Below are 56066 nucleotides of genomic sequence, written 5' to 3' on the forward strand. Positions count from 1 at the left end.
TGGCCTCGGCTCCCTGGCGATGTCCGCCAGTACGTTCGCCGCCAACAGCTGGGACAATCTTCAGCCCGACCGTGACGAGGTAGTTGCCAGCCTGAACATCGTCGAGCTGCTCAAGCGTCACCACTACAGCAAACCGCCGCTCAACGACGCGCGCTCGGCGATCATCTACGACGCCTACATCAAACTCCTCGATCCCTCGCACAGCTACTTTCTGGCCAGCGACATCACCGAGTTCGACAAGTGGAAGACCCAGTTCGACGACTTCCTCAAGGCCGGAGACCTCAACGCCGGCTTCGTGATCTACAAACGCTACCTGGATCGTGTGAAGAGCCAGCTCGACTACGCCCTGGCGATGCTCGACAAGGGCGTCGACAAGATGGACTTCACCGGCCACGAGACCTTGCTGATCGACCGCAAGGACGCACCATGGCCGAAGAACGAAGCCGAGCTCGACGACCTCTGGCGCAAGCGCGTGATGGACGAAGTCCTGCGCCAGAAGATCGCCGGCAAGGATAACAAGCAGATCCAGGACACCCTGACCAAGCGCTACAAGAACCAGCTGGCGCGCCTGGACCAGACCCGCAGCGAGGACATCTTCCAGGCGTACATGAACAACTTCGCCATGTCCTACGACCCGCACACCAACTACCTGTCGCCGGACAACGCGGAAAACTTCGATATCAACATGAGCCTCTCGCTCGAAGGTATCGGTGCCGTCCTGCAAAGCGACAACGACCAGGTCAAGATCGTGCGCCTAGTGCCAGCCGGCCCTGCCGACAAGACCAAGCAACTGGCCCCAGCCGACAAGATCATCGGTGTGGCCCAGGGCGACAAGGAAATGGTCGACGTGGTCGGCTGGCGCCTCGACGAAGTGGTCAAGCTGATCCGCGGCGCCAAGGGCTCGGTGGTGCGCCTGGACGTAATCCCGCACACCAACGCGCCGAACGACCAGACCAGCAAGATCGTCTCCATCACCCGTGAAGCGGTCAAGCTCGAAGAGCAAGCGGCGAAGAAATCCGTGCTGCACCTGTCCGAGAACGGCAAGGACTACAAGCTCGGGGTCATCGAAATCCCGGCCTTCTACCTTGACTTCAAGGCCTTCCGCGCCGGCGATCCGGACTACAAGTCGACCACACGCGACGTCAAGAAGCTGCTGACCGAGCTGCAGGCCGAAAAGGTCGACGGCGTGGTCATCGACCTGCGCAACAACGGTGGTGGTTCGCTGCAGGAAGCCACCGAGCTGACCAGCCTGTTCATCGAGAAAGGCCCTACCGTGCTGGTGCGCAACGCCGACGGGCGGGTCGATGTGCTCGAGGACGAAAACCCCGGGGCCTTCTACAAGGGGCCGATGGCGCTGCTGGTCAACCGTCTCTCGGCCTCGGCTTCGGAGATCTTCGCCGGCGCCATGCAGGACTACCACCGCGCGCTGATCATCGGCGGTCAGACCTTCGGCAAAGGCACCGTACAGACCATCCAGCCGCTCAACCATGGCGAGCTCAAGCTGACCCTGGCCAAGTTCTACCGGGTTTCCGGGCAGAGCACCCAGCATCAGGGCGTGCTGCCGGACGTCGCCTTTCCGTCGATCATCGACACCAAGGAAATCGGCGAAAGCGCGCTGCCTGAATCGATGCCGTGGGACACCATCAAGCCGTCGATCAAGCCGCCGTCCGACCCGTTCAAGCCGTTCATTGCCCAGCTCAAGAACGAACATGACGCGCGTGTGCTCAAGGACTCGGAGTTCATCTACATCCGTGACCGCCTGGCCCTGGCCGATACGCTGCTCAACGAGAAGACCGTGAGCCTCAACGAAGCCGATCGTCGCGCCCAGCATGCCGACATCGAGGCCAAGCAACTGGCGCTGGAAAACGCCCGACGCAAAGCCAAGGGTCAGGAACCGCTCAAGGAAATGAAAAAGGAAGATGAAGATGCGCTCGCCGAGCCGGACAAGACCAAGCCGGAAGACGACGCTTACCTCAGTGAAACCGGGCGTATCCTGCTCGACTATCTGAAACTTGATCCAGCGGTGGCCAAACAGGGCTGACTTGATGGCATTTAGTCATCAAACTGTCACTCTGCTGTCGTGAAATAAAGGGCTGAACCTTCCGGGTTCAGCCCTTTTTTGTTCATGCCGTTCGTGATTTCGACAATGAACAAAATTTCACGCAGAGAGTGCCATGACCATCACCGAACAGCTCGGCGCGTTGACCAGCATCCTTTCCCATGGTGGCCTGCATAGCCTGTTCCAACCTATCGTCTCGCTGTCGCAGCGACGCATTGTCGGCTACGAGGCGCTGAGCCGCGGCCCGTCCAACAGCCCGCTGCACTCCCCGCTCAACCTGTTCGCCGTGGCCCGCCAGGCCGGGCGCCTGAGCGAGCTGGAAATCGCCTGCCGCGAGAGTGCCTGCCGGCGCTTCAGCGAGCAGCAACTGCCCGGCAAGCTGTTCCTCAACGTTTCGCCGGAATCGCTGCTCGAGCCCAGCCATCCGCCGGGGCGCACCCTGGAGCTGCTGCAAAGCTTCGGCATCGCTCCCAGCCGGGTGGTCATCGAGCTCACCGAACAGACCCCCACCGACGACTTCCAGCTCCTGTTCAACGCCCTGCATCACTACCGCGCCATGGGCTTTTCCATCGCCCTGGACGACCTGGGAGCCGGCTACTCCAGCCTGCGCCTGTGGTCGGAGCTGCGCCCGGACTACGTCAAGATCGACCGGCATTTCATCGACGGCATCCACCTGGACCCGCTCAAGCGCGAGTTCGTCGGTTCGATCCTGCAGATCGCGCGCACCGCCCGCGCCCAGGTCATCGCCGAGGGCATCGAGCTGCAGGAAGAGTTGCTGACCTTGCGGGACATGGGCGTCGACCTGTTGCAGGGCTACCTGCTGGGCCGCCCCCTGGAGCATCCAGGGCGCGAGATCGACCTGCTGCCGCAAAGCCGGACAGCTCGCCTGCCGGTCCCCAGTGCAGTGTCGTTCGCGCGCTGCCGCTGGAGTACCCGGTTGGGTTAGGACTGCTTGAAAGAGCGCTGGCGGCGCCTCAGCTGGCGCGCTGCTCGGGCTCGGGATAGCTGTATTCGAACACTCGCACCACCTCGGAGGCGTGCCAGGACGCCGCCGCGACGCCATCGGACGGCCCGGAGAAGCGCCCCAGGCGCTCCACGCATTCAAAGAAGCCAGTGCGCGGCAGGCGGCTGGCGCCCTGGCTGATCACCAGCGAGCTGCGAAGCGGCTGCTCGGCACGGGCGTCGAGCACGGCCAGATGTTCCAAGGCAGCGGTCAGGGTCTGCATGGCGGGGGTGGGCAACTGCAAGCGCTCGAGCAGCGCGCGGTAAGTCAGCAGGTGACGTTGGCGGCGCGCATGGTCCAGTTCGCTGAGCAGCCCCTCCCACTGTTGGCGGCTGATGCGCACGCTCATGACGCTTCCCTCCAGCCCGGCACCCCCAACTCCCATGCCAGGCTGCGGCGGATGGCAGCATCGGGCTCGCGCTCGCCGCTTTCGATCATGCTCAGGTATGAAGGGCTGATACCCACGGCGCGGGCCAGGGTCGCAGCGGCCAACGCCTTGGCCTCGCGCAGGCGGCGCAGCTCGCTGAAGGCGGGCAGGCTGTCAGCCGCAGCGGGGCCAACGGCAGCGGCCGGGGATGCAGTTGGCGCTGCGGGCCGCTGCTCGCGTACTCCGGCGGCCTGCAGCAGCGCTTGATACTGGTCCCAGGGGACTATCGCGTATTCCGGCTGGCCATCGCGGCTGATGACTTGAATGTCCATGAAACCCCCTGCTGGAATGACTCTGGGCGGTTGGTCTGATCGCGAAATATTTTGTTTCGATACGGGATCTTACCAGCCGTCACGGAGTCACGGGGAGGCTAATTCATCGGTGCTGCTCCAGATCCAGCTCGCCGCCGCTCCGGGGCAGGCGTTCGACCACCTGCAGATGCTGCGGATCCTGACGTTCGCGCCAGGCACGGAAGGCGTCAAGCTCGGTGCTGAGAGTCTTCATGACCCAGCTCAGCACGGCGATGTCGTCGAGCATGCCGACGCCCAGAATCCAGTCGGGGATAAAGTCGATGGGGCTGACGAAATACAGCAACCCGGCCACGATCGAGACCATCGACTTGGCGCTGATGGCCCGGTACTCGCCGCGCCAGTACGCCATGCACAATGCCTGCAGCAGACGCACGTCGTCGCGCAGCTTGCCCAGGCGGTAATGCTTGCTCTTGCGGGTCACCGCGAAGATCAACGCAGGCAACCGCCCGCGGCTCAGGAGCCGCTCCGCCAGGGGCACGAAGCGGCCAAAACTGAAAGGTGCTTTCATGTCTTCTCCAAGGATGGGTAACGATACGGGCACCGGCAATGTTATCCACTGTAATTGTGGATAACCTTGTGAACAGAGGGCCTGCGGCACCCCTGGCAGCCCCACGGAACAAGGGCCAAGGCTGGATCGGGCGTTTTTTGCCCATTCGAGTGTGACCGTAGGACGCTCGCGCTGGTTCCGCAGGATGCAGTTTTGCGATGTTTTTGCTGTCGGGCCAAGCGCAGATCGGGCTTTACGACCTCTCGGGGTCGCCTCGCCCCCCCCATTCAACAATAAAAAAGCCCCGTATCAACGGGGCCTTTCGTGAAGCGGCACCATCTGCACCCTTACTTGGCGGGAGCGGCGCTGTCTTCGTCTTCGTCACCGGCTGCCGGCGCAGCGGCTGGAGCGGCGGCGTCAGCCTTGGCCGGATCCTTGATGGCCAGCAGCTCGAGGTCGAATACCAGTACCGAGTTGGCCGGGATGGTCGGGCTTGGGCTCTGGGCGCCGTAAGCCAGCTCAGCCGGGATGAACAGCTTGATCTTTTCGCCAACGTGCATCAGCTGCAGGCCTTCGACCCAACCTGGAATCACGCCGCTGACCGGCAGATCGATCGGGCTGCCGCGCTCGATGGAGCTGTCGAAGACCTTGCCGTCGATCAGCTTGCCTTCGTAGTGAACGGTGACCACGTCGGTCGGCTTGGGCTGAGCGCCGTCGGCTTTCTTGATGACCTGGTATTGCAGGCCGGAAGCGGTGGTGACCACGCCGTCTTTCTTGGCGTTTTCCGCCAGGAATTTCTTGCCGTTGGCTTCAGCTTCGGCGTTGGCCTTGGTCATGCGCTCTTCGGAACGCTTCTGCAGATCGGCAAAGGCGGCGACCAATTCGTCGTCCTTGAGTTTTTGCGGCTTCTTGCCGACGGCGTCTTCGATACCCTGGGCGACTGCCTTGGAATCGAGGTCGTCCATGCCTTCCTGGGCCAAGCTTTTACCCATGTTCAGGCCGATGCCGTACGAGGCTTTCTGGGCTGGGGTTTTCAGCTCTACGCTGGAGTGCTGATCGCAGCCAGCCAGAACCAGACTTACCAGGGCAACTGCCGCCGCCAACCGATGCTGTTTCATGCTATTTCCTTGTTCATGCGCCATAAGGGCAATCAATTAAAGCCGCGAGCTTAGCAGCGGCCCCGACCAATGGCTACCGGGATAGGAGCCGAAAAATGCAGATAAGTTCAGGCTTGCCAAGGGATTACCAAGGCCTGACGGGCCCCTGACGCAAAGCTGACAAAACGTTGCCCGATGTTTCAACTTGCGCCCGACAGCCAAACCACTCAGCGTCGGTAGCTCAAGGCTACTTCACGCACTACATCGCACAGCCACTGGGCTGGGAGCGGCAATGGCAACGCGGCATTGCTGCAGATGCCCACCGAGCCGCCTGGTTCGTTGACACCCAGGTCAAGCTCGCACAATTCGCCCTGGGCGACCTCCAGGCGCACCGCATCGCGCGGGGCCACCCAAATGGCGTCGCTGGTCTGCACGTAGCGGCGGCTGAGGGTCGGCGAAAGGGTCTCCAGGCGCTGGCCCGGCAGCTCGATGCCGCATTGCACGAACAGGCTGTCGGCGTGCTTGCGGATGGTAGTGCCGGCCAAGGGCAACACCAGCGGGTAATGGTTAATCAGCGCGCGCTCGGTGGGCTGGCTGGCCAGCAGAGGATGACCGGGGCGAACGGCCAGGGTCATCGCCTCGCTATACAAATGCTCGAACAGCAAGCCCTGGATCTGCGGGCTGTCGGTCATGCGCCCGACCACCACGTCAAGGTCGCCGACGTGCAGTTGCGACAACAGATAGGCACTGGGCCCGGTCGCCACACTGATCACCAGGGCCTCATGGCGCGCGTGCAGCAGCCCCAGCACCTGCGGCATCAGCTGGCTCTCGACGGTCGACAGCACACCGACTCGCACCTGCGGCGCCTGATGCTCCTCGAGCCGCAGGGTGCGCACGCCGTCGCGCAGGGCCTGCACGCACGGGCCGGCGTAGCGCATGAAGCGCACCCCGGCGGGAGTCAGTTCGACGCCCTGCTTGCCACGCTCGAACAGCCGGGTCTCGAGCAGGCCCTCAAGTTCCTTGACCGTCTTGGAGATGGCCGGCTGGCTGATCGACACGGCGTCGGCCGCCTTGGCGAAGCTGCCGTGGCGAGCGATTTCAAGAAAGCACAGCAGGTGGCGGAACTTGATGCGGGTATCGAGATTCATGGCGCTCGGACAGCGGTTGTCACGGAGGAGCACTTTAGCAGGTGGCCGGGTTCAAGTCGCCGCCACAACTGCCGACAACGGGTGCACCGGGGGAAAAACTGGCGTGAAGCCACCACCCTAAAAAATCAGAATTTTCCTACAGGCAAACCGGAAAAATCCGCTAGCTAGCCACTTGCCATTACTGCTTGCCCTCAGGCATAAATCGCCTCCCGTGCGACCGCCCAGCGAGCCACCCAACGTCCAAGGAAGTTCCCGTGCGCCTGATCACCTGCGCCCTCTCATTGCTGGGCATCGCCGCCGTGGCGGCCCCCGCCGTGCTGCTCTATAACGTCGCCCATCCCAACCTGCCGGACTTCACCGCGCCGACCAGCGTGCAGTACCTGGATCAATGGAGCGAGGCCGATCGCCAGACCTATTACTTCACGCCGCAAGGCACTGAGGTCAAGGGCCTGCACTATGACTGGTTCATTGCGCTGGAACTGCCGTTCTCCCAGGAGCGCTTCGCCGCTCCTGCGCACATGGCGCGCTTCGGCTTCCTGCTTGACCCGGCGCAGCACGCGACGGCGGCCAACCCTGGCAACCTGCCAGTGGGCTTTACCCGCCACACCGACCCGGCACCGGCCGGCAGCCCGGCCATCAGTTACCTGGACATCACCTGCGCCGCCTGCCACACCGGCGAGTTGCGCCTGGGCGGCAAAGCCGTGCGCATCGACGGTGGCTCGGCGCAGCACGTGCTGCCTTCCAGCGTGCCGACCTGGCGCGGTGGCAGCTTCGGCCAGGCGCTGGTGTCGAGCATGGCCGCCACCTATTACCTGCCCTGGAAATTCAATCGCTTCGCCCACCGCGTGCTCGGCGACCAGTACGAACAACAGCGCGACGCCCTGCGCCTGGCATTCAAGGCGTCGCTGGACACCTTCGCCCGCACCGCCTGGAACGATTGGCACCGCGGCCTCTACCCCACCGAAGAGGGCCCGGGCCGCACCGATGCGTTCGGCCGTATCGCCAACGCCACCTTCGGCGATGCCATCTCCCCGAGCAACTACCGGGTCGGCAACGCTCCGGTCGATTATCCGCAACTCTGGGACATCTGGACCTTCGACTGGGTGCAATGGAACGGTTCGGCGCAGCAGCCGATGGCGCGTAACGTCGGCGAATCGCTGGGCGTCGGCGCCACCCTGACCTTCTTCGACGAGCACGGCCAACCGCTGCAGGGCGCCGATCGCTACCCGTCCAGCGTGCGCGTGCGCGACCTGCACCTGATCGAGCAAACGCTGCAACGGTTGCAACCGCCGACCTGGCCGCAGGAACTGTTTGGCAAGGTCGACCTGGCGCGGGCTGCCCAAGGCCGCGCGCTGTTCCAGGAGAACTGCGCCGGTTGCCACGTACCCACTGTCGACCACGGCAGCGGCCACCCGGTGGCGCAGTTGCACATGTTGCCCACCGAGGTGATCGGCACCGACCCGACCTCGGCCGACAACATCGCCGACCAGACCTTCGACGTCAGTGCCTTGCGGTGGGATCCGGCCGAGCTCAAGCAGCGCAAGGACGTGCAGTTCGTACCGGCGCTGCAGAATCTCGATCTGACCCGCGTCTCGGTGGCCACAGGGCTGGCCTACGTGACTGCCTTCGTCGAGGACCGCGCCTACCGCGAAGCCGGCGTCGGCCCTGCCGAGCGCGCCGACATGGACGGCTTCGGGCTGCCCATCGGCGTGCGCCAATGGCGCGCCTACAAGGCTCGGCCGCTGGCCGGGGTCTGGGCCACGCCGCCCTTCCTGCACAACGGCTCGGTGCCGACTATCTACCAGTTGCTGTCGCCACAGGACGAGCGCGCCAGCACCTTCTACCGCGGCAGCTTCGAATACGACCCGCAACACCTGGGCTACCAGACTGCCGCATTCAAGGGCGCGTTCCTGTACGACACGCGCATCACCGGCAACCACAACAGCGGCCACGAGTTTCGCGACGGCCCCCGCGAGCGCGGGGTCATCGGCCGATTGCTGCAACCCGAAGAACGCTGGGCGCTGCTGGAGTACCTGAAAGTACTGGGCGGCCCCCTTGAAACCCAATTGGCGCCAACCACCGCTGCGAGCATTCAGCCATGATCGAACGTCGTCTGTTCAACCGCCGCCAGCCTGACCGGTTCGAGCGCCTGTGGCTGGGCCTGGGCCACCTGCTGCTGAGAACCATCGCCATCGTCGCCCTGCTGGCGGGCCTGAGCTGGCTGGCCATGACCGCCTGGTACGCCCACAAGTTTTCCGGGCCGGTGGCCGCCGAGGAGGTGATCCCGGCCGGTGAAGCGGGCATGACCCAGGACATCATCCAGACCGCCATCCGCGTGGTCGACCAGCACCGCGAGCAGACCCGCTACCTGCGCGACGCCCACGCCAAGGCCCACGGCTGCGTGCAGGCCGAGGTCAGGGTAGCGCCCGACCTGCCCAGCGACCTGCGCCAGGGCGTTTTCAGCGAGCCCGGTAAACAGTGGCGGGCCTGGATTCGCCTGTCCAACGGCAATGCCTACCCGCAGTTCGACAGCCTGCAGGACGCCCGCGGCATGGCCATCAAGCTGCTCGACGTGCCCGGCAGGCAACTGATGGATAGCCAGCAGGCCCGCCAGGAGCAGGACTTCGTGATGTTCAACCACGCCAACTTCTTCGTCAGCGACGTGGCCGAATACCGCCAGAACATCGCCGCCCAGGCCGAAGGCAAGAAGATCATGGCGTTTTTCCCCAGCTGGGACCCACGCAGCTGGCAACTGCGCCACCTGCTGATCGCCCAGGCGACCCTGGCCGATGCCCCCGAGAGCCCGACCCAAGCCACCTATTATTCGGTGTCGCCGTACAAGTTCGGCAGCAGCAATGCCAAGTTCCGCGTGCTGCCCGACCCCGCCAGCTGCCCGGCCTACAGCCTGGCACCGCAGAATCACGACCTGCCGAACTTCCTGCGCAGCGCCCTGTACCAGCAGCTTTCCGCCGATCGCCGGCCGGCCTGCTTCGTGCTACAGATCCAGCGCCAGGACCCGAGCCGGTATATGCCCATCGAGGACACCAGCGTGGAATGGCAGCAGAGCGACGCGCCGTTTGAAACGGTGGCGAAGATCCTCATTCCGGCTCAGGACTTCGACACGCCGCAGCAGAACCTGGTGTGCGACAACCTTTCGTTCAACCCGTGGCACGGCATCGAAGCCCACCGCCCCATTGGCGGCATCAACCGCCTGCGCCGCGCGGTGTACGACGCGGTGAGTGCCTATCGACACGCGCGCAACGCCGAAGCCCAGCCCACGCACCGAGAATGAATTGATATTTAAATTCCACAGTTTGCTATTTCTGAATTTTTATTCTAGAAATAACCCTCACACAACAACAATAGAATGAGGGCAGGCTATGCGAACGCTGGGTATCGGCTTGATCGGCACCGGCTTCATGGGACGCGCACATGCGCTGGCATTCCGCCAGGTCAGCGCAGTATTCGAGCTGCCGATGCACCTGCGCCTGGTCGCGCTGGCCGACAGCGACCCGGCGCGCGCCGAGCGTTGCGCCGCGGCGTGGGGCTTCGAGCAGGCCTGCGACTGGCAGGCGCTGATTGCCGATCCGCGCATCGACCTGGTCGCCATCACCACTCCCAACGCATTGCATTGCCCCATGGCGCTGGCCGCCCTGGAGGCTGGCAAGGCGGTGTACTGCGAGAAGCCGCTGGCGGTCAGCCTTGACCAGGCCGCATTGCTGCACCGCGCGGCACAGGCCGCAGGCGTGGTCACCCGGGTGGGTTTCAACTACCAGCACAACCCGATGATCGAACGACTGCGGCAGATGATCGCTGCTGGCGAACTTGGCGAGATCCTCGCTTTCCAGGGCGAATTCAGTGAAGACTTCATGGCCGACCCGCAGGCACCCTTCTCCTGGCGCTGCGACCCGATGCAGGCCGGCGGCGCCCTCGCCGACCTGGGCAGTCACCTTCTGGGCATGGCCCGCCACCTGCTCGGCGAAGTCGAAGCGGTGTGCGCCGACCTGCGCACTGTCCATAAACAGCGCGAAGGCCGGGTCATCGAAGTCGATGATCAGGCCAGCGCCCTGCTGCGCTTCGCCAACGGTGCCAGCGGCGCGATCAGCACCAGCTGGCTCAAGCAGGGCTACAAGAACCATCTGAGTTTCGAAATCAGCGGCACCCTGGGCACGGTGGCCTTCGACCAGGAGCGGCTCAACGAGCTGCGCCTGTATCGCCGCGGCGGGGAAGGCTTCCAACGCCTGTTGGCCGGCCCCGACCTGCCAGGTTACGCCGCCTTCAGCCCGGCGCCCGGCCACCAGCTGGGCTACAACGAGCTCAAGACTCTCGAGGTGCATGAGTTGATCATGGCCCTTTCGGGCGCCACCAAGGCTGGCAGTGACTTCGAGGATGCCTGGCAGGTGGAACGGATGACCGCTGCGATCCGCCTGGCGGCAGCGCAGGAACGATGGGTGCGGCTGGCTTCGTTGTAAGCAGAGCCGCCTGGGATGGGGCGCCGGTTTGATCTTGCAGGACAAAAAAACCCCAGACCTTTCGGCCTGGGGCTTTTTGATTGCTTCAAGGAGTTCAAGGGCCTCGAAGCGAGATATGGCGCAGCGGACGGGACTCGAACCCGCGACCCCCGGCGTGACAGGCCGGTATTCTAACCGACTGAACTACCGCTGCGCGATACACATTGAGCGATTGGTGGGTGATGACGGGATCGAACCGCCGACCCTCTGCTTGTAAGGCAGATGCTCTCCCGGCTGAGCTAATCACCCTTCACTCATCGTGTGGCGCGCATTCTACGGAGCACCCTACCCTCTGGCAAGCACTTTTTTAAATTTTTTTTGCAGGCCTTCCAAAGACTTAGCGCAGGGTTGGCGATAGCGCTCACACGGAGTTTAATGCCCGCCTTATGTATTAAGGAGAGACCTGCCCCATGTGGTTCAAAAACCTGCTTGTGTACCGTCTGACCCAGGACGTCCCTTTCGAACCCGAGGCGCTGGAGGCCGCACTGGCCACCAAGCTGGCCCGTCCCTGTGCAAGCCAGGAGTTGACCACCTACGGTTTCGTCGCCCCCTTCGGCAAAGGTGAAGACGCGCCGCTGGTGCACGTCAGCGGCGACTTCCTGCTGATCGCTGCACGCAAGGAAGAGCGCATCCTGCCCGGCAGCGTAGTGCGTGATGCAGTCAAGGAGAAGGTCGAGGAGATCGAGGCCGAGCAGATGCGCAAGGTCTATAAAAAGGAACGCGACCAGATCAAGGACGAGATCATCCAGGCCTTCCTGCCGCGTGCCTTCATTCGCCGCTCGTCCACCTTCGCCGCCATCGCCCCGAAGCAGGGCCTGGTACTGGTCAACTCGGCCAGCCCCAAGCGTGCCGAGGACCTGCTGTCGACCCTGCGCGAAGTGATCGGCTCGTTGCCGGTGCGTCCGCTGACGGTGAAAGTCGCGCCGACCGCGACCATGACCGACTGGGTCAAGACCCAGAAAGCTGCGGACGACTTCTATGTACTGGACGAATGCGAGCTGCGTGACAGCGGTGAAGACGGCGGCATCGTCCGCTGCAAGCGTCAGGACCTGACCAGCGACGAGATCCAGCTGCACCTGAGCACAGGCAAGCAGGTCACCCAGCTGTCGCTGGCCTGGAAAGACCAACTGTCCTTCGTGCTCGACGACAAGACCGTGATCAAGCGCCTGCGCTTCGAGGAAGTACTGATGGACAAGGCCGAGGAAGACGGCGGCGAAGAAGCCCTGGGGCAACTGGACGCCAGCTTCACCCTGATGATGCTGACCTTCGGCGAGTTCCTTCCGCAATTGTTTGAAGCACTCGGTGGCGAAGAAATCCCGCAGGGCATCTGACCCCTTCATTCACAAGGAAACCTCATGCGCGCCCTCGCCGCACTCAGCCGTTTTGTCGGCAACACCTTTGCCTACTGGGTCCTGCTGTTCGCCGTGCTGGCATTCATGCAGCCGCAATGGTTCATCGGCTTGAAGACCTGGATCGTGCCGTTGCTGGGGCTGGTCATGTTCGGCATGGGGCTGACCCTGCGCCTGGACGACTTCGCCGAACTCAGCCGGCATCCGTGGCGGGTGCTGCTGGGCGTGGTGGCGCATTTCGTGATCATGCCGGCGGTGGCCTGGGGTCTTTGCCAGCTGTTTCACCTGCCAGCGGAAATCGCCGTCGGGGTGATTCTGGTAGGTTGCTGCCCCAGTGGTACCTCGTCCAACGTCATGACCTGGCTGGCCAGGGGCGATCTGGCCCTGTCGGTGGCCGTGGCAGCGGTCACCACCCTGCTCGCGCCACTGCTGACCCCGGCCTTGATCTGGCTGCTGGCCTCGGCCTGGCTGCCGGTGTCCTTCATGGACATGTTCTGGTCGATCCTGCAGTTCGTCATGCTGCCGATCATACTGGGCGTGGTTGCCCAGCGCGTGCTCGGTGCCAGGGTCGGCCTGGCCCTCGAGGTGCTGCCACTGGTCTCGGTGGTCAGCATCGTGATGATTGTCTGCGCGGTGGTTGCGGCCAGCCAGGCGAAGATCGCCGAATCAGGCCTGTTGATCATGGCGGTGGTGATCCTGCACAACAGCTTCGGCTTTGTGCTGGGCTATTTCACCGGCAAGCTGTTCAAGCTGCCGTTGGCGCAACGCAAGGCGCTTTCGCTGGAGGTCGGTATGCAGAATTCCGGCCTCGGCGCAGCGCTGGCCAGTGCGCACTTCTCACCCCTGGCGGCGGTGCCCAGCGCGCTGTTCAGCGTCTGGCACAACATTTCGGGGGCGCTGCTGGCGACATGGTTTCGCAAGCTGAACGACGGGCCCGAGGCGATCACGCCCACCGTCACGCCACGGCAAGACGGCTGATCGGCGGCATTTCCCGGTGCCGGGCCTGCCACAGGTCGTACGCCCCTTGCTGGGCGATCCACACCGAGGCAGTGCCCAGGCCGGCCAGTTCCAGGCGTAGCGCCAGGTCGGCGGACAGTGCGGCGCGGCCATTGAGCACGGTGGACAGCTGGCCACGGGAATAGCCTATATGGCGCGCAAGGGACGTTACGGTCAGCCCCAGTGCGGGCAGTACGTCTTCACGCAGGGCTTCGCCAGGGTGGGGGGGATTGAACATGGCCATGAGTTTGCTCCATCAGTGGTAGTCGAGGTAATCAAGCAACTCGACATCTTCTCCGGTAAACCGGTAGATGATGCGCCAATTGCCAGAAACACTTATGGACCAATAGCCCGCGAGATCACCTTTGAGAAGGTGCAGACGATTCCCGGCGCAGTCCAGATCCCGTGGCCGAGTTGCCACATCAAGTGCCGCCAGCAACCGCCGCAGGCGGGGCACATGCTCAGCTCGAACGCCTCTCGCGCTACCTGTTGCGTAAAGGCATTTCAGGCCCTTGTGCCTGAAGCTGACGATCATGGAACAAGTGTAAGGTAGAACCTTACACCCAGGCAACCATCCTGTAAGGCCTGGCACGACAAGCAAGTGTTTCCATTCATTACATCTCTCCTGAGGATTCCTTTCCTCTGAAGAGAATGGCGGCCACCTGGTAGTGCGTCAAACAGCCTGCGCGATTTTAGGACAATCCCTCGCGACCCCTGGGACAAAACCCGGGCGCTCTACCGTTCTGCCCCGCGCAACCCCTGCACCCGCTCGCGCAGCGCCTTGGGCGTTGCCGCATCGGCCTGCACCGGTTCGCCGGCAACCACGGTCACCTTCGACCAGATGCGATGGAAAAAGCCTTTGCCCGGGTCGCGGCTGAAGAAGCTTCCCCACAGCCCCTGCAGGGCCATGGGCACCACCGGCACATTCGACTCGGCGAGAATGGTGGTGACACCACTCTTGAACTCGTCGATCTCGCCGGTGGTGGTCAGCTTGCCTTCGGGAAAGATGCACACCAGCTCGCCATCGGCCAGGTAGCGTCGGATGCGGCTGAAGGCTTCTTCGTAGATCCGCAGGCTTTCGCTGCGACCGGCGATCGGAATCGCCCCGGCGGTGCGGAAGATGAAGTTGAGCACCGGCAGCCGGTAGATCTTGTAGTACATCACGAAGCGGATCGGCCGGCGCACCGCGCCACCGATCAGCAGTGCGTCGACGAAGGACACGTGATTGCACACCAGCAACGCCGCACCTTCGTCTGGAATCAGCTGCAGGTCACGATGTTGCACGCGGTACATGGAATGGCTGAGCAGCCAGATCATGAAGCGCATGGTGAATTCCGGGACGATGCGGAAGATGTAGGTATTGACCGCGATATTGAGCAGCGAGACCACCAGAAACAGCTGGGGTATCGACAGCTTGGCCAGGCTCAGCAGCAGGATCGAAACGATCGCCGACACCACCATGAACAACGCGTTGAGAATGTTGTTGGCAGCGATCACCCGGGCCCGCTGATTTTCTGCCGTGCGCGACTGGATCAGCGCATAGAGCGGCACGATATAGAAGCCGCCGAACATCCCCAGGCCCAGCACGTCGGCCATTACCCACCAGGCCTGGCCGTAGCCGAGTACCTGCAGCCAGCTGTGCGGCTCGGCGGCCTGCGGGAAACCGCCCGAATGCCACCACAGCAGCAGGCCGAACAGGGTCAGGCCGAACGAGCCGAATGGCACCAGGCCGATTTCCACCTTGCGCCCCGACAACCGCTCGCACAGCACCGAGCCCAGTGCGATGCCGACCGAGAACACCGTGAGAATCAGCGTGACCACGGTTTCGTCGCCATACAGCCAGCTCTTGGCATAGGCCGGAATCTGCGTCAGGTAGATGGCGCCGACGAACCAGAACCACGAGTTGCCGAGCATCGAGCGTGACACGGCCTTGGTCTGCGCAAAGCCCAGGCGCAGGGTGGCCCAGGACTGGCGCAGGATGTTCCAGTCCAGCGGCAACTGCGGCGAGCTGGCAGCAGCGTGGGGGATGGCACGACTGGCCAGGTAGCCGAGCACGGCGACCAGCACGATGGCAGCCGCCACCACCGGCGCATAGTGTTGCAACGAAAGCATGATGCCGGCGCTGATGGTGCCCGCGAGGATGGCCAGGAAGGTGCCCATCTCCACCAGGCCATTGCCGCCCACAAGCTCGTTTTCGTGCAGCGCCTGCGGCAGGATCGAATACTTCACCGGGCCGAACAGCGCCGAATGCACACCCATGGCGAACAAGGCCAGCAGCATCAGCCACAGCTGGCTGAACACGAAGCCCACCGCCCCCACGGCCATGATCACCACCTCGGCCAGCTTGAGCAGGCGGATCAGCTTTTCCTTGGCGAATTTTTCACCGAACTGGCCCGCCAGCGCGGAAAACAGGAAAAACGGCAGGATGAACAGCAGGGCACACAGGTTGACCCAGATGTTGTGGTCACCCTCGATGTTCAGCTTGTAGAGAATGGCCAGAATCAGCGACTGCTTGAACACGTTGTCGTTGAAAGCACCCAGCGCCTGGGTGACGAAGAACGGCAGGAAACGGCGTTTGCCCAGCAGACTGAATTGCGATTGACTCATCTATGAACGTCCTTTCAAGAGCCTGCGACCGCCGAGCGGCGACGCATGAGGTTGAGCAGGGCCAGCACGCACAGGACGATCACCGCCAGCGCATAGCCGTCAGTGGTCGCCAGCAGGCCGAAGCGTTTTGCCAGGGCGCCGGCGATGAACGACGGCACGCAGAAGGCCAGGTAGCTGAGCACATAGAAGGTCGCCATCAGGCCAGCGCGCTCGTGGGCCAAAGCCTGGGGCATGACGCTGCGTACCGAGCCCAGAAAGCCCGAACCGAAGCCGCCTCCGGCGATCAGTGTGCCAACGAAGAACAGCCCGAGCGAGCCGGTCTGCGCCGCCACCAGCACCACCGCCAGGCCGCAGGCCAGCAGCGCGCCACCCAGGCGCAGGACCTTTTCCGCGGCGCGATTGCGCAGGCTGTAGATGGCGGCGGCACCCGCCAGGGTCATCACGGCCACCAGCGCGCCGCCGATCAGGTTGGAGGTCGAGCCAGTGATCGCACGCACCGCCGACGGCGCCAGCGACAGGAAGAAACCACCCAGCGACCAGGTCGCGGTGTTGATCGGCAGCACCCGCAACAGCGCGCCGCGCGCCTGGGGCGGCACATGCAGCGTCGGCTTGAGCGAGGCCAGCGCCCCGGGCATGCGGCTGACGCTCTCCGGCAGGCGCGTCAGCAAGATCGCCTGAAAGACGAACATGCCCAGGGCGACGATGTAGACCAGACGCAACGGCTCGGGCGCGAACTGCGCCAGCAGGCTGCTGCCCAGCGCGCCGAACGCCATGCCCAGCAACGGCGCCAGGCTGTTGAGCAGTGGCCCCTGGACCTTGTCGTTGTCGATCAGGGCTGCGCCCAGCGAACTGGTGGCGATCCCCGTGGCGAAGCCCTGCAACACGCGGGCGAAGATCAGCCAGGCGACATCCACCGCCGCGATGAACAACAGCATCGAGGCGATTTCCAGCAACAGCGCCAGCAGCAGCACCGGCTTGCGGCCCAGGTAGTCCGACAACGAGCCGACGGTGAGCAAGGCACCCAACAGGCTCAAGGCGTAGACCCCGAACACCAGGGTCAGCACCGCCGGCGAAAAGGCCCAGGCTTCCTGATACAAGTGGTACAGCGGAGTGGGAGCGCTCGACGCGGCCAGGAAGGTCAGCAGCGTGAAGGTCAAAAACACCAGGCTCCAGAAGCGCCGTGGCGGCAAGGTCGCGGTCATTGAACCCTATCCTCGAAAAATTCCGACGTGCAGTATGCACGCAGTTGCAGGGCAAGCGTGCGACCATGGTCGGCGCTGACAGCGGTGGGTGGGGCGTGGGAGACTGTGCCGTCGCCTGCTGAAACCGGAGCCCACCGCATGTCGTTGTCCAGCGGGCTGATCGCCACCGTTGCCCTCGCCTACATGGCGGTGATGTTCGCCATTGCCTTCTATGGCGACCGCCGCCGCACGCCCCTGCCGCCACGCCTGCGGGCCTGGGTCTACAGCCTGTCGCTGGCGGTCTGGTGCACCAGCTGGACCTTCTTCGGCGCGGTCGGCCAGGCCGCCGAGCAGCTCTGGGCGTTCCTGCCCATCTACCTGGGGCCGGTGCTGTTGATGGTGCTGGCGCCCTGGGTGCAGCAGAAGATGGTGCTGATCAGCAAGCGCGAGAACATCACCTCCATTGCCGACTTCATCGCCGCCCGCTACGGCAAGTCGCAGAGCCTGGCGGTGGTAGTGGCACTGATCTGCCTGGTCGGCGTGCTGCCCTATATCGCCCTGCAGCTCAAGGGCATCGTGCTGGGCGTCAACCTGCTGATCGGCGCCAGCGCCGACGCCACCGGCACCCGGGTGCAGGACACCGCGCTGGTGGTGTCGCTGATCCTGGCCCTGTTCACCATCATCTTCGGCACGCGCAACCTGGATGTCACCGAGCACCACCGGGGCATGGTCCTGGCCATTGCCTTCGAGGCGCTGGTCAAGCTGCTGGCGTTCATCGCGGTCGGTGTGTTCGTCACCTTCGGCCTGTACGACGGCTTCGGCGACCTGCTCAGCCAGGCGCAATTGGCGCCGCGCCTGGAGCACTACTGGAGCGAAACGGTGAACTGGCCGTCGATGCTGGTGCAGACCGGCGTGGCGATGATGGCGGTGATCTGCCTGCCGCGGCAGTTCCACGTCACGGTGGTGGAAAACATCGACCCCCAGGACCTGCGCCTGGCACGCTGGGTGTTCCCCGGCTACCTGTTGCTGGCGGCGCTGTTCGTGGTGCCGATCGCCTTGGCCGGGCAGCTGCGCCTGCCCGACTCGGTGCTGCCCGACTCGTTCGTCATCAGCCTGCCGCTGGCTGAAACCCACCCGGCGCTGGCCTTGCTGGCCTTCATCGGCGGCGCCTCGGCGGCGACCGGCATGGTCATCGTGGCCAGCGTGGCGCTGTCGACCATGGTCTCCAACGACATGCTGCTGCCCTGGCTGCTGCGTCGACAAAGCGCCGAGCGGCCGTTCGAGCTGTTCCGCCACTGGATGCTGACCGTGCGCCGGGTCAGCATCGTGGTCATCCTGCTGCTGGCCTACGTCAGCTACCGCCTGCTCGGCTCCACCGCAAGCCTGGCGACCATTGGCCAGATCGCCTTTGCCGCAGTGACCCAACTGGCGCCGGCTATGCTCGGCGCCCTGTACTGGAAACAGGCCAACCGTCGCGGTGTGTTCGCCGGCCTCGCCGCCGGCACCTTCCTCTGGTTCTACGCCCTGGTGCTGCCCATCGCCGCTCACAGCCTGGGCTGGCCACTGAGCACCTTCCCGGGTCTGGCCTGGCTGCACGGAAATCCGTTGAACCTGCCGATCACCCCGCTGACCCAAGGCGTGGTGCTGTCACTGGCGGGCAATTTCGCCTTGTTCGTGTGGGTTTCGCTGCTGTCGCGCACGCGCGTCTCCGAGCACTGGCAGGCCGGGCGTTTCATCAGCCAGGAAACCCGTGACCGGCCCAATCACCGGCCGCTGCTGGCGGTGCGGGTCGACGACCTGCTCAAACTGGCCGCGCGCTTTGTCGGCGAGCAACGCGCACAGCTTAGCTTCGAGCGCTATGCCGCGCGCCAGGGCAAGGCGCTGAACCGCAATCACAACGCCGACAGCGAATGGATCGCCCATACCGAACGGCTGCTCGCCGGGGTGCTTGGCAGTTCGTCGACCCGCGCGGTGGTCAAGGCCGCCATCGAAGGGCGCGAGATGCAACTCGAGGACGTGGTGCGCATCGCCGACGAAGCCTCGGAGGTGCTGCAGTTCAACCGCGCGTTGCTGCAAGGGGCGATCGAAAACATTACCCAGGGCATCAGCGTGGCCGACCGCGCGCTGCGCCTGGTGGCGTGGAACCGCCGCTATCTTGAGCTGTTCGAGTACCCCGAGGGGCTGATCAGTGTCGGCCGGCCGATTGCCGACATCATTCGCTACAACGCCGAACGCGGGCTGTGCGGCCCCGGTGAGGCCGAAGTGCATGTGGCGCGGCGCCTGCACTGGATGCGCCAGGGCCGCGCGCATACCTCCGAACGGCTGTTCCCCAACGGCCGGGTCATCGAGCTGATTGGCAACCCCATGCCCGGCGGCGGCTTCGTCATGAGCTTCACCGACATCACCGCCTACCGCGAGGCCGAATCCGCGCTCAAGGACGCCAACGAAAGCCTCGAACAACGGGTGCTGGCGCGCACTCGCGAACTGTCCGAATTGAACCTGGCGCTGACTGCCGCCAAAGGCACCGCCGAGCTGGCCAACCAGTCGAAGACGCGCTTTCTCACTGCAGTCAGCCACGACCTCATGCAGCCGCTCAACGCCGCCCGGCTGTTTTCCGCAGCCCTTTCGCATCAGGATGAAGTGCTCTCCAGCGCGGCCCAGCAACTGGTGCGCCACCTGGACAGCTCGCTGCGCTCGGCCGAAGACCTGATCAGCGACCTGCTGGACATTTCCCGCCTGGAAAACGGCAAGATCATCCCCGACGTGCGCAGCTTTGCCTTGACCGAGCTGTATGCGCCGCTGGCCGCCGAATTCACGGCACTGGCCGAAGAACAGGGCATGGCCTTGCACGTGCGCAGCAGCCAGCTGTCGATCAGCAGCGATCCCAAACTGCTGCGGCGCATCCTGCAGAATTTCCTGACCAACGCCCTGCGCTACGGCAAGGGGCCGATCCTGCTGGGGGTGCGGCGCAGCGCCGGCAACCTGCGGCTCGAGGTGTGGGACCGTGGCCCGGGCATCGCCGAGGACAAGCTGCAGGTGATCTTCGAGGAGTTCAAGCGCCTTGATAGCCATCAGACCCGCGCCGAAAAGGGCCTGGGCCTGGGTTTGGCGATCACCGACGGTTTGTGCCGGGTGCTCGGCCACCGCCTGCAGGTGCGTTCCTGGCCGGGCCAGGGCAGCGTGTTCAGCATCGAGGTGCCGCAGGCCAGTGCCACCCTGCCCGCCCCTGCCATCGCCAGCCCCGACGCCCAGCCGCTGAGCGGCGCGCGGGTGCTGTGCGTGGACAACGAAGACAGCATCCTCACGGGCATGAGCAGCCTGCTCAGCCGCTGGGGCTGCGAGGTCTGGACCGCCAGCAACCGCGCGCAGTGTCGTGCGTTGCTCGAACAGGGCGTTCGCCCGCAGCTGGCGCTGGTGGATTTCCACCTGGATGAAGGCGATACCGGCACCGCGTTGATGGCCTGGCTGCGCACCGGCCTGGCCGAACCGCTACCGGGGGTGGTGATCAGCGCCGACGGCCGCGCCGAAACCCTGGCCCTGGTGCATGCCGCAGGCCTGGACTATCTGCCCAAGCCGCTCAAGCCCGCCGCACTGCGCGCCTTGCTCAATCGCCACCTGACTCACCGCTGAGCGGCACCTCCTCGTCGCTGAGGGCCCGCTCGAGCAGGTCAGCCGGCAGGCTCTTGCTGGCCCGCGCGCCGAGCAACTTGAGCTGCTCGCTGCGGCTGACCAGGTTGCCGCGGCCCTCCACCAGCTTGTTGCGCGCCGAGCTGTAGGCCTTGTCCAGCTGCTGAAGACGGTTGCCGACCTCGTCGAGGTCCTGGATGAACAGCACGAACTTATCGTACAGCCAGCCGGCCCGTTCGGCGATCTCGCGGGCGTTCTGGCTCTGCCGCTCCTGCTTCCACAGGCTGTCGATGACCCGCAAGGTGGCCAGCAGCGTGGTCGGGCTGACGATCACGATCTGCCGGTCGAACGCCTCTTGGAACAGCGTCGGCTCGGCCTGCAGGGCTGCGGCAAACGCCGCCTCGATGGGCACGAAAAGCAGCACGAAATCCAGGCTGTGCAAGCCTTCCAGGCGATTGTAATCCTTGCCGGACAAACCTTTGACGTGGTTGCGCAGGGACAGCACATGCTGCTTGAGTGCCGCCTGGGCCACGGCGGGGTCATCGCAGGTCACATACTGCTGGTAGGCAGTGAGGCTGACCTTGGAGTCGACCACCACCTGCTTGTCGCCCGGCAGCATGATCAGCACGTCGGGCTGAAAACGCTCGCCATCGGGGCCCTTCAGGCTGACCTGGGTCTGGTACTCGCGGCCCTTTTCCAGGCCGGCGTGTTCGAGAACCCGCTCCAGAATCAACTCGCCCCAGTTGCCCTGGGTCTTCTGGCCCTTGAGGGCGCGCGTCAGGTTGGTGGCCTCGTCGCTCAGGCGCTGGTTGAGCAGTTGCAGCCGCTCGAGTTCCTTGCCCAGCGAGAAACGTTCGCGGGCCTCTTGCTGGTAGCTTTCCTCCACACGTTTCTCGAACGACTGGATGCGCTCCTTGAGCGGGTCGAGCAGTTGCCCAAGGCGCTGCTGGCTGGTCTCGGCGAAGCGCTGCTCGCGCTCGTCGAAGATCTTGCCGGCCAGCTCGGCGAACTGCGCGCGCAATTCGTCCCGCGAACCTTGCAGATCCTCCAGGCGCTGCTGATGGCTGCTCTGCTGTTCGCGCAGCTCGGCGCCGAGCGCCGCGCACTGGGCGTCGAGCTTGCGCAGCTCGGCTTCGCGGGCAGCGCGCTCCAGGCCCCAGGCGTGAGTCGCGTCGCGGCTGTTGTCGCGTTCGATCTGCAGCAGGTCCAGCTCGCGCGCCTGGGCGGCCAACTCGGCCTGCTTGCGGGCGTTGGCCTGACCCAGGTCGCTGATTTCGTCGCGGCAGGCGTCCAGCTGCGCGTTGAGCCCGTCCTGGGCCATCTGCGCGTTGGCCAGGCGTTCGTCCTGCAGGCTGGCATCGGCCTGCAAGGCTGCGACACGTCGCTGTTGCTGCCATGCCAGCACCAGCAATGGCAGGCCGGCCAGCACTAGGCCACACAACAGCGAAGTCAGTTCCAACGGCATGGCAACTCCAGTAGAGACACAGGTCATGGACCTGGGCGAGGTTATCGACGAAGGGGCGCGGACTCTACTGCAATTTTCCATCGCCGTGTTGGCGTCCGATAAAGATGAAATCTCGTGTTTGAGCCATTTTTTTTTGCTGCTTACCAGGGCCGAGCCAGAGATCGATTTTGTTGCGAAAATTCTTGACAGCTTCACCTCGCGCATCGATTCAAAAGCATGATCAGCAGCGAACGCCCGGGCTAGAGCAAACGCTTGGGACAATCCACAGAAGCTGTGGATAACTCAGTGGACAACAGCCAATCCCACGCCGCAAAGCCCGACAGTACGGGGCCTGCAGACAAACTGTCGATTTTTTCACCAATAAAAAAAATCGTTTTTTTTCATTGACTTGAATTTCCAAAAGCGGCTAGGACGGCGGCTTGTGGAAAACTGACAAGGGCGCGACAGATGCGCCCAAGAGTGTGTACAACTGCCTAAAAAAATGGCAGGGGGAGCGGGCAGCCATCGCGCTCTGGTGCTGCAAGGCCAGCAGTGGGGGGTTTCATTTGTCAAGCGATGAGGGCAAACTGGCCTGCTCGGCGCATGAAACACAAGCTGCGGTCGAAAAATGTGAACCAGCGCAAGAAAACCTTGATTCACCTACCCCAGTTGTTGTAGGCTCCGCTCCGTTAGATACAAAGCTGAAAGTCAATTAGCCGAAGCAGTTCCTGTTACAAGCCCTGAATCGCGACTCTCTATAACGAGTCCGATACCCACTAGGGCGGTCAGCGAACCGGCTTACTCGATGGTCTCCAGAATGCTTTCCCTTCTGTCAACAGAAGCTGTGCAAAGCCAACTCCTCTGAACCGACCAACCTGCAGATTGATCAGGATCTTCACCCAGGGCCCAGAACCTTTAGCCCCGGTGTGCTGCCTGCCCTCCTAGTAGCTACCAGTCAGCCCAGGCGCTCAATTGATAACGCGCTAGACACTGGCTGCTTTTGTTCCAGTCAGGTTCTTCGTGGCGGCCAATGGTGGCCCTGCGTACTGGAACGTTTTAGTCGTGCACAGATCAGATCTGTGTCTTTTGCAGGAACACCCATAACATGACTCACGCCATCCACACCCAAGACGCCATCCGCACCTTGACCAATGCCTTCGCCCCAATGAACTGCCTGATCATGGCAGCGCGCAAAGGCTGCTTCAGCTTCACCCTGGTCAATGAGCACGGCATCGCTCGCCACACCGAGCGCCTGTACCCTGATCAGTACTCCAGCGCCGAGCCGCTGCAGGCCGTGATCGACCGTACGCGTCAAGCGCTTGTCGCCTGACCGCCCGCCGGTGTGACCAGAACCCCGCTTCGGCGGGGTTTTTCATGTCCGAAATTCAGCTGCAGCGGCTAAAGCTATGGCCCTCCCTGCCGTTAACCTGCTGTAACAAACAATCTGAAAACAAGCTTTTAGCCTGAATAATTCACACTACACTTGAAGTCAGGCGGTGCCCCCGCCGCCGGCGGACCCTGCCGATTCATCGCTGCCAAGCGCCTGAGTCCGCCGGTTCTTTCAACCTCCAGCGCAAGCGTAGAACCTGATGGCCAGGCGCTGACTGACCAGTCAAGTAATGCAGGATTATTCAGGGTTTGTATTTACCCAAAAAAATCGTCTGATTGTCCGACAAACCGCTCTAAATCGTGGCATTGGGGGTATGGCGCAGACGTGAAAAACTTGTTAATTTCCGCTTCGGTGATCCCTCGGAGTTCTAATAATGAAAAAAATAATGCTCAAATCAACCATCAGCCTCGCCGTCGCCATGGCATCCAGTCAAATTTTTGCCGGTGGCTTTGCCATCAATGAGCAAAGCATCAGTGGCATGGGCACAGGGTTTGCGGGTCGCTCTTCCTCTGCTGACGACGCCAGCACTGTCTATGGCAACCCTGCCGGCATGTCCCGCCTGAAATCCGAACAAGTCAGCATCGGCGCTGCCGTGCTCGATGCCAAGACCAATATCCGTGGCTCCGGCACCTTTGGTGGCAGCACCGATGGCGACATGGTGCCGTTTATCGCCGTGCCTATGGGCTACTACGTCAAGCCGCTGTCCGACCAGTGGGCCGTCGGCGTGGGCTTCTACGCCCCCTTCGGCCTGGTCACCGACTACGAGAGCGGTTTTACCGGCCGCTACTTCGCCAACAAGAGCAAGGTGTCGGTGGTGACCTTCCAGCCCACCGTCAGCTACGCCTTCAACGACAAGGTTTCCATCGGTATCGGGCCGACCTTCAACCGCATCGACGGTGAACTGACCGCCGACACCCTGAACGCGGCCACCCCGGGCCGCAACGATGGTTCGGTGAAGATCAAGGGCGACGACACCGCCGTCGGCTTCAACGCCGGCCTGTTGGTACAGGCGACAGACAGCACTCGTCTGGGCCTGACCTACCACTCCAAGGTCAGCTACAACCTGGATGGCCACACCAAGATCCAGGGCACTGGTTTCAGTGTGTTCAGCGGCAGCAAGTACGACGCCAGCCTGAGCATCGACACCCCGGAATCGGTGGACTTCTCGGTCACTCACCAGCTCAACGCCGACTGGACCCTGTACGCCGGCAGCACCTGGACGCGCTGGAGCCGCCTGCAGCAGATCACCGTCAACAACAGCGGCGTGCCGGTGCAACTGGGTGGCAGCGCAGGGCCTATCGGCACCATCAGCGAACCGCAGAACTGGCACGACACCTGGTCGCATGCCATCGGCGCCGCCTACCAGTTGAACAAGCAGTGGGTGCTGCGCACCGGCTTCTCGGTCGACCAGTCGCCGACCAACAACACCGACCGCTCGCCACGCATCCCCACCGGCGATCGCAAGGCCATCAGCTTCGGTGCCGGCTTTACCCCGGTGGACAACATCACCATCGACCTGGCGGTTTCCTACCTGAAGGAAGAAGACACCAGCGTCAATCTGGCCAGCGCCACCAAAGGCGCGCTCAACGCTGATTACAAGAACAGCGCCTGGGGCTTCGGCAGTGCTGTGACCTACCGCTTCTGATAGTCGTTGCGGGTCAAAGACCGGCCTGCTGCCTCTCGGGGACTTCGTCTCCGAGAGGCAGCAGGCCGGTTTCGTTTATAAAGCCCACACCACCAGCACTGCCATCTCGACAATTTCCAGCACTGCCCCCGCCGTATCTCCGGTGGTCCCACCCAAGCGGCGGATCATCAAGCGCCGCAACCACGTCACTACCAGCACCGCCACCAGCACACTGGCCAAGCCGTGCCCCGGGGCAATCAATACGCAACCCAACGCCACCAGGCCCAGCACCCACCAACCCTGGCGCCGCGGCAGATGATCGGCCAGCGCCTGCCCCAGGCCGCCGGCACGGATGTAGGCAGTGGTCAGAAACAACCCCAAAAGTACCGCCCGGCCCAGCACCGGCGTCAGCAACAACGCTGGCCAGGCGTGCAGCTGCAGCACCGCCGCCAGGGCACAGAACTTCAACAGCAGCACCACCACCAGGGTGACCACGGCAATCGGCCCGCTGCGCGGATCCTTCATGATCAGCAGGGTCCGCTCGCGGTCACCGAAGCCGCCAAGCCAGGCGTCGGCGCTGTCGGCCAGACCGTCCAGATGCAGGGCACCGCTGAACAACACCCAACCGGCGAGCAACAATGCGGCCTGCAGCAACGGCGGCGCGCCTTGCAGCAGCCATTGGCCCAGACACAGCAGCAGGCCCAGCAGCAGGCCGACCAGAGGATAAAACAACAGTGACCGGCCCACGGCCTGGGGCGCCGGCATGCCCGGCAGACGGACCGGCAGGCGGCTGAGAAACTGCAGGGCGATCAGCAATGGCGCCATGTTCAGCGCCGCTCGCGCAGTTGACCGTCAGCCTCGACGCTCAACGCAAACCGTGCACCATGGGCCACTTCGACCTGCAGCAAACGCTCGCGAGGCAGCCCGCGAGCCTGAGCCAGCAGCAGGCGCATGACCCCGCCGTGGCTGATCAGCAGCAGGCGCTCGCCGGCGTGGGCGGCCTGCAGGCGCTGTACCGCAGCCAGTACGCGACGCTGAAAGTGCAGCACGGGCTCGCCGCCGGGCGGGGTGAACCCGTAGGGGTCGTTCCAGAACTGTCCCAGACCGGCTTCATCGGTGAGCATCAACTCGGCCGGCGTGCGCCCTTCCCATTCACCGAAATGCAGCTCCTGCAGGTCGGGCTCCAAGTGCAGGGCGACGCCCAGGCGTTCGGCCAGGGCCTCGGCGAACAAGGCGCAACGCTGCAAGGGGGAGCTGACCAGTCGCGTCCAGGGACCGCCATCGGCCACAGCATCGTGCATCTGCCGCCAGCCGAATTCGGTCAGTGCATCGTCTAGGCTGCCGCGCAAGCCGCCACGCAGCTCGGTTTCACCGTGGCGCAGCAGGTCCAGGTGCAGGCTCATGCGGGGCGATCGGCCACCGCCGCCTCGGCAAAGGTCGCCATCTGCCCATGCAGTGCGCAGGCCAGGCGCAGCAGCGGCACCGCCAGCGCCGCACCACTGCCCTCGCCCAGGCGCAGGCCAAGGTCAAGCAAGGGCGCGCCCTGCAATGCCTCGAGCACCAACCGGTGGCCCGGCTCGGCGCCCTTGTGGCCGAACAGCAACCAAGGCTGCAAGGAGGGGTTCAGGCGCACTGCGAGCAAGGCCGCGACGCTGCAGATGTAGCCGTCCACCAACACGGCGATGCCCTGCTGCCCGCATGCGAGGTAGGCCCCTGCCAACGCCGCGATCTCCAGCCCGCCGACGCAGCTCAAGGCGCGCAAGGGGTCGTCGGCCAAGGGGCCGTGGAACGCCAGCGCACGGCCAATGACCTGGGCCTTGTGCTGGATGCCAGCGGCGTCCAGGCCGGTGCCCGCCCCTACCAGCGCCAGCGCCGGGCTGTCGAGCAGCGCGGCGGCCAGCGCAGCGGCGGCAGTGGTGTTGCCAATGCCCATTTCACCGCCGATGAACAATTCAGCGCCGGCCGCCCTGGCCCGCACCACGCTGTCCTGGCCGGCCTGCAAGGCGGCCAGGCATTGCACCTGGGTCATGGCTGCGGCGCTGACGAAGTTCGCCGTGCCGCGGGCGATGTGCAGGTGGCGCACCCCCGGCAGCTCAGCAGCCAAGGTCGCCGTGCCGAGGTCGATCACTTCCAGCTGCGCCGCCAATTGCCGCGCCAGCACGCTGATCGCCGCGCCGCCATTGACGAAATTGAGCAGCATCTGCCCGGTGACTTCCTGTGGAAAGGGCGAGACGCCCTCGGCGACCACACCGTGGTCGCCGGCGAAGATGGCGATCCACACTTGCTCCACCGCCGGCTTGAGCCGGCCCTGCAGGCCCGCCAGCTGGATTGCCACAGCCTCAAGCGGGCCCAGCGAACCAGCCGGTTTGGTCAATTGCTGCTGCCGCTCGCGGGCCTGCTGCAATGCGTTGTCATCCACCGGCTGGCAGGGCTGCAGCCACCAGGCTTGGCTCATAGAGGTTGTCCTTTCAAGGTAAGAGGTAGCCCGGCGACGGTCAGCACCACGCGGTCGCAGCGCTCGGCCAGGGCTTGGTGCAACAGGCCGGCTTCGTCGACATAGCGCCGGGTCAGTTCGCCCATGGGCACCACGCCAAGGCCGGTTTCGTTGCTGACGAATATCACCGGCCCGGGCAGTTCGCCCAGGCAGTCGAGCAGTGCCTGGCGCTCGTTGTCCAGGCGTTGCGGGTCACTGTCGAGCAGCAGGTTGGTCAGCCACAGGGTCAGGCAGTCGACCAGCAGGCAGCGCTCGGCGCCAGCCTGCTCGCGCAGCACGGCCGCCAGCGCCAGGGGTTCCTCGACCAGGCCCCAGCTGGCTGGCCGGCGCTGACGGTGCAAGGCCACGCGTTCGCTCATCTCGCCATCCAGCGCCTGGCTGGTGGCGATGTACACCACCTGCAGCCCGCTGGCTGCGGCCAGGCCCTCGGCCAACCGACTCTTGCCGGAGCGGGCGCCGCCCAGAATCAACTGCAACATCTCAACTCTCCGAGGTTTCAGCGGGCAGGCCGCACAGGCGGCGCAGGTGCGCGGTGTCCAGATGCTTCTCGACCAGATCGGCCAGCCGCTCGATGTCCAATTCGCGCAGGGCGTGATAATCCACGGCCTGCACCTCGGCCAGCCCGGCCCAGCGCAACAGGGCGGCGCTGGACGCCGAATGCTCGAACAGGCCGTGCAGGTAGGTGCCGATGATCTGCCCGTCGGTACTGACCGCACCGTCGCAGCGGCCGTCGTCCAGGTACACCACAGGCGATTCCAGGGCCGGCCCGCTGCTGACGCCGGCATGAATCTCGTAGCCACTGACCGCCGCGCCTTCCAGGCTGAGGCTGCCGCTGACATTGCGCAGTTGCTTCTCGGCCGCCAGCTCGGTGGACAGCGCCAGCAGGCCCAGGCCCGGGCTGGACCCCGCCGCCCCCTCCAGGCCCAACGGGTCGTGCAACTGCTCGCCGAGCATCTGCAGACCGCCGCAGATCCCCAGCAGCTTGCCGCCGTAACGCAGGTGGCGGCGGATGGCGGTCTCCCAACCCTGCTCACGCAGGCTGGCCAGGTCGCCACGCACGCTCTTGGAGCCCGGCAGAATGATCAGGTCGGCCGCCGGGATGGCCTGCCCGGGGCCGATGAATTGCAGGTCGACCTGCGGATGCAGGCGCAAGGGGTCGAAGTCGGTATGGTTGCTGATGCGCGGCAACACCGGCACGATGACCTTGAGCACCTGCGCCGCCTTGGCTGACTGGCGCCGGTCGAGGCCGTCTTCGGCCTCCAGGTGCAGGTCGCTGACGTACGGCAGCACGCCGAGCACCGGTTTGCCGGTGCGTTGCTCGAGCCAGTCGAGCCCCGGCTGCAGCAACGCCAGGTCGCCGCGAAAGCGGTTGATGACAAAGCCGGCCACACGCTGCTGCTCGCTGGGCGACAGCAGGTCGAGGGTGCCGACCAGATGGGCGAAGACGCCGCCACGGTTGATGTCGGCGATCAGCAGCACCGGGCAGTCCACCGCTTCGGCGAAGCCCATGTTGGCGATGTCGCCGGCACGCAGGTTGATCTCGGCCGGCGAGCCGGCACCCTCCACCATCACCAACGGGTACTGCGCGCTCAGGCGCTGGTGGGAGGCCAGCACCGCCTGCATGGCGATGGCCTTATAGTCGTGATAGGCCACGGCATTCATGGTGGTGACCGCGCGCCCGTGGATGATCACCTGGGCGCCGGTGTCGCTGTTGGGTTTGAGCAGCACCGGATTCATGTCGGTGTGCGGCGCGATCCCCGCCGCCTGCGCCTGCACCGCCTGGGCCCGGCCAATTTCACCACCGTCGGCAGTCACGGCGCTGTTGAGGGCCATGTTCTGCGGCTTGAACGGCACCACGGCGACGCCCTGGCGTGTCGCCCAGCGGCACAACGCGGTGACCAGGGTGCTCTTGCCCGCATCGGAGGTGGTGCCTTGCACCATCAAGGTGGTCATGGGCGCTCCGTGGCCCAGGCGTCAAAGGCCTGATCCAGGCGCAGCCATTCGGCTTCCTCGGATGGCAGGCCCAAGCGCAGGCTGCTGCCGTGCTCGAACAGGCGCAGCAGGATGCCACGCTGGGCCATGAAGCGCTGCAGCAAGGCGGCGTCCTCGCAGGCCAGCCACTGGAACAGCGCGCAGCCGCCCTGGGGGGCGTAGCCGTGGCGTGTGAGCAGCTCGAGCAGACGTTGGCTGGCAGCCGCCGCGCGCTGGATCTGCCGACGATGGCCGGCGTTGTCGAGCAGGCAGGCGGTGCCCAGCACCCGGGTCGGACCGCTGATGCTCCATGGGCCGAGCTGCTCGGCGAGCAGTTGCAGCAGTTTGTGCTCGGCCAGCACGAAACCCAGGCGTACTCCGGCCAGGCCAAAGAACTTGCCGAACGAGCGCAGCACGATCAAGCCGCTGCGGTTGCTGTGAGCCGCCAGGCTCAGGCCTGGCGTGTTGTCCATGAAGGCTTCGTCGACCACCAGCCAGCCGCCACGGGCGGCCAGGCGGGTGTGCCATTCCAGCAGCTGGACCGCCGAGATAAGCCGCCCGGTGGGGTTGTTCGGGTTGACCAGCACCAGCACGTCGAGGCTGTCGATGAAATGCTCGACCTCATGTTCGCCAATCTCGCGCACCACGTGGCCGGCCTTGCGCCAGGCCTCGGCATGCTCGGCATAGCACGGTGACAATACCGCCACCCGACCGCTGCGGCGCAGGCGCGGCAACAACTGGATGGCCGCCTGCGAGCCGGGCACTGGCAACAGTTCGTCGGCGTCGTAATAACGGCGCGCGGCGTCCTCCAGGCCATCGTCGGTCTCCGGCAGACGCGCCCAGGCGCGCACGGGGATCTCGCCGATTGGCCAGGGCCAGGGGGCAATGCCACTGGAGAGGTCGAGCCAGTCGGGCTCGGCGATGCCATATTGCTGCGCGGCCTGGCGCAGGCGTCCACCGTGTTCAAGCATAGAATTGGGCTCCTGCACAAATGATCAACAACCACAGCCAGAGTCCGCGCTGTACCAGCTGCCAGCCGGCCTCGATGGCGTCGGCGTCGGCCGGGCGCCCTTCACCCAGCTCCGGGCGCTGGTGCAGCTCGCCGTGGTACACCGCCGGGCCGCCCAGCTGCACCTCAAGCGCTCCGGCGCCTGCGGCCATCACCGGCCCGGCGTTGGGGCTGTCCCACTGCGGCGCCTGTTGCCGCCAGCAGCGCAGCGCCAGGCGGGTGCTGCCCAACAGCGCATAGGTCAAGGCCACCAGGCGGGCCGGCAGATAATTGAGCACATCGTCGATGCGCGCGGCAGCCCAGCCAAAACGCTCGAAGCGCTCATTACGATAGCCCCACATGGCATCCAGGGTATTGCTCAGCCGATACAGGACCACCCCGGGGGCACCGAACAGCACGAACCAGAACAGCGCGGCGAACACTGCGTCGCTGCCGTTTTCCAGCACCGACTCGGTGGCGGCGCGAGCCACGGCGTTGGCGTCGAGCTCGGCGGTTTCGCGGCTGACCAGATAGCCGACGCGCTTGCGGGCCTGCTCCAGGTCGCCCGTGCGCAACGCCTGCGCCACTGGGGTCACGTGCTCACCCAGGCTGCGCATGCCCAGCGCGCAATACAGCGCGGCAACATCCACCAGCCAGCCGACCATCGGCAGCCAGGACAGCAAGGTCGCCAGCGCGGTGAGCGGCAGCACCGCCAGCACCCAGGCGCTGACGCCATGGCTGCGCCAGCCGGCGCCGGCACTGTTGAAGCGCTGTTCCAGGCGGTTGGCCAGGCGCCCGAACGCCACCAGCGGGTGACCCCGCCGCGGTTCGCCGAACAGGGCGTCCAGGGCCACGCCTGCCATGGCCAGCAAGGCGATACTCATGGCGCCACGCCCCACTGATTCTCGTACAGTTGCAGCGGCTGCGCGGTGGCCCAGCCCTCCTGCACCAGCATCGGCGCGGGATAGAACTCGGTCACCGGGCCCAGGCACAGCACCGCCAGCGGGCGGGCGCCGGCCGGCATGCCGAGCAGGCAGGCGAGCGCGTCGGGCTCGAACAGCGACACCCAGCCCATGCCCAGGCCTTCGGCACGAGCCGCCAGCCAGAGGTTCTGGATGGCGCAGGAGACCGAGGCCATGTCCATCTCCGGCAAGGTGCGACGGCCGAAGATGTGCCGTTCACGGTCCTCGGTCAGGGCCACTACCAGCACCTCGGCGCAATCGTGAATGCCCTCGACCTTGAGCTTCATGAACTCGTCGGAGCGTTCGCCCAGCGCCTCGGCCGTGCGCACCCGCTCCTCTTCTACCAGCGCCTGGATGCGCGCGCGTAGCGACCGGTCGCTGATGCGCAGAAACCGCCACGGCTGCATCAGGCCGACGCTGGGGGCGTGGTGGGCAGCCGCGAGCAAGCGCGCCAGCAGCTGCGGAGCCACCTCGCCACCGGCGAAATGGCGCATGTCGCGGCGCTCGGCGATCACTCGGTAGATGGCGCTGCGCTCATCCTCGGAATAGGCCTGGGCACAAACGGGCTGGTCTTTCATGGGCGCAGCAGCTCCGCGATGGCAACGGGGTTGGAAGGAAAATAGAAGTGTACATAGGAAGCGGTCATGCGCCCGAGCCGGTACACCGCTTCGGCGCCACGGCCACCGTTGGGGCTGACCCCGCGCGCGATCGGCAGCTGCTCGGTGTTGCTCAAGGAATGATGATAGGTGTGCCCGCGAAGCGTGCCTTCGGGCAGCTCGACGCTTTGCAGGGCCAGCGCGGCCAGGCGTTTCTGCATCACCGCTTCGCCCGGCAGCAAGCCCAGCAACTCGGCGCGCACGCCGTCGACGTCGGTCAGCGTATCGAGCAGGTAGAGCATGCCGCCACACTCGGCCAGCAGGGGCTTGCCGGCCCGATGGTGGGCGCGGATCGCCGCCAGCATGCTGGCGTTGGCCGCCAGCGCCGGGTGGTGCAGCTCCGGGTAGCCACCGGGCAGGTACAGGCTGTCGCAGGGTGGCGGCGTGGCATCGCGCAGTGGCGAGAAGAACTGCAACTCGGCGCCCATTTCGCGCAGCAGTTGCAGGCTGGCACCGTAGGTGAAGGCGAACGCCTCGTCCCGCGCTACGGCGATGCGCACCCCGGCCAGCAGCGGCTCGATGGTGCGTGGCAATGGCGGGGCGAACTCCACCGGCGGCGGCAGCGCCACCTCGCAGCTGCCCGCCAGCGCGGCCGCCGCGGCGTCCAGGCGCGCGTCCAGGTCGTTCAATTCGCTGGCCTGCACAAGTCCCAGGTGGCGGCTGGGCAGTTCGATGGCGATCTCGCGGCTGAGCCCGCCGTACCAGCGCAGGCCTTCGGTCAGGCTGTGCTCCAGCAATTGCGCGTGGCGCAAGGTGCCGACGCGATTGGCCAGCACCCCGGCGAAGGGCAGGTCCGGTTGATAGCGAGCCAGGCCCAGCGCCAGGGCGCCGAAGGTTTGCGCCATGGCCGTGCCGTCGATCACCGCCAGCACCGGCACGCCGAAATGGCGCGCCAGGTCGGCGCTCGAAGGCGTGCCGTCGAACAGGCCCATCACCCCTTCGATAAGAATCAGGTCGGCTTCTCCCGCCGCTTCCCACAGCAGCCGGCGGCTCTCCTCGGCGCCGACCATCCACAGGTCGAGCTGGTACACCGGGGCGCCGCTGGCGCGCTCGTGGATCATCGGGTCGAGAAAGTCCGGGCCGCACTTGAACACCCGCACCCGACGGCCCTGGTTGCGGTGCAGGCGTGCGAGGGCGGCGGTCACGGTGGTCTTGCCCTGCCCGGAGGCTGGTGCGGCGACCAGCACCGCCGGGCAGCGGCGCGGCGCATTCACAGTTCGATACCCTTCTGGGCGCGGATGCCGGCCTGGAAGGCGTGCTTGAGCAGGCCCATTTCGGTCACGGTGTCGGCCAGCTCGATCATCTGCGGGTTGGCCCCGCGGCCCGTCACGATCACGTGCTGCATGGGCGGGCGCGCCTGCAAATCGGCCAGCACCTGATCGAGGTCCAGGTAGCCGTGCTTGAGGGCGATGTTCAGCTCGTCCAGCACCACCAGGTTGACCGCAGGATCCTGCAGAAACCCGCGCGAGACCTGCCAGGCGGCTTCGGCGGCGGCAATGTCGCGCTGGCGGTCCTGGGTCTCCCAGGTAAAGCCTTCGCCCATCACGTGGTAGCTGACCTGCTCGGGAAAGCGCCGGAAGAACAACTCCTCACCGGTGGCGTTGCGCCCCTTGATGAACTGCACCACGCTGCAGCGCAGGCCGTGGCCCATGGCCCGGGCCAGCATGCCGAACGCCGAGCTGCTCTTGCCCTTGCCGTTGCCGCTGAGCACCAGCAGCAGGCCGCACTCGTCGGGCGAATTGGCGATGCGCTCATCGATGATGGCTTTCTTGCGCAGCATGCGCGCCAGGTGGCGCTCATCGCGTTCCGTGGACTCGGTCATCTCAGCTCTCCGTTGGGATATCGACGAAAAGCCGCACGCCCGCCGGGCGCAGCAAGAAATCGTCAATGCCGCTCTCACCCGCGCGGCAGATCAATAGAATGGACACCAGGCCGGTCTCCGGACTCATGAGCGGGCGCCATACGCCCCCACCGCGCGCCTTCCCACCTGCTGTGCAGGCAGTGGCGCGATGCGCGGTCTTGACTCATTTACCGTTGCGGGGGCAGCGCCGGGTTCGCCCCTGACGGACTCACCGGCTTCCCTGTTTCACCCGCGTCGCCGTGGCGGCGTCGGGTACCTGATGCAAGCGGCGAAGGTTAGAGGGTTGCGCCGGGAGCGTCAACGCGTTGCGGGCTGTGCGGTTGAACCATCACCATCGCCCTTCCTCTATCTCTGACAAGCTGATTTTTTTGTCACGGAGCCTGCCCCCATGCACAAGACCCGCCTCGCTTTGCTGATCACCCTGGCCACAGCCCTCACGGCGCTGACCGCCTGTGGCGAATCCTCGACCCTGCAGGTCTCCGATGGCACGGGGCCGTCGCCCAAGCTGCCGGAGCCGAACAAGACCTTGGTGCCCACGGTGAATATCGCCAAGGCCGTCGGCTGGCCCGCCGGAGCCAAGCCGGTGGCAGCGCCCGGCACCCAGGTGGCGGCCTTTGCGGAAAATCTCGACCACCCCCGCTGGCTCTATGTGCTGCCCAACGGCGACGTGCTGGTGGCCGAGACCAATGCACCGCCCAAACCCGACGACAGCAAGGGCCTCAAGGGCTGGGTCAGTGAAAAGGTCATGAGCCGCGCCGGCGCCACCGTGCCAAGCGCCAACCGCATTACCCTGCTGCGCGACATGGACCACGATGGCATCGCTGAAACCCGCACGGTGTTTCTCGACAAGCTCAACTCGCCGTTCGGCATGGCGCTGGTGGGCAACGACTTCTACGTCGCCGATTCCGACGCCCTGCTGCGCTTCAGTTACAAGCCCGGGGAAACCTCGATCACCGGCCCCGGGGTCAAGGTCACCGACCTGCCTGGCGGCCCGATCAATCATCACTGGACCAAGAACGTGGTGGCCAGCGCCGATGGCAAGTTGCTGTACGTCAGCGTTGGCTCCAACAGCAATGTCGGCGACAACGGCCTGGAGGCCGAGAAAGAACGCGCGGCGATCTGGGAAGTCGACCCCGCCACCGGCAAGCACCGTATCTTCGCTTCCGGCCTGCGCAACCCTAACGGCATGGCCTGGGAACCCACCTCGGGCAAACTCTGGACCTCGGTCAACGAGCGCGATGAAATCGGCAGTGACCTGGTGCCGGACTACATCACCTCGGTCAAGGATGGTGGCTTCTATGGTTGGCCGTTCAGCTACTACGGCCAACACGTCGACGCCCGGGTCAGCCCGCAGAACCCGGACCTGGTGGCCAAGGCCATCGTTCCGGACTACGCCGTGGGCCCGCACACCGCCTCGCTGGGCCTGACCTTCGCCACGGGCGCCGCCTTGCCTGCCCCCTTCAACAGCGGCGCTTTCATCGGCCAGCATGGCTCGTGGAACCGCAAGCCGCTCAGTGGCTATAAGGTGTTGTTCGTGCCTTTTGCCAATGGCGTGCCGAATGGCCAGCCAACCGACCTGCTCACCGGTTTTCTCGACAATGACCAGCATGCCCAGGGCCGCCCAGTGGGCGTAATCGTCGACAAGCGCGGCGGTTTGCTGGTAGCCGACGACGTCGGCAACAAGATCTGGCGAGTAACCGCAGCGAAGTAGTCCGCCGCGCTTCAACGTTGGAGGGGCGCAGCCCCGAGAGGCCGCCAGGCCGGCTTGATCTGCTGCTCAGGTCGGGGGCCCCGCCCCCTCCCACGCCTGGCTGCCGTCAGCGGTTGTTCGCCAGATTATCCGGCTGTAACACGCGCTTGGCGCTGAGGTAGCGCTTCTGCCAATAGGGCTTGGCCAGGTAGTCGAGCTTGACGGTGCCACCCGTGGCCGGGGCATGCACGAAGCGACCTTCGCCGACATAGATGCCGGCGTGGGTCACCTGGGAGCCGCCGCCGGTGGCGAAGAAGATCAGATCGCCGGATTGCAGCGCCTGCTGCGGGATTTCCGGGGCCCGCATCTCGACCATCTCGCGCGTCGAGCGCGGCAGGCTGATGCCAGCCGCATCGCGGTAGACGAAGCCGATCAGACCACTGCAATCAAAGCCTGAGTCAGGCGTGTTGCCGCCCCAGCGATAAGGCGTGCCCACCAGCCCAAGCGCGCGTATCAGCACGTCGTCGGCGGCCGGATAAAAGGCGTTGGCAGGCGCCGCCGCGATAGGGCGCAGCAGCACCGGCGCCGGTTTTGGCGCAGGCGGGGGGCTGGCGCAACCGCCTAGCACGGCGGCGAGAACGAGAAGGGCAATGCGTGCCTGGCTCGACATAACAAGGGTCCTGATGCTACTGCCGAAAACACGAACGGCGCCGAGCTTTCAAGCTCGCCGCCGCGCTGTACTGCCTGTGTCGTTGCTGCTGGCTGCTTACTTCTTCGAGAGCACGGTGGTTGGCGCCATGGCCAGGGCCCGTTTGGCCTCGATGAAGGTCTTGCTCCAGTAGCTGTCATCGAGGTTGTCGATGCGCACACCGCCGCTGCGGTGGCTGCTGGAATGAATGAACTGATCGTCACCCAGATAGATGCCGGCATGGCTCACGCGGCCACGGCCGCGCGTGCTGAAGAACAGCAGATCGCCCGGCTTGAGGTTGTTGCGTGCAACCACCGGCGCCTTGACGTTGATCATTTCGCGGGTGGAACGCGGCAGGGTCATGCCGGCCTCTTCGCGAAACAGGTAACCAATGAAGCCGCTGCAGTCAAAGCCCGACTCGGTGCTGCCACCGGTACGATAACGGGTACCGATCAGCGACTTGCCACGCTCCAGGATGCTATCAGCCAGCATTGGCATCTTGTAGGGGGCGTTGCCGGCGAACTGGTTCAGCTCTTCTTCGGTGGAGTCTTCGGTCGATGCGACGTCGTCGAGCACGGAACCGGAAGCCTGCACGCGAGTGTGCGGCTGGCTCGGCACGCGCAGCAGCGACGCTGGCTTGGCCTGAGCGGAAACCGGGCCGATGAAGACCGGTTGGGTATCTGCCTGCTGTTGGGGCGACTGAGCCGCGCAACCGAACAGCAAGGTAACGAGTGCGATGGGCACGAGGGGTGCTAAGCGCTTCAGCATGGGCACGACCGTGTCAGTGAAATTAACGAAGGAGGGACTATGCCCGCTATTGGCATTATTTGCAAATTCAATCGAACGAAATGTGACTTCCTCAAATCTCGGTTTCATCTAACGCCCACCTCTGAAAAGCCGGTCCTGGAAAGATTCACAGGAAGCTGTGGCACGGGGTTGATTCACATGGCAAAGACCTGCCCGACCCAGCGCGAACGCAGGTTGGCCATAGATCCGAAGTCGGTTTTCGCGCGCCCTGGGGGTACGCTTGGGTATAAGCTCAAAACGCTCTGATAGTCTGAGCTAATCATGGCTCAGTGGCAGAGACGTATCATAAAGCAAGGGATGGGCCAACTTTTCGTTAGCTAGCGAAGCAATTCGCTGGAAGCGTTACCGCCACTGGGCTGCTTCAGGCACATTTTTTATGAGGGCATTGTGAGTCAAGGCAATGCCGCCAATTAAATGTTTCGGAATATCTCATTCAGCTGGGTAATGCGCGCCATTGGGTAGCATGCGAACGCTGAATGCCCAATTCTTGACCCCGGCCGCCGCAATCGCCGGCACCTACCAGCCCAGGGTTTCCTTGAGGAAGGGAATGGTCAGCTTGCGCTGTGCCTGCAACGAGGCCTGGTCGAGCTGTTCGAGCAACTCGAACAAGGCGCTCATGCTGCGACTGCCGCGGGTGAGGATAAAGTGCCCGACTTCGTCGGTCAGGTGCAGGCCACGACGCGATGCACGCAATTGCAGGGCGCGCAGCTTGTCTTCGTCGGAGAGAGGACGCATCTGGAAGATCAGCGCCAGGGTCAGGCGCGACTTGAGGTCAGCCAGTTTCACCGGCAGCTCGCGTGGCGAATGGGAGGCGGCGATCAGCAGGCGCCGACCGCTGTCACGCAGGCGGTTGAACAGGTGGAACAACGCCTCTTCCCAGTCCGCCTTGCCGGCCACCACCTGCAGGTCATCGAGACAGACCAGCTCATACTGCTCGAGGTCGTCGAGAATGCCGACGCCGTGCTCGATCAGTTCGGCCAGCGGCAGGTACACCGCCGGCTCGCCAATTTGCTCGAAGCGCAGGCAGGCCGCCTGCAACAGGTGAGTGCGCCCTACCCCGTGCTTGCCCCAGAGGTAGATGAGGCTTTCTGTCCAACCGGCGTCGGCTTCACACAGCCGCTCTACGTAGCCGAGGGCGGCAGCGTTGGCGCCTGGATAGTAGTTGACGAAGGTGGCGTCGTCACGCAGACGCACACCCAGGGGCAGCTGAATCGGTTTCATGCTGACGGTGCAGCTCCGGAGAGCGGCAAGGAGCCTCTGTGTGAAGTGTGCAAAGTCTATACCCGGCAAGCCTGCGGCACAATCAAGCGCACGCCGTATTGCGGCAGGCTTTCAGTAAAATCAACGATTTACAGATCAGGATCTTCCTTGCCGCCGTAAATGTCAGATTTCTTGTACAGGTCGTGCACATGACGGATCAGCACCATGATCACCGCCGCCACCGGCAGGGCGATCAGCACCCCGGTGAAGCCGAACAACTCGCCGCCGGCCAGAATCGCGAAAATCACTGCCACCGGATGCAGGCCGATGCGATCGCCCACCAGCAAGGGGGTCAATACCATGCCTTCGAGCAGTTGCCCGACCATGAACACCGCTGCGATGGCCACCAGGTGGAATGGGTCCAGACCATACTGGAACAGCCCGGCGGCCATGGCCGCAACGATACCCAGGGTAAAGCCCATGTACGGCACGATCGCCGCCAGGCCCGCCATCAGCCCGATCAACAGGCCCAGCTCGACGCCCACCAGCATCAGGCCACCGGCGTAGATGACGCCCAATGCCAGCATCACCAGCAGTTGCCCGCGGACAAAGGCACCCAGCACTTCGTGACACTCGCCCGCCAATTCCACCACCTGGCCTTCGCGCTCGCGCGGCAGCAGGCTACGGATCTTGGCCATCATCAGGTCCCAGTCGCGCAACAGGTAGAACCCTACCACCGGGATCAGCACCAGGTTGCTGATCCAGCCGATCAGCGCCAGGCTCGAAGCTGTCGCCTGGCTCAGTACCACGCCGACGATGTCGCCGGTCTGCCCCATGTGCTCGCTGATGGCCGCCTTGATCTTGTCGAACTTCCAGAAGCCATCACCCAGGCCCAGATGCGCCTGCACCCATGGCAGGGCGAAGTGTTGCAGCCAGTCCAGCGCCTGGGGCGCCAGCTCGTACAGGCGCACCAGCTGCTTGGCCAGCATCGGCACCAGCACCAGCAGCAGGGCGAGGAAAATAATGGTAAACAGCGCGAACACGCTGACCACCCCCAAGGTGCGCGAGAAGCCCCAGGCTTCCAGGCGGTCCACCAGCGGGTCGGCCATGTAGGCCAGAACCATGGCGATCAGGAACGGGGTAAGGATGGGGTGCAGGAAATACACGAATGCGCAGGCCAGCAACGCCATGCCGATCCAGAACCAACGGTGCGAATAGGTCATCAAGTGGTGGCCTTGTCTCTATATATAGGGGGAGCCGTTCAATAAACAGCTGCTGTTCACGCGTTCATCGGCTACCAGTGAAACACCAGGTCGGCGGCCGGCGCGCTTGGCGCCGGTTGCGCCACAGGGGCCGTACCTGCTGCTGCGGGCGTGACGGCAGGCAGCGCAGCCGGGTCGGGATGCACCTCCTGCAGCTTGGCCAGGGTCAGCTGTGCGCGCAGCTGCTCGGGGCTGCCCGTGACCCGGTAGAGCAAGGTGTCGCCATCGACGCTCTTGAGCCGCGCGCCGAAGGGTTCGAGCAGGCGCCCCAGCTGGGCATAGCGCTCCAGGGTGTTGCCCTGCACCTGCAAGGTCAGGTCGGTGCTGGCACCTGGTTTGGCCAGGTAGCGCGGCGCCAGGCGCTCGCTGACAGCCAGCAGCAGCGCATCGGCGAGGGCCGCCTGATCGGCGCCTTCAGCCGTACCGTTATCCTGTTTGTCGCCCAGCCAGAGGCGCCATTTGGCGGTCCATTTGTCGCCCTCCTGGTGGGCATGCACCGCCAGCAGGGCATCGGCGCCGTAGCGTTCGGACGCCGCGCGCAGCGGCGTGGCGTCGCTGCCTTCGAGGTTTTTCGCAGTGGCCGCCAGTTGTTCGTTGAGGTCGGCCAGCGGCAGGCGCAGGGGCAGGCCGCGGTGCTGCGCGGCGCGGCGCAGCGGGCCGGCCGTGGCCTGGCCATCGCCGACCAGGCTGCTGCCGTCGACGCTATCGTTCAGCCACCAGCCGAGGATCGACGGCCGATTGCTGCCCCAGGTCGGCAGCCCGGCCTGACGCAGCTGGCTGTCGGTGCTGACCGGATCGAAATCCACCTGCAGCGCCTGCGGTGGCCCGGCGTCGTAGCCAAACTGGCTGATGATCTGCTGCGGGTCCTTGCGCACGGCGGCAAGCCCGGGGCTGGCGATCGCCTTGGGGTCGCCGGTCAGGCGCAGCACCAGGGTTTCGAGGGCACGCTGGGTGGCGGCGCTGCGCTCGTCGGGCGTCTGGCTGGCCACGGGTTCGAGTACCTGATACAGGTTGTTCACGGTTTCGGCATGGCCTTGCAGGCTCAGGCTGGCAATACAACCGGCTAACAGATACGGACTCAAGCGCATGGATTATTCCCGACGGCAAAATACGGATTGTGGCTGTGACCCTGCTTTGCGGTAAAACATTCAGAGCCGGCGCAAAGAATTTCATTATTGCATGGCCGCCGGGCCAGATGTGATGGGCGCAAACTCCGGCATTACCCACAATAACGGTTCATCAAGACGTGATAGCCCCTACCGGGCAAGCCTGATAAAATCGCGCGCCTTCGCAGACCGATGACAATCGGTCGATTCCCGCAGAATCAAAAAGGCCTGGATCATGAGCAAGCAACCCTCCGTGAGCTACAAGGACGCCGGTGTAGACATCGACGCCGGTGAAGCACTGGTCGAACGCATCAAAGGCGTCGCCAAGCGCACCGCTCGCCCCGAGGTCATGGGCGGCCTGGGTGGCTTCGGCGCCCTTTGCGAGATCCCGGCGGGTTACAAGCAACCTGTGCTGGTCTCCGGCACGGACGGCGTGGGCACCAAGCTGCGCCTGGCGCTCAATCTGAACCGTCACGACAGCATCGGCATCGACCTGGTCGCCATGTGCGTGAACGACCTGGTGGTGTGCGGCGCCGAGCCGCTGTTCTTCCTTGATTACTACGCCACCGGCAAGCTCAACGTCGACACGGCTGCCGACGTGGTCACCGGCATCGGCGCCGGTTGCGAGCTGGCCGGCTGCTCGCTGGTGGGCGGCGAAACCGCCGAAATGCCCGGCATGTACGAAGGCGAAGACTACGACTTGGCCGGCTTCTGCGTCGGCGTGGTGGAAAAAGCCGAGATCATCGACGGTTCCAGGGTCGCCGCCGGCGACGCGCTGATCGCCCTGCCCTCGTCCGGTCCGCACTCCAACGGCTACTCGCTGGTGCGCAAGATCATCGAAGTGGCCGGCGCCGACATCGAAACCGTGCAGCTCGACGGCAAGCCGTTGACCGACCTGCTGATGGCGCCCACGCGCATCTACGTCAAGCCGTTGCTCAAGCTGATCAAGGACACCGGCGCGGTCAAGGCCATGGCCCACATCACCGGCGGCGGCCTGCTCGACAACATTCCGCGCGTACTGCCAAAGGGTGCCCAGGCCAAGGTCGACGTGGCCAGCTGGACGCGCCCGGCGGTGTTCGACTGGCTGCAGGAGAAGGGCAACGTCGACGAACACGAGATGCATCGCGTGCTCAACTGCGGCGTCGGCATGGTCATCTGCGTGGCTCAGGCCGACGTGCAGAAAACGCTCGCCAATTTGCAAGCCTCAGGCGAACAGCCCTGGGTAATCGGTGAAATCGGCGTGGCCGCCGAAGGCGCAGCGCAGGTCGAGTTGCTCAACCTCAAGGCACACTGATGCCTCAGCCCGTCAATGTGGTGGTGTTGCTGTCGGGTACCGGCAGCAACCTGCAAGCGCTGATCGACAGCATCGAGGCGACCCCGGGCCACCCGGCTCGGGTGCGCGCCGTGATCTCCAACCGTGCCGACGCCTTGGGCCTGCAACGCGCTCGCGATGCCGGCATCGACACCGCAGTGCTCGACCACAAGGCCTACGCCGACCGCGAAGCCTTCGACCGCGCCCTGGTGGCGCTGATTGACGGTTTCGGCGCCGACCTGGTCGTGCTTGCCGGCTTCATGCGCATCCTCAGTGTCATGTTCGTGCGCCACTATGCCGGCCGGCTGTTGAACATCCACCCGTCCCTGCTGCCTCGCTACAAAGGCCTCGACACCCACCAGCGCGCCCTCGACGCCGGCGACCGCGAGCACGGCTGCAGTGTGCACTTCGTCACCGAGGAACTCGATGGGGGGCCTCTGGTCGTACAGGCAGTCGTGCCGGTGGCCGAAGGCGATGACGCCAGCCGCCTGGCCGCCCGGGTGCACGCCCAGGAGCACCAGATCTACCCACTGGCCGTGCGCTGGTTTGCCGAAGGCCGCTTGAGCCTGGGCGAGCAAGGTGCAATATTGGACGGCCAATTACTGGGGGCCAGTGGCCGCCGGATTCCGGCCTGATCGTTTCCGGGCCAGCCGTTTCGAACCTGTCTGCTTCGAATTTAGGAGTTTTTATGCGTCGCGCTTTGCTTTTGGCCCTTGCCCTGCTTGCCTCGCCGGTGTTTGCCGGCGAGCTCAAGCCGTTCTCTGCCAGCTACACCGCCGACTGGAAACAGCTGCCCATGAGCGGTACCGCCGAGCGCAGCCTGAGCAAGGACGGCGATACCTGGACGCTGAATTTCAAGGCGGCCATGATGATCGCCAGCCTCACCGAGAGCAGCACCATCAAGGTCGACAAGGACGCGCTGCTGCCACAGACCTACCATTTCGAGCGCGGTGGCCTGGGCAAGACCAAGAAGGTCGACCTGACCTTCGACTGGTCGAGCAAGTTCGTCACCGGCACCGACCGCAACGATGCCATCAAGCTGCCGCTCAACCGCGGCGTGGTCGACAAGTCCACCTATCAGCTGGCGCTGCAGCAGGACGTCGCCGCCGGCAAGAAAAGCATGAGCTACCAGGTGGTCGACGGCAACGAGATCGAGACCTACGACTTCCGCGTGCTGGGCACCGAGAAGGTCGACACCAAGGCCGGCCAGGTTGACGCCGTGAAGGTCGAGCGGGTACGCGACCCGACGCAGACCAAGCGCATCACCGTACTCTGGTTCGCCAAGGACTGGAGCTACCTTCTGGTGCGTCTGCAACAGGTGGAAACCGACGGCAAGGAATACAACATCATGCTGCAGGACGGCACGGTGGACGGCAAGGCGGTCAAGGGCAGCTGAGCCCATTGCCCGCTTCGCCTGAAAAGCCTCACTTCGGTGGGGCTTTTTTTGTGCGCAATACGGTGGATGGACGGGTTGTGCACAACCTAAAGAAATATTCATGCAGGGCTCTAGACTGCGACAATGCGCCGCAGACCAGTAAACACGCGGGTTTCACCATTAGGTGAATTTTTGCAATAACCAGTTGCTGGAAATGTTCATTTACTTAGTCGGCTAAGAAAATATATAACAAAGCCATGCACCCAAGGTGCTGCTGAAGATCAATGCAATTGGAGCATTCAGAATGACTGTCAAAGTAAGCGAACGCGACGATTCCCATATGTCTCACGAAGCTGTTGCCACTGGCGTGCGCATCTGGGACGTCTATCAGCAAGATTTATTGGTCGGCATGTTTCACAACGAAAGCGATGCCCATAACTACAAGGCCGAGCTCGAGATTCTCGAGCAGCAGCGCCAGCAGCTGCAGAACCAGTGACCCGAACGTAGCCACTGCCTTATGACGACAAACCCCGCTTCGGCGGGGTTTGTCGTTGCAGGCGATGTGTTACCACATCAGGTCGTCAGGGATCTTGTACGCCGCATACGGATCGTCACCGCTCTCCACTTCCTCGGTCACCGTATTGAGCAGCACGATGCGCTGCGGGTCTCGCTCCTGCACCTTGAGCGCCGACTCGCGCGGGATCACCTCATAGCCACCGGCATGCTGCACGATGGCCAGGCCACCGCTGCTCAACTTGCTGCGCATCAGGCTGTTGACCGACAGGCGCTTGACCTTCTTGTCGTCAACGAAGTTGTAGTAATCCTCGGTGTTCAGCTTGGGCAGCCGCGTAGCCTCGATCAGCTGCTTGACCTGGGCCGCCCTGGCCTTTTGCTCGACCTTCTCCTGCTGCTGGCGGTTGAGTTCCTGGTCGCGCTTGACCTTCTCGGCCATGGCCTCCTGGGCCAGGCGCTGCTGAGTGTCGTCGACCTCGACTTGCCCCTTGTGCTCCATGCGTTTTTGTTTCTGCTTGTCTTTGCTGACCTGCTTGACCTGCTTCTGGTTGACCAGACCGGCTTTGAGCAATTGGTCGCGGAGGGAAATACTCATGGTTTACTCACTTAGGCTCAGCCGCAGCTGGGCAGGTTCTTTTCCTGACGTTTGGCTTCGCCCCACAGAGCGTCCAGTTCTTCCAGGGCACAATCTTCGATCGGACGCCCGGTGTCGCGCAATGCCTGTTCGATGAAACGAAAGCGTCGCTCGAATTTGCGATTGGCCCCGCGCAGGGCGTTTTCCGGGTCGACCTTGAGGTGGCGGGCCAGGTTGACCACGCTGAACAACAGGTCGCCGATCTCTTCCTCCATGGCCGTCTGCTCGCCGTCGGCCATGGCTTGCAACACTTCATCCAACTCCTCGCGCACCTTGTCCAGCACAGGAAGCGCGGCCGGCCAGTCGAAGCCGACACTGGCCGCCCGCTTCTGCAGCTTGGCAGCGCGGTTGAGCGCGGGCAACGCGACCGGTACGTCATCCAGCAGCGACAGCTGCTCGGGCGCCACGGCTTTCTCGGCACGCTCCTGGGCCTTGATCTCCTCCCAGCGCCGCTTGACCTGGGTATCGTCGAGCCGCGGCACATCCAGCGGCGCGTACAGCTCGCCGGTGGGGAACACGTGAGGATGGCGGCGGATCAACTTGCGGGTGATGCCGTCGACCACCCCGGCAAATTCGAAGCGCCCCTCTTCCTGGGCCAGCTGCGCGTAGTAGACCACCTGGAACAACAGGTCGCCGAGCTCGCCGCGCAGCTGCTCGAAGTCGCCCTGCTCGATGGCATCGGCCACTTCGTAGGCCTCTTCGAGGGTGAAGGGCACGATGCTCGCGAAGTTCTGCTTGAGATCCCACGGGCAGCCAAACTGCGGGTCGCGCAGACGTGCCATGAGGTTGAGCAGGTCTTGCAAAGTGTACATCCGGGGCTCCAGTTCAAGGCTGGCGACGGCCGCAGCGCTCATTCAAGGCGTACGGTTGCGCCGCGTCTCGATGATGTTGGGCAATTGCGAAATGCGCCCGAGCAAGCGGCCCAACGCGTCCAGCCCGGGGATCTCGATGGTCAGCGACATCAGCGCGGTGTTGTCTTCCTTGTTCGAGCGGGTGTTGACCGCTAGCACGTTGATGCGCTCGTTGAGCAGCACTTGGGAAACATCGCGCAACAGCCCGGAGCGGTCGTAGGCACGGATGACGATGTCCACCGGGTAGGTAAGCACCGGCACCGGCCCCCAGCTGACCTGGATGATCCGCTCCGGCTCGCGCCCGGCCAGCTGCAGCACCGAGGCACAGTCCTGGCGGTGGATGCTGACACCGCGGCCCTGGGTGATGTAACCGACGATGGCGTCGCCCGGCAGCGGCTGGCAGCAGCCGGCCATCTGCGTCATCAGGTTGCCCACGCCCTGGATCTGGATGTCGCCACGCTTGCCCGGCTTGTAGCCGGTGGCCTTGCGCGGAATCAGCTCCAGCTGCTCGTTGCCGCGCTCCGGTTCGACCAACTGCTGGGCGGCGTTGACCAGGTGCGCCAGGCGCAGGTCACCGGCACCGAGGGCGGCAAACATGTCGTCGGCGGTCTTGTAGTTGACCTTCTCGGCCAAGTGATCGAAATCGACCTGGGGCAGGCCGAGGCGGCTCAACTCGCGTTCGAGCAGGGTGCGCCCGGCGGCGACGTTCTGGTCGCGTGCCTGCAGCTTGAACCAGTGAACGATCTTGGCCCGGGCCCGCGAGGTGGTCACGTAGCCCAGGTTGGAGTTCAGCCAGTCACGGCTTGGCGTGCCGTGCTTGCTGGTGATGATCTCCACCTGCTCGCCGGTGTTGAGGCTGTAGTTGAGCGGCACGATGCGCCCGTTGATCTTCGCTCCGCGGCAGTTGTGGCCGATCTCGGTGTGCACGCGGTAGGCGAAGTCCAGCGGGGTGGCGCCCTTGGGCAGGTCGATGGCGTGGCCGTCGGGGGTGAAGACGTAGACCCGGTCGGGCTCGATATCGACGCGCAACTGCTCGGCCAGGCCGCCGATGTCGCCCAGCTCCTCGTGCCATTCCAGCACCTGGCGTAGCCAGGAGATCTTTTCTTCGTAGTGGTTTGAGCCCGACTTGACGTCGGTGCCCTTGTACCGCCAGTGCGCGCAGACGCCCAGCTCGGCTTCCTCATGCATGGCGTGGGTGCGGATCTGCACCTCGAGCACCTTGCCCTCGGGGCCGATCACGGCGGTGTGCAGGGAGCGATAGCCGTTTTCCTTGGGGTTGGCGATGTAGTCGTCGAACTCCTTGGGAATGTGCCGCCACAAGGTGTGGACGATGCCCAGCGCCGTGTAGCAGTCGCGCATCTCCGGCACCAGCACGCGCACGGCACGTACGTCGTAGATCTGGCTGAATTCCAGGCCTTTGCGCTGCATCTTGCGCCAGATCGAATAGATGTGTTTTGCCCGCCCGCTGATGTCGGCCTTGACCCCGGTCTCCAGCAGTTCGTTGTGCAGCTGGCTCATGACTTCACTGATGAAGCGCTCGCGGTCCATGCGCCGCTCGTGCAACAGCTTGGCGATCTGCTTGTACTGCTCCGGTTCAAGGTAGCGGAAGGACAGGTCCTCCAGCTCCCACTTGATGTGGCCGATGCCCAGGCGGTGGGCCAGCGGCGCATAGATGTCGAAGACTTCGCGGGCCACGCGATGACGTTTTTCGTCGTCGGCGCTTTTGACTGCGCGGATCGCACAGGTGCGTTCGGCCAGCTTGATCAAGGCCACGCGCACGTCGTCGACCATGGCCACCAGCATCTTGCGCAGGTTTTCCACCTGCGCCTGCGAGCCCAGCACCAGCGACTGGCGCGGGCTGAGGCTGGCACTGATGGCGGCCATGCGCAGCACGCCGTCGATCAGCTTGGTGACCGTTGCGCCAAAGCGCTGCTCGACTTCGGCGAGGGTCACCCGCCCTTCACGCACGGCGCGGTAGATGACCGCCGCCATTAGCGAATCCTGGTCGAGCTTGAGGTCGGCGAGAATCTCGGCGATTTCCAGGCCTGCCTGGAAACACGAGGTGCCGTCGGCCCATGAGTACTTGGCCATGTTGCCGAGTTGTTCGGCCTGCAGCGCGAACTCGCAAGCCGCCTTGAGCGCCTCGCGGTCGAGCAGCACGTCGACGCTGACGATGTGGTCGAGCCATGCATCGAGATTGATACTGCCGTCTGTGTTGACCGGCTGGTGTGCTCTCACCTGTACCATCTTGTTTACCTTTCCCTAAGGCGGGTCAAAGACCCGCCATTTGTCGCTGGCTTAGGCGCCTGCTGGGCCGGCAGGAGCCATGCTGTCACGCGCCAGTCGGATTAGACGGGCCATCCTGGCCCGCTTCGAATAACGCCATCGCCTCGACATGCGCGGTTTGCGGGAACATGTCGAGGATTCCGGCCCGTTTCAACCTATAGCCCTGCTTGAGCAACTGCACCGTGTCGCGGGCCAGCGTTGCCGGGTTGCAGGACACATACACCAGGCGCCGTGCGCCCAGTTTGCCGAGATGCTCCACCGCTTGCGCGGCGCCGTCTCGTGGTGGATCCAAGAGTACCGCAGAAAAGCCTTCGCTGGCCCATGCTGCTCCGGCCAGTGGTGCAGCCAGGTCCGCCTGATGGAAGCTGGCGTTGCCCAGGCCATTGCTCGCGGCATTGGCCCGCGCCCGCTCCACCATGGCGCCCACGCCCTCCACCGCCACCACCTCGCGGGCCTCGCGAGCCAGCGGCAGGGCGAAGTTGCCCAAGCCACAGAACAGGTCCAGCACACGCTCCTCGGCTTGCGGGGCGAGCCAGTCGATGGCCTGCGCGATCATCGCCGCGTTCACCGTTTCGTTGACCTGCACGAAGTCGCCGGGGCGATACGCCAGCTGCAGGCCCCAGGGCCGCAACTCGTAGCCCAGCGGCTGCGCCGCTGCAAACGGCTGCGGTTCGCCCTCACCCTGCAGCCACAGCTGCGCGTGGTGGGCCTGGCAGAACGCCTGCAACGCCGCCAGGTCGACCTCGGCCAAGGGTGCTACGTGACGTAACAGTAGCGCTTCGCCAGTACCACTGAATAACTCGACATGCCCGATCACCTGCGGCTTTACGAAGCCTTGGAGCAATCTGGGCAGGTCTTGAAGGATGGCTTGCAAAGGCTGTACCAGCACCAGGCAGTCGTCGATCGGGACGATATCCTGGCTGGCCACCGCGCGAAAACCGACGTCCAGCCGCCGCGCCTTGCTGTCCCAGCGCACGGCAATGCGCGCACGGCGCCGGTAGGCCAGCTCCGGGCCGACCAGCGGCGCGACCCATTGCTCGGGTTCGATGCCGGCAACCCGCGACAGCTGTTCGGCCAGTTGCTGCTGCTTGAGTTGCAGCTGTGCGCTGTGCGGCAGGTGCTGCAGGCTGCAACCGCCGCAGCGGCCGAAGTGCTTGCAAGGCGCGACCCGCCGTTCGGCGCTGGCGACGATGACCCGCTCGGTGCGGGCCTCGACCACCTTGCCGTGGCTATTGAGGACCCGGGCCTCGACTTCCTCGCCGGCCAGGGCGCCGTTGACGAACCAGGTGCGGCCTTCGAAGAAGGCAATACCGCGGCCGTCATTGCTCAGGCGTTCGATGCTCAGACGCTGCTTCTTGCCCGCCGGAAGCTGGCTGGTGCGGGTTCCGCCGGTGGGCTGGAAGCGCAGCCCGGGCTTGCCTTTGGCGGCCATCAGTTGGGCGCGTCGAAGATGCCGCTGGACAGGTACCGGTCCCCACGATCGCAGACGATCGCGACAATCACCGCGTTTTCCAGCTCCTGGGACAGGCGCAACATCGCTGCCACCGCCCCCCCCGATGAAACCCCGCAGAAGATGCCTTCTTCGCGGGCCAGGCGCCGGGTCACGTCCTCGGCTTCGGCCTGGGCCATGTCGACGATGCGGTCGACGCGTTCAGCCTGGTAGATCTTTGGCAGATATTCCTGCGGCCAGCGGCGGATGCCCGGAATGGCGGCGCCTTCCATCGGCTGCAGGCCGACGATCTGCACCTGCGGGTTCTGCTCCTTGAGGTAGCGCGAGGTGCCCATGATGGTCCCCGTGGTGCCCATTGAGCTGACGAAATGGGTGATGGTGCCCTGGGTCTGCTGCCAGATTTCCGGGCCGGTGCCGTTGTAGTGCGCCTCTGGATTGTCACCATTGGCGAACTGGTCGAGCACCTTGCCGCGGCCTTCGGCCTGCATCCGCTCGGCGAGGTCGCGCGCGCCCTCCATGCCCTCTTCCCGGGTGACCAGGATCAGCTCGGCGCCATAGGCGGTCATCGCCGCCTTGCGCTCGGCGGTGGAGTTGTCGGGCATGATCAGGATCATCTTGTAACCCTTGATCGCCGCGGCCATGGCCAGGGCAATACCGGTGTTGCCGGAGGTGGCTTCGATCAGCGTGTCGCCGGGCTGGATCTGCCCGCGGCTCTCGGCGCGGTTGATCATCGACAGCGCCGGGCGGTCCTTGACCGAGCCGGCCGGGTTGTTGCCCTCGAGCTTGAGCAGGAGAGTATTGCGGGTGTCACCGCCCAGGCGCTGCAAGCGCACCAGCGGCGTATTGCCGACGCAGTCGGCGATGGTGAGGTACTGCACGGTCATGGTGTATTCGCAATCCAGCCTGCGGGGGTCGCCTATCATACCGGCAAACGCTGCCAGTCCATATCACGCAAAGTGCAGACAGCTGATCGTCTGGTTATAAGGAGGCATCTGCCAGTACGGTAGCAGGGGATGGTTCGACCGCCCGGCGCAGGCGCAGATTGAGCCGCAGGCCATGGCGGGTGTTCTGCGCCCACAGCGCCCCGCCCTGGGCCTGCAGGGCGTTGCGCGCAATGCTCAGGCCAAGGCCGAAGCCGCCGTCGCCGGGCCGTGAGCCGTCCAGGCGGATGAACGGGTCGAAGATCCGCTCCAGATCCTCGGCTGCTACGCCGCCGCCTTCGTCGTCAAGCCACAACAGCCACTGTTCGCCTTGCAACTGGCCATGCAGGCCGATGCGGCCATGGCTGGGCGAGTGGCGGATGGCATTGCGCAGGATGTTTTCCAGGGCCTGGGCCAGGGTGTCGAGGTCGCCCAGTACCCAGCATTCAGCGGGCACGGTGCACAGTAACCGGGCTGCGGGCCAGCGGGTTTCAAAGCAGGCGTTCTCCGCCACCAGCTCCCACAGCGCCTGGACCTGGATCGGTTCCGGCACGCGCGGGCTGCGTTCGGCGTCGAGCCAGGCCAGTTGCAGGGTGTCCTCCACCAGCCGCTGCATGCCATCGACCTCACGCACCAGGCGTTGGCGCAGGCGTTCGCCGTCCAGCTCGCTGTCACCGGCCACCTTCAGGCGGCTCAGCGGGGTGCGCAATTCATGGGACAGGTCGCGCAGCAACTGGTGCTGCAGGGCCACCGTGCCCTGCAGGCGTTCGGACAGCTGGTCGAAGGCGCGACCCAGCTCGCCCAGTTCATCCTTGCGCGTGGTCGCCGCCGGCGACAGGCGCACGCCCAGCGGGTCGGCGCGCCAGGCGTTGGCCTGCTCGCGCAGGAGATTGAGCGGGCGAATCAGCAGGCGGTACAGGCCGGCGCAGAACAACAGGGTCAGCAGACCCGGCAACAGGCCATTGATGATCAACTGCCAGGCCAGTGCATAGCGGCCCGGCAGCATCGGCGCCGGCAGTTGCAGGACCAGGCTGCCGCGCTGCGGCGCCCCCGGGAAGTCCAGCCTGAGCCAGGGCAGGGTCTTGCTGTGCCGGCTTACCGGCCAGTCGACGCCACGCAGGAAGGTCATGTGCCGGTGCATTTCGGCGCTCAGTGGCTGACTGCCCAGCGGTTGCAGATCGGCGCCCACCAGGGTCGCCGGGCTGTCGGGATGGACCTCGGCGTACGCCGCCAGCCAGCGGTCGGCCCCCGCCTGGCCGCCGTCTAGCCAGGCCTGCTCGGCTTCACGGGCGTAGCCGCGCAGCTCGGCGCGGGCCTGCTCGGACAGGTTGGCGTTGCGCTCCTCGACGTAGCGCCCCACCCACCAGCTCAGGCTGATCATCAGCAGGCAGAAGGCGACCAGCATGATCGCCAGCTTCCAGAACAGCGAATGGCGCCCGGGCAGTTTCAACTGTCCAGCTCGCGGCTGCTCAGCACATAGCCTTTGCCCCACACCGTGCGCAGCTGGCGCTCGGCGTAACCGATGGCCTTGAGCTTGCGGCGGATCTGGCTGACGTGCATGTCCAGGCTGCGGTCGTGCTGCGAATAGCCGCGCTGCAGCACGTGCTGATAAAGGAAGGCCTTGCTCAGCACCTCCTCGTGCTGGCGGTGCAGGGTTTCCAGCAGGCGGTACTCGCTGGGGGTCAGCCCGGCGGCACGCCCGTGGCGCGACACGTCGCAGGTCTGCTCGTCGAACGCCAGGCTGTCGGCGATCAGGGTTGGCTGCGGCTCGCGACGGCGTCGCTCGAGGGCCACGCGGCGCAGGATGGCTTCGACCCGCACGTGCAGCTCGTCCATGCTGAACGGCTTGGGCAGGTAATCGTCGGCGCCGCGCCGAAAGCCACTGATACGGTCGCTCTCGGCGCCCAGCGCCGACATCAGAATCACCGGCACCGCCGTGCTTTCGCGCAGGCTTTGCAGGACGTCGAGGCCGTTCATGCCGGGCAGCAGGATGTCCATCAGCACCACGTCGAAAGCCGGGTCACGCGCCAGGTCCAGGCCCTCGCGGCCATTGCGGCACCAGGTGACCTGGAACCCGCAGCGACCCAGCTGCTCGTGGACGTAGGCGCCCAGCACCGGGTCGTCTTCGATGGTCAACACGCGGGGCACGACAGGGTTCGCGGGAGTCATTGACGGCTGCACTTAATTCTCGTTCAGCGATTATTCAGTATCCTCGGACACCCCGCAAGCCACCATTTTCCCCGCCAAAGGTGCACTGCCCGGCCAGTCGGGGTATTTTGCCCACAGGACCAAATTGCCCGGGAGACAGGCGTGTTGAAAAAGCTGGGGATAAAGAGCCGCGTGCTGCTGCTGGCCTTGCTGCCCACCGGGCTGATGGCGGTGGTGCTGGGCGGCTATTTCATGTGGTTGCAGCAGTCGGAGCTCAACACCCAGTTGCTGCGCCGCGGGCAGATGATCACCGAGCAGCTGGCGCCGCTGGTGGCGCCGGCCATGGTGCGCAAGGATCAGGCCTTGCTCGAGCGCATCGCGGCGCAGGCCCTGGAGCAGACCGACGTGCGCTCGGTGTCCTTTCTCGCCGCTGACCGCACGCCCCTGGCCCACGCCGGCCCGAGCATGCTCAACCCGGTGCCGCTGGGCAACAGCACCCAGCTGCTGGAGCGCAGCGGCAGCGACGCGACCCGCTACCTGCAGCCGGTGTTCGGCCGCCATCGCGACCTGGCGGGTGAAGCGGTGCCCAATGAAAGCGACCGCCTGTTCGGCTGGGTCGAGGTCGAGCTGTCCCACGACGGCACCCTGCTGCGCGGCTATCGCAGCCTGTTCGCCAGCGTACTGCTGATTCTCGCCGGGCTGATGGCCACCGCCCTGCTGGCCCTGCGCATGAGCCGCGGGATCAGCGGGCCGGTGCGGCAGATCAAGCAGGCCGTCACGCAACTCAAGGACGGCCACCTGGAAACCCGCCTGCCGGCGCTCGGCAGCCAGGAGCTGGACGAACTGGCGGCGGGCATCAACCGCATGGCCGAAACCCTGCAGAATGCCCAGGAGGAGCTGCAACACAGCGTCGACCAGACCACCGAGGACGTGCGCCAGAACCTTGAGACCATCGAGATCCAGAACATCGAGCTGGACCTGGCGCGCAAGGAGGCGCTGGAGGCCAGCCGGATCAAGTCCGAATTCCTCGCCAACATGAGCCACGAGATCCGCACCCCGCTCAACGGCATCCTTGGCTTCACCCACCTGCTGCAAAAGAGCGAGCTGACCCCGCGTCAGCTGGACTACCTGGGCACCATCGAGAAGTCCGCCGACAGCCTGCTCGGCATCATCAACGAGATCCTCGACTTCTCGAAGATCGAGGCCGGCAAACTGGTGCTCGACAGCATCCCCTTCAACCTGCGCGACCTGCTCCAGGACACCCTCACCATCCTCGCCCCGGCCGCCCATGCCAAGGGCCTGGAACTGGTCAGCCTGGTCTATCGCGACACACCGCTGTCGCTGATCGGCGACCCGCTGCGGCTCAAGCAGATCCTCACCAACCTGGTCAGCAACGCCATCAAGTTCACCCGCGAGGGCACCATCGTTGCCCGCGCCGAGATGCAGGATGAGAGCGAAGACAGCGTGCAACTGCGCATCAGCGTGCAGGACACCGGCATCGGCTTGTCGACCCAGGACGTACGCGCGCTGTTCCAGGCCTTCAGCCAGGCCGACAACTCGTTGTCGCGCCAACCTGGCGGCACCGGCCTGGGCCTGGTGATTTCCAAGCGCCTGATCGAGCAGATGGGCGGCGAGATCGGTGTCGACAGCGAACCGGGCGAGGGCTCGCAGTTCTGGGTCAGTTTGAGCCTGCCCAAGGCCCGCGACGACGCCGAGGACCTGCCGGGCCCGCCCCTGCAGGGCCGGCGCATCGCGATCGTCGACGGCCATGAGCTGGCCCGCCAGGCGCTCAAGCACCAACTGGAGGACTGCGGCCTGGAAGTACTGCCGTTCAATTCCCTGGACCGCATGGCCGACGGCATCAAGGCCGCGCGGGCCGGTGGCCAGCCTATCGAACTGGCGGTACTGGGCATCACCCACCACGAGATTTCCCCGGAAAAACTCGGCAAGCACCTGCTTGGCCTCGACCAGCTGGGCTGCCAGGCGCTGGTGCTGTGCCCGACCACCGAACAGGCGCTGTTCCATGTTGCCGTACCCAACGCCAACAGCCAGCTGCAGGCCAAGCCAGCCTGCACGCGCAAGCTGCGCCGCGCCCTTGGCGACCTGGTCAACCCCAGGCGCCTGCGCAGCGACAGCGAGCAGCCGCCCAGTGATCGGCCGCCGCGGGTGCTGTGCGTCGACGACAACCCGGCCAACCTGCTGCTGGTGCAGACCCTGCTCGAAGACCTCGGCGCCCTGGTGCTGGCGGTGGACAGCGGCCAGGCGGCGATCCAGGCGGTGCAGGAAGACAGCTTCGACCTGGTGCTGATGGACGTGCAGATGCCCGGCATGGACGGCCGTGAGACCACGGAAAAGATTCGCCTATGGGAAAGCGTACAGCCTGGCCCGGCGTTGCCGATCGTCGCCCTCACGGCCCACGCCATGGCCAACGAGAAGCGCGCCCTGCTGCAGAGCGGCATGGACGACTACCTGACCAAGCCGATCAGCGAGCGGCAACTGGCCCAGGTGGTGCTCAAATGGACCGGTCTGGTGCTCGGCCCGCAGCAAGTGGAGCGCAGCCAGGAGGATCAGCCCGACGACCCGAGCCTGCTGGTGCTCGACCCTGCCGAGGGCCTGCGCCTGGCGGCGGGCAAGGCGGACCTGGCCGCCGACATGCTGGCCATGTTGCTGGCCTCGCTGGCGGCCGATCGTGATGCCATTCGTCAGGCCCGCGAGGCCGATGACCATAATGCCCTGATCGAGCGTGTGCATCGCCTGCACGGCGCCACCCGCTACTGCGGCGTGCCGCAACTGCGGCGTGCCGCAACTGCGGGCCGCGTGCCAGCGCAGCGAGACCCTGCTCAAGCAGAACGACCCGGCGGCCATGGCAGCGTTGACGCAACTGGAAGAGGCGATGACCCGCCTGGAGCAACAGGCGCGGGTCAGTGCGTGAAAGGCCGGGGCATCATGCTAGACTGCCGCGCAGATTTTGCGGCCTGCCCTTTTGGTGGCCGCGCCGGAGGACCGATGGTCGAACACGATTTCCGCTACAGCCTGCTGAGCCCGCAACACACCTTGATCGAATGCCGCGCCCTGGTGCCAGGCCGCTATCAGGTCACCGGCAACGGCGGCTCGATCCATAACGACGACGTGCTGCTGGTGACCCTCAAGGGCAGCAAGGACCTGAGCATGCGCCTGACGGTCGAAAAGGTCCGGCACCTGATCAACCCGCGCGGGCAATGGGTGGCCGTGGCCAAGGGCCCGGTGTTCGGCGAGCTGGCAATTCATCAGTGGACCGTCAACTGCGACGGCTGCCAGAAAGCCCTGAACTTCGAGTTCGCGGTGGACGCCAAGCTTGGTGCCAAGGCGCAGAAGCCGGCGGCCAGTGCGCGCATCGCCGAGCTGGGCTGGCGCAGCGAGGGCGAACGGCACCTGTGCCCGCAGTGCCAGGCAGGCGCACTGTGAACCGGCTGGCCCTGACTGCCCTGCTCGGCGCCACGCTGCTGGCCGGTTGTGCTGGCCATTCGTCCAAATTGCAGGCCGAACGCACCTATTCGGTGGAGTGGATCGGCGACCGGCCGCTGCTCGACAACAGCCACCTGACCCTGACCCTGGCCAGCGACGGCCGCGCCTACGGTACCGCCGGCTGCAA

General features: G+C 64.9%; 50 protein-coding genes, 2 tRNA genes, 2 pseudogenes and 1 riboswitch (2 of these 55 cut by a window edge). Of the genes and pseudogenes, 19 read left to right on the top strand and 35 right to left on the bottom strand.

The features are described from left to right. Both SFA35_RS20280 and SFA35_RS20285 read left to right on the top strand, forming a co-directional pair. Positions 1 to 2041 carry the 3' portion of a carboxy terminal-processing peptidase gene (locus SFA35_RS20280; protein WP_320572300.1) on the top strand. It extends 41 nt beyond the left edge of the window, so 2041 of the gene's 2082 nt are visible here — the last part of the coding sequence; its start codon lies beyond the left edge, outside the window; its stop codon occupies positions 2039 to 2041. A 133-nt stretch (positions 2042 to 2174) separates the two neighbouring features. Beyond that, positions 2175 to 2969: pseudogene (locus SFA35_RS20285) on the top strand (EAL domain-containing protein); the annotation flags it as partial. A gap of 64 nt (positions 2970 to 3033) precedes the next feature. On the opposite strand, the gene SFA35_RS20290 reads toward SFA35_RS20285, so the two are convergent. The 5 genes from SFA35_RS20290 to pcaQ all read right to left on the bottom strand — a co-directional run bounded on the left by SFA35_RS20290 (position 3034) and on the right by pcaQ (position 6532). After that, the gene (locus tag SFA35_RS20290; protein WP_320572302.1) at positions 3034 to 3411 is read right to left on the bottom strand and encodes a hypothetical protein; all 378 of its coding nucleotides are present in this window, start codon (positions 3409 to 3411) and stop codon (positions 3034 to 3036) included. Further along, positions 3408 to 3761 carry a helix-turn-helix domain-containing protein gene (locus SFA35_RS20295; protein WP_320572303.1) on the bottom strand — a complete coding sequence of 118 codons (354 nt, stop codon included), beginning with the start codon at positions 3759 to 3761 and terminating at the stop codon, positions 3408 to 3410. Before SFA35_RS20295 ends, SFA35_RS20290 begins: the two co-directional genes overlap by 4 nt. Positions 3762 to 3864: 103 nt before the next feature. Continuing rightward, a complete protein-coding gene (locus SFA35_RS20300; protein WP_320572304.1) occupies positions 3865 to 4308 on the bottom strand; it encodes a YkvA family protein in 444 nt (147 codons plus the stop codon). Positions 4309 to 4634: 326 nt separating this feature from the next. Further along, complete coding sequence (locus tag SFA35_RS20305; RefSeq protein WP_320572305.1) at positions 4635 to 5405, bottom strand: FKBP-type peptidyl-prolyl cis-trans isomerase; 771 nt, start codon at positions 5403 to 5405, stop codon at positions 4635 to 4637. Positions 5406 to 5611: 206 nt separating this feature from the next. Continuing rightward, the gene (gene pcaQ, locus SFA35_RS20310; RefSeq protein WP_320572306.1) at positions 5612 to 6532 is read right to left on the bottom strand and encodes a pca operon transcription factor PcaQ; all 921 of its coding nucleotides are present in this window, start codon (positions 6530 to 6532) and stop codon (positions 5612 to 5614) included. Positions 6533 to 6786: 254 nt separating this feature from the next. Between pcaQ and SFA35_RS20315 the strand changes: the two genes are divergently transcribed. The 3 genes from SFA35_RS20315 (at position 6787) to SFA35_RS20325 (ending at position 11004) form a co-directional block, all read left to right on the top strand. Beyond that, on the top strand, positions 6787 to 8634 hold the full coding sequence (locus SFA35_RS20315; RefSeq protein WP_320572307.1) for a di-heme-cytochrome C peroxidase: 1848 nt from the start codon (positions 6787 to 6789) through the stop codon (positions 8632 to 8634). Continuing rightward, complete coding sequence (locus SFA35_RS20320; RefSeq protein WP_320572308.1) at positions 8631 to 9824, top strand: catalase family protein; 1194 nt, start codon at positions 8631 to 8633, stop codon at positions 9822 to 9824. The genes SFA35_RS20315 and SFA35_RS20320 overlap by 4 nt, the downstream gene beginning before the upstream one ends. A gap of 88 nt (positions 9825 to 9912) precedes the next feature. Then, positions 9913 to 11004, top strand: a complete 1092-nt coding sequence (locus SFA35_RS20325; protein WP_320572309.1) for a Gfo/Idh/MocA family oxidoreductase — start codon at positions 9913 to 9915, stop codon at positions 11002 to 11004. A gap of 116 nt (positions 11005 to 11120) precedes the next feature. Here SFA35_RS20325 and SFA35_RS20330 read toward each other — a convergent pair. Together SFA35_RS20330 and SFA35_RS20335 are read right to left on the bottom strand one after the other, a co-directional pair. Then, positions 11121 to 11197: transfer RNA gene (locus SFA35_RS20330), tRNA-Asp, on the bottom strand. 19 nt (positions 11198 to 11216) lie between these two features. Next, positions 11217 to 11292: transfer RNA gene (locus tag SFA35_RS20335), tRNA-Val, on the bottom strand. A 161-nt stretch (positions 11293 to 11453) separates the two neighbouring features. Here SFA35_RS20335 and rdgC point away from each other — a divergent pair. Further along, positions 11454 to 12374, top strand: coding sequence for a recombination-associated protein RdgC (rdgC, locus tag SFA35_RS20340; RefSeq protein ID WP_320572310.1), 921 nt, complete (start codon positions 11454 to 11456; stop codon positions 12372 to 12374). 24 nt (positions 12375 to 12398) lie between these two features. Next, positions 12399 to 13370 carry a bile acid:sodium symporter family protein gene (locus SFA35_RS20345; protein WP_320572311.1) on the top strand — a complete coding sequence of 324 codons (972 nt, stop codon included), beginning with the start codon at positions 12399 to 12401 and terminating at the stop codon, positions 13368 to 13370. Here SFA35_RS20345 and SFA35_RS20350 read toward each other — a convergent pair. The 4 genes from SFA35_RS20350 to SFA35_RS20365 all read right to left on the bottom strand — a co-directional run bounded on the left by SFA35_RS20350 (position 13348) and on the right by SFA35_RS20365 (position 17197). Next, on the bottom strand, positions 13348 to 13632 hold the full coding sequence (locus tag SFA35_RS20350) for a HigA family addiction module antitoxin (protein ID WP_320572312.1): 285 nt from the start codon (positions 13630 to 13632) through the stop codon (positions 13348 to 13350). The genes SFA35_RS20345 and SFA35_RS20350 overlap by 23 nt on opposite strands. A gap of 12 nt (positions 13633 to 13644) precedes the next feature. Further along, the gene (locus SFA35_RS20355) at positions 13645 to 13923 is read right to left on the bottom strand and encodes a type II toxin-antitoxin system RelE/ParE family toxin (RefSeq protein WP_320572313.1); all 279 of its coding nucleotides are present in this window, start codon (positions 13921 to 13923) and stop codon (positions 13645 to 13647) included. A gap of 200 nt (positions 13924 to 14123) precedes the next feature. Beyond that, entirely contained in the window at positions 14124 to 15995 is a 1872-nt protein-coding gene (locus tag SFA35_RS20360) for an MFS transporter (protein WP_320572314.1), read from the bottom strand. 14 nt (positions 15996 to 16009) lie between these two features. Then, complete coding sequence (locus SFA35_RS20365) at positions 16010 to 17197, bottom strand: MFS transporter (protein ID WP_320572315.1); 1188 nt, start codon at positions 17195 to 17197, stop codon at positions 16010 to 16012. 138 nt (positions 17198 to 17335) lie between these two features. Here SFA35_RS20365 and SFA35_RS20370 point away from each other — a divergent pair, with 138 nt between their 5' ends. Then, positions 17336 to 20806 carry a NahK/ErcS family hybrid sensor histidine kinase/response regulator gene (locus SFA35_RS20370; protein ID WP_320572316.1) on the top strand — a complete coding sequence of 1157 codons (3471 nt, stop codon included), beginning with the start codon at positions 17336 to 17338 and terminating at the stop codon, positions 20804 to 20806. Here the strand turns inward: SFA35_RS20370 and rmuC are convergent. After that, positions 20781 to 22154 (bottom strand): DNA recombination protein RmuC, encoded by a 1374-nt coding sequence (rmuC, locus tag SFA35_RS20375; RefSeq protein ID WP_320579148.1) that lies wholly within the window; start codon positions 22152 to 22154, stop codon positions 20781 to 20783. The two genes, SFA35_RS20370 and rmuC, sit on opposite strands and share 26 nt — an antisense overlap. A gap of 139 nt (positions 22155 to 22293) precedes the next feature. On the opposite strand from rmuC, the gene SFA35_RS20380 reads away from it, so the two are divergent. The 3 genes from SFA35_RS20380 to SFA35_RS20390 all read left to right on the top strand — a co-directional run bounded on the left by SFA35_RS20380 (position 22294) and on the right by SFA35_RS20390 (position 25282). Next, positions 22294 to 22488 (top strand): hypothetical protein, encoded by a 195-nt coding sequence (locus tag SFA35_RS20380; RefSeq protein WP_320572317.1) that lies wholly within the window; start codon positions 22294 to 22296, stop codon positions 22486 to 22488. 864 nt (positions 22489 to 23352) lie between these two features. Next, complete coding sequence (locus SFA35_RS20385; protein ID WP_320572318.1) at positions 23353 to 23577, top strand: hypothetical protein; 225 nt, start codon at positions 23353 to 23355, stop codon at positions 23575 to 23577. A gap of 433 nt (positions 23578 to 24010) precedes the next feature. After that, positions 24011 to 25282, top strand: coding sequence for an OmpP1/FadL family transporter (locus SFA35_RS20390; RefSeq protein WP_320572319.1), 1272 nt, complete (start codon positions 24011 to 24013; stop codon positions 25280 to 25282). 75 nt (positions 25283 to 25357) lie between these two features. Here SFA35_RS20390 and SFA35_RS20395 read toward each other — a convergent pair whose 3' ends face one another. The 11 genes from SFA35_RS20395 to SFA35_RS20445 all read right to left on the bottom strand — a co-directional run bounded on the left by SFA35_RS20395 (position 25358) and on the right by SFA35_RS20445 (position 34281). Further along, positions 25358 to 26086 carry an adenosylcobinamide-GDP ribazoletransferase gene (locus tag SFA35_RS20395; protein ID WP_320572320.1) on the bottom strand — a complete coding sequence of 243 codons (729 nt, stop codon included), beginning with the start codon at positions 26084 to 26086 and terminating at the stop codon, positions 25358 to 25360. 2 nt (positions 26087 to 26088) lie between these two features. After that, positions 26089 to 26664, bottom strand: coding sequence for an alpha-ribazole phosphatase family protein (gene cobC, locus SFA35_RS20400; RefSeq protein WP_320572321.1), 576 nt, complete (start codon positions 26662 to 26664; stop codon positions 26089 to 26091). Continuing rightward, positions 26661 to 27716 carry a nicotinate-nucleotide--dimethylbenzimidazole phosphoribosyltransferase gene (gene cobT / locus SFA35_RS20405; protein WP_320572322.1) on the bottom strand — a complete coding sequence of 352 codons (1056 nt, stop codon included), beginning with the start codon at positions 27714 to 27716 and terminating at the stop codon, positions 26661 to 26663. The genes cobC and cobT overlap by 4 nt, the downstream gene beginning before the upstream one ends. Further along, positions 27713 to 28234 carry a bifunctional adenosylcobinamide kinase/adenosylcobinamide-phosphate guanylyltransferase gene (gene cobU / locus SFA35_RS20410; RefSeq protein ID WP_320572323.1) on the bottom strand — a complete coding sequence of 174 codons (522 nt, stop codon included), beginning with the start codon at positions 28232 to 28234 and terminating at the stop codon, positions 27713 to 27715. The genes cobT and cobU overlap by 4 nt, the downstream gene beginning before the upstream one ends. Before the next feature lies 1 nt (position 28235). Beyond that, positions 28236 to 29708 carry a cobyric acid synthase gene (locus tag SFA35_RS20415; RefSeq protein ID WP_320572324.1) on the bottom strand — a complete coding sequence of 491 codons (1473 nt, stop codon included), beginning with the start codon at positions 29706 to 29708 and terminating at the stop codon, positions 28236 to 28238. Then, positions 29705 to 30697, bottom strand: a complete 993-nt coding sequence (gene cobD / locus SFA35_RS20420) for a threonine-phosphate decarboxylase CobD (RefSeq protein WP_320572325.1) — start codon at positions 30695 to 30697, stop codon at positions 29705 to 29707. The genes SFA35_RS20415 and cobD overlap by 4 nt, the downstream gene beginning before the upstream one ends. Beyond that, a complete protein-coding gene (cbiB, locus tag SFA35_RS20425) occupies positions 30690 to 31598 on the bottom strand; it encodes an adenosylcobinamide-phosphate synthase CbiB (protein WP_320572326.1) in 909 nt (302 codons plus the stop codon). The genes cobD and cbiB overlap by 8 nt, the downstream gene beginning before the upstream one ends. Further along, positions 31595 to 32254 (bottom strand): 5,6-dimethylbenzimidazole synthase, encoded by a 660-nt coding sequence (gene bluB / locus SFA35_RS20430; RefSeq protein WP_320572327.1) that lies wholly within the window; start codon positions 32252 to 32254, stop codon positions 31595 to 31597. The genes cbiB and bluB overlap by 4 nt, the downstream gene beginning before the upstream one ends. Next, entirely contained in the window at positions 32251 to 33546 is a 1296-nt protein-coding gene (locus SFA35_RS20435) for a cobyrinate a,c-diamide synthase (protein ID WP_320572328.1), read from the bottom strand. Before SFA35_RS20435 ends, bluB begins: the two co-directional genes overlap by 4 nt. Beyond that, positions 33543 to 34154, bottom strand: a complete 612-nt coding sequence (cobO, locus tag SFA35_RS20440; protein ID WP_320572329.1) for a cob(I)yrinic acid a,c-diamide adenosyltransferase — start codon at positions 34152 to 34154, stop codon at positions 33543 to 33545. Before cobO ends, SFA35_RS20435 begins: the two co-directional genes overlap by 4 nt. Before the next feature lies 1 nt (position 34155). Next, on the bottom strand, positions 34156 to 34281 hold the full coding sequence (locus tag SFA35_RS20445) for a hypothetical protein (RefSeq protein WP_320572330.1): 126 nt from the start codon (positions 34279 to 34281) through the stop codon (positions 34156 to 34158). Next, a riboswitch (cobalamin riboswitch) is annotated at positions 34245 to 34468 on the bottom strand. It overlaps the preceding gene by 37 nt. A 113-nt stretch (positions 34469 to 34581) precedes the next feature. Between SFA35_RS20445 and SFA35_RS20450 the strand changes: the two genes are divergently transcribed. Beyond that, positions 34582 to 35904: a sorbosone dehydrogenase family protein gene (locus SFA35_RS20450; RefSeq protein WP_320572331.1), complete on the top strand. Its 1323-nt coding sequence runs from the start codon at positions 34582 to 34584 to the stop codon at positions 35902 to 35904. Positions 35905 to 36010: 106 nt separating this feature from the next. On the opposite strand, the gene SFA35_RS20455 is transcribed toward SFA35_RS20450, so the two are convergent. The 5 genes from SFA35_RS20455 to SFA35_RS20475 all read right to left on the bottom strand — a co-directional run bounded on the left by SFA35_RS20455 (position 36011) and on the right by SFA35_RS20475 (position 40928). Beyond that, positions 36011 to 36553 (bottom strand): C40 family peptidase, encoded by a 543-nt coding sequence (locus SFA35_RS20455; RefSeq protein WP_320572332.1) that lies wholly within the window; start codon positions 36551 to 36553, stop codon positions 36011 to 36013. A 96-nt stretch (positions 36554 to 36649) separates the two neighbouring features. Continuing rightward, positions 36650 to 37339, bottom strand: a complete 690-nt coding sequence (locus SFA35_RS20460) for a C40 family peptidase (protein WP_320572333.1) — start codon at positions 37337 to 37339, stop codon at positions 36650 to 36652. 555 nt (positions 37340 to 37894) lie between these two features. Further along, positions 37895 to 38599, bottom strand: coding sequence for a DnaA regulatory inactivator Hda (hda, locus tag SFA35_RS20465; RefSeq protein ID WP_320572334.1), 705 nt, complete (start codon positions 38597 to 38599; stop codon positions 37895 to 37897). A 128-nt stretch (positions 38600 to 38727) separates the two neighbouring features. Next, positions 38728 to 39801, bottom strand: coding sequence for an AI-2E family transporter (locus SFA35_RS20470; protein ID WP_320572335.1), 1074 nt, complete (start codon positions 39799 to 39801; stop codon positions 38728 to 38730). 71 nt (positions 39802 to 39872) lie between these two features. Continuing rightward, complete coding sequence (locus tag SFA35_RS20475; RefSeq protein WP_320572336.1) at positions 39873 to 40928, bottom strand: DUF2066 domain-containing protein; 1056 nt, start codon at positions 40926 to 40928, stop codon at positions 39873 to 39875. 253 nt (positions 40929 to 41181) lie between these two features. Between SFA35_RS20475 and purM the strand changes: the two genes are divergently transcribed. From purM to SFA35_RS20495, 4 genes are all read left to right on the top strand, one after another. Then, positions 41182 to 42240 (top strand): phosphoribosylformylglycinamidine cyclo-ligase, encoded by a 1059-nt coding sequence (gene purM, locus SFA35_RS20480; RefSeq protein WP_320572337.1) that lies wholly within the window; start codon positions 41182 to 41184, stop codon positions 42238 to 42240. Beyond that, positions 42240 to 42893 (top strand): phosphoribosylglycinamide formyltransferase, encoded by a 654-nt coding sequence (gene purN / locus SFA35_RS20485; protein WP_320572338.1) that lies wholly within the window; start codon positions 42240 to 42242, stop codon positions 42891 to 42893. Before purM ends, purN begins: the two co-directional genes overlap by 1 nt. A gap of 53 nt (positions 42894 to 42946) precedes the next feature. Beyond that, a complete protein-coding gene (locus SFA35_RS20490) occupies positions 42947 to 43654 on the top strand; it encodes a DUF3108 domain-containing protein (protein ID WP_320572339.1) in 708 nt (235 codons plus the stop codon). A gap of 283 nt (positions 43655 to 43937) precedes the next feature. Then, a complete protein-coding gene (locus SFA35_RS20495) occupies positions 43938 to 44129 on the top strand; it encodes a hypothetical protein (RefSeq protein WP_320572340.1) in 192 nt (63 codons plus the stop codon). Positions 44130 to 44198: 69 nt separating this feature from the next. Here the strand turns inward: SFA35_RS20495 and SFA35_RS20500 are convergent, their stop codons facing one another. From SFA35_RS20500 to SFA35_RS20530, 7 genes are all read right to left on the bottom strand, one after another. Further along, positions 44199 to 44741: a DUF2058 domain-containing protein gene (locus SFA35_RS20500; RefSeq protein ID WP_320572341.1), complete on the bottom strand. Its 543-nt coding sequence runs from the start codon at positions 44739 to 44741 to the stop codon at positions 44199 to 44201. 17 nt (positions 44742 to 44758) lie between these two features. Next, positions 44759 to 45592: a nucleoside triphosphate pyrophosphohydrolase gene (mazG, locus tag SFA35_RS20505; RefSeq protein WP_320572342.1), complete on the bottom strand. Its 834-nt coding sequence runs from the start codon at positions 45590 to 45592 to the stop codon at positions 44759 to 44761. 42 nt (positions 45593 to 45634) lie between these two features. Beyond that, the gene (gene relA / locus SFA35_RS20510; RefSeq protein WP_320572343.1) at positions 45635 to 47878 is read right to left on the bottom strand and encodes a GTP diphosphokinase; all 2244 of its coding nucleotides are present in this window, start codon (positions 47876 to 47878) and stop codon (positions 45635 to 45637) included. Positions 47879 to 47963: 85 nt separating this feature from the next. Next, the gene (rlmD, locus tag SFA35_RS20515) at positions 47964 to 49349 is read right to left on the bottom strand and encodes a 23S rRNA (uracil(1939)-C(5))-methyltransferase RlmD (RefSeq protein ID WP_320572344.1); all 1386 of its coding nucleotides are present in this window, start codon (positions 49347 to 49349) and stop codon (positions 47964 to 47966) included. Then, complete coding sequence (gene cysM / locus SFA35_RS20520) at positions 49349 to 50251, bottom strand: cysteine synthase CysM (RefSeq protein WP_320572345.1); 903 nt, start codon at positions 50249 to 50251, stop codon at positions 49349 to 49351. Before cysM ends, rlmD begins: the two co-directional genes overlap by 1 nt. Before the next feature lie 94 nt (positions 50252 to 50345). Further along, on the bottom strand, positions 50346 to 51692 hold the full coding sequence (locus SFA35_RS20525; RefSeq protein ID WP_320579150.1) for a histidine kinase sensor domain-containing protein: 1347 nt from the start codon (positions 51690 to 51692) through the stop codon (positions 50346 to 50348). Positions 51693 to 51733: 41 nt separating this feature from the next. Beyond that, entirely contained in the window at positions 51734 to 52456 is a 723-nt protein-coding gene (locus SFA35_RS20530; protein WP_320572346.1) for a response regulator transcription factor, read from the bottom strand. A gap of 141 nt (positions 52457 to 52597) precedes the next feature. On the opposite strand from SFA35_RS20530, the pseudogene SFA35_RS20535 reads away from it, so the two are divergent. The 3 genes and pseudogenes from SFA35_RS20535 to SFA35_RS20545 form a co-directional block, all read left to right on the top strand. Beyond that, positions 52598 to 55367, top strand: a pseudogene (locus tag SFA35_RS20535) (response regulator). A 74-nt stretch (positions 55368 to 55441) separates the two neighbouring features. Then, a complete protein-coding gene (locus tag SFA35_RS20540; protein WP_320572347.1) occupies positions 55442 to 55879 on the top strand; it encodes a hypothetical protein in 438 nt (145 codons plus the stop codon). Further along, positions 55876 to 56066 carry the beginning of an META domain-containing protein gene (locus tag SFA35_RS20545; RefSeq protein ID WP_320572348.1) on the top strand. The gene runs 217 nt beyond the window's last position, so 191 of the gene's 408 nt are visible here — the first part of the coding sequence; it begins with the start codon at positions 55876 to 55878; its stop codon lies off the right edge, out of view. The genes SFA35_RS20540 and SFA35_RS20545 overlap by 4 nt, the downstream gene beginning before the upstream one ends.

This window comes from Pseudomonas sp. HR96 (genome assembly GCF_034059295.1).
In the GTDB taxonomy this organism is placed as follows: domain Bacteria; phylum Pseudomonadota; class Gammaproteobacteria; order Pseudomonadales; family Pseudomonadaceae; genus Aquipseudomonas.

Coding starts and splice junctions, on each gene's coding strand:
- rdgC (WP_320572310.1), top strand. CDS start 11,454: ATGTGGTTCAAAAACCTGCTTGTGTACCGTCTGACCCAGGACGTCCCT.
- SFA35_RS20495 (WP_320572340.1), top strand. CDS start 43,938: ATGACTGTCAAAGTAAGCGAACGCGACGATTCCCATATGTCTCACGAA.
- SFA35_RS20525 (WP_320579150.1), bottom strand. CDS start 51,692: ATGCTGGTCGCCTTCTGCCTGCTGATGATCAGCCTGAGCTGGTGGGTG.
- SFA35_RS20395 (WP_320572320.1), bottom strand. CDS start 26,086: ATGGCGCCATTGCTGATCGCCCTGCAGTTTCTCAGCCGCCTGCCGGTC.
- SFA35_RS20305 (WP_320572305.1), bottom strand. CDS start 5,405: ATGAAACAGCATCGGTTGGCGGCGGCAGTTGCCCTGGTAAGTCTGGTT.
- cobT (WP_320572322.1), bottom strand. CDS start 27,716: ATGAGCCAAGCCTGGTGGCTGCAGCCCTGCCAGCCGGTGGATGACAAC.
- SFA35_RS20500 (WP_320572341.1), bottom strand. CDS start 44,741: ATGAGTATTTCCCTCCGCGACCAATTGCTCAAAGCCGGTCTGGTCAAC.
- SFA35_RS20385 (WP_320572318.1), top strand. CDS start 23,353: ATGACTCACGCCATCCACACCCAAGACGCCATCCGCACCTTGACCAAT.
- SFA35_RS20460 (WP_320572333.1), bottom strand. CDS start 37,339: ATGCTGAAGCGCTTAGCACCCCTCGTGCCCATCGCACTCGTTACCTTG.
- SFA35_RS20295 (WP_320572303.1), bottom strand. CDS start 3,761: ATGGACATTCAAGTCATCAGCCGCGATGGCCAGCCGGAATACGCGATA.
- SFA35_RS20355 (WP_320572313.1), bottom strand. CDS start 13,923: ATGATCGTCAGCTTCAGGCACAAGGGCCTGAAATGCCTTTACGCAACA.
- SFA35_RS20490 (WP_320572339.1), top strand. CDS start 42,947: ATGCGTCGCGCTTTGCTTTTGGCCCTTGCCCTGCTTGCCTCGCCGGTG.
- bluB (WP_320572327.1), bottom strand. CDS start 32,254: ATGAAAGACCAGCCCGTTTGTGCCCAGGCCTATTCCGAGGATGAGCGC.
- SFA35_RS20540 (WP_320572347.1), top strand. CDS start 55,442: ATGGTCGAACACGATTTCCGCTACAGCCTGCTGAGCCCGCAACACACC.
- SFA35_RS20475 (WP_320572336.1), bottom strand. CDS start 40,928: ATGCGCTTGAGTCCGTATCTGTTAGCCGGTTGTATTGCCAGCCTGAGC.
- SFA35_RS20370 (WP_320572316.1), top strand. CDS start 17,336: ATGTCGTTGTCCAGCGGGCTGATCGCCACCGTTGCCCTCGCCTACATG.
- SFA35_RS20360 (WP_320572314.1), bottom strand. CDS start 15,995: ATGAGTCAATCGCAATTCAGTCTGCTGGGCAAACGCCGTTTCCTGCCG.
- SFA35_RS20415 (WP_320572324.1), bottom strand. CDS start 29,708: ATGACCACCTTGATGGTGCAAGGCACCACCTCCGATGCGGGCAAGAGC.
- SFA35_RS20530 (WP_320572346.1), bottom strand. CDS start 52,456: ATGACTCCCGCGAACCCTGTCGTGCCCCGCGTGTTGACCATCGAAGAC.
- SFA35_RS20350 (WP_320572312.1), bottom strand. CDS start 13,632: ATGGCCATGTTCAATCCCCCCCACCCTGGCGAAGCCCTGCGTGAAGAC.
- cobO (WP_320572329.1), bottom strand. CDS start 34,154: ATGACCGAGTCCACGGAACGCGATGAGCGCCACCTGGCGCGCATGCTG.
- SFA35_RS20455 (WP_320572332.1), bottom strand. CDS start 36,553: ATGTCGAGCCAGGCACGCATTGCCCTTCTCGTTCTCGCCGCCGTGCTA.
- purM (WP_320572337.1), top strand. CDS start 41,182: ATGAGCAAGCAACCCTCCGTGAGCTACAAGGACGCCGGTGTAGACATC.
- cobD (WP_320572325.1), bottom strand. CDS start 30,697: ATGCTTGAACACGGTGGACGCCTGCGCCAGGCCGCGCAGCAATATGGC.
- cbiB (WP_320572326.1), bottom strand. CDS start 31,598: ATGAGTATCGCCTTGCTGGCCATGGCAGGCGTGGCCCTGGACGCCCTG.
- SFA35_RS20450 (WP_320572331.1), top strand. CDS start 34,582: ATGCACAAGACCCGCCTCGCTTTGCTGATCACCCTGGCCACAGCCCTC.
- SFA35_RS20380 (WP_320572317.1), top strand. CDS start 22,294: ATGGACCTGGGCGAGGTTATCGACGAAGGGGCGCGGACTCTACTGCAA.
- rlmD (WP_320572344.1), bottom strand. CDS start 49,349: ATGGCCGCCAAAGGCAAGCCCGGGCTGCGCTTCCAGCCCACCGGCGGA.
- SFA35_RS20390 (WP_320572319.1), top strand. CDS start 24,011: ATGAAAAAAATAATGCTCAAATCAACCATCAGCCTCGCCGTCGCCATG.
- SFA35_RS20290 (WP_320572302.1), bottom strand. CDS start 3,411: ATGAGCGTGCGCATCAGCCGCCAACAGTGGGAGGGGCTGCTCAGCGAA.
- mazG (WP_320572342.1), bottom strand. CDS start 45,592: ATGTACACTTTGCAAGACCTGCTCAACCTCATGGCACGTCTGCGCGAC.
- SFA35_RS20325 (WP_320572309.1), top strand. CDS start 9,913: ATGCGAACGCTGGGTATCGGCTTGATCGGCACCGGCTTCATGGGACGC.
- cobU (WP_320572323.1), bottom strand. CDS start 28,234: ATGTTGCAGTTGATTCTGGGCGGCGCCCGCTCCGGCAAGAGTCGGTTG.
- pcaQ (WP_320572306.1), bottom strand. CDS start 6,532: ATGAATCTCGATACCCGCATCAAGTTCCGCCACCTGCTGTGCTTTCTT.
- cobC (WP_320572321.1), bottom strand. CDS start 26,664: ATGAGCCTGCACCTGGACCTGCTGCGCCACGGTGAAACCGAGCTGCGT.
- SFA35_RS20300 (WP_320572304.1), bottom strand. CDS start 4,308: ATGAAAGCACCTTTCAGTTTTGGCCGCTTCGTGCCCCTGGCGGAGCGG.
- SFA35_RS20470 (WP_320572335.1), bottom strand. CDS start 39,801: ATGACCTATTCGCACCGTTGGTTCTGGATCGGCATGGCGTTGCTGGCC.
- SFA35_RS20345 (WP_320572311.1), top strand. CDS start 12,399: ATGCGCGCCCTCGCCGCACTCAGCCGTTTTGTCGGCAACACCTTTGCC.
- cysM (WP_320572345.1), bottom strand. CDS start 50,251: ATGACCGTGCAGTACCTCACCATCGCCGACTGCGTCGGCAATACGCCG.
- hda (WP_320572334.1), bottom strand. CDS start 38,599: ATGAAACCGATTCAGCTGCCCCTGGGTGTGCGTCTGCGTGACGACGCC.
- SFA35_RS20365 (WP_320572315.1), bottom strand. CDS start 17,197: ATGACCGCGACCTTGCCGCCACGGCGCTTCTGGAGCCTGGTGTTTTTG.
- SFA35_RS20320 (WP_320572308.1), top strand. CDS start 8,631: ATGATCGAACGTCGTCTGTTCAACCGCCGCCAGCCTGACCGGTTCGAG.
- purN (WP_320572338.1), top strand. CDS start 42,240: ATGCCTCAGCCCGTCAATGTGGTGGTGTTGCTGTCGGGTACCGGCAGC.
- relA (WP_320572343.1), bottom strand. CDS start 47,878: ATGGTACAGGTGAGAGCACACCAGCCGGTCAACACAGACGGCAGTATC.
- SFA35_RS20445 (WP_320572330.1), bottom strand. CDS start 34,281: ATGAGTCCGGAGACCGGCCTGGTGTCCATTCTATTGATCTGCCGCGCG.